This is a genomic window from Terriglobia bacterium (assembly GCA_020073205.1).
Lineage (GTDB): Bacteria > Acidobacteriota > Polarisedimenticolia > Polarisedimenticolales > JAIQFR01 > JAIQFR01.
On sequence record JAIQFR010000023.1, the window covers coordinates 1 to 46,285 of the forward strand.

The 46,285-nt window shown below is 69.7% G+C and carries 35 protein-coding genes; 25 read left to right on the forward strand and 10 right to left on the reverse strand.

Going from position 1 to position 46,285, the window contains the following annotated elements; genetic code table 11:
• Positions 1 to 21 precede the first annotated feature (21 nt).
• Together LAO51_06885 and LAO51_06890 are read right to left on the reverse strand one after the other, a co-directional pair.
• Positions 22 to 582, reverse strand: a complete 561-nt coding sequence (locus LAO51_06885; protein MBZ5638471.1) for a chalcone isomerase family protein — start codon at positions 580 to 582, stop codon at positions 22 to 24.
• Positions 583 to 671: 89 nt separating this feature from the next.
• Entirely contained in the window at positions 672 to 3,968 is a 3,297-nt protein-coding gene (locus LAO51_06890; GenBank protein ID MBZ5638472.1) for a PDZ domain-containing protein, read from the reverse strand.
• 183 nt (positions 3,969 to 4,151) lie between these two features.
• On the opposite strand from LAO51_06890, the gene LAO51_06895 reads away from it, so the two are divergent.
• The gene (locus LAO51_06895) at positions 4,152 to 8,210 is read left to right on the forward strand and encodes a protein kinase (GenBank protein ID MBZ5638473.1); all 4,059 of its coding nucleotides are present in this window, start codon (positions 4,152 to 4,154) and stop codon (positions 8,208 to 8,210) included.
• 83 nt (positions 8,211 to 8,293) lie between these two features.
• Positions 8,294 to 8,842 (forward strand): hypothetical protein, encoded by a 549-nt coding sequence (locus LAO51_06900; protein ID MBZ5638474.1) that lies wholly within the window; start codon positions 8,294 to 8,296, stop codon positions 8,840 to 8,842.
• A 72-nt stretch (positions 8,843 to 8,914) separates the two neighbouring features.
• Here the strand turns inward: LAO51_06900 and LAO51_06905 are convergent, their stop codons facing one another.
• Positions 8,915 to 9,406, reverse strand: coding sequence for an OmpA family protein (locus tag LAO51_06905; GenBank protein ID MBZ5638475.1), 492 nt, complete (start codon positions 9,404 to 9,406; stop codon positions 8,915 to 8,917).
• 396 nt (positions 9,407 to 9,802) lie between these two features.
• Complete coding sequence (locus tag LAO51_06910; GenBank protein ID MBZ5638476.1) at positions 9,803 to 10,465, reverse strand: carboxypeptidase-like regulatory domain-containing protein; 663 nt, start codon at positions 10,463 to 10,465, stop codon at positions 9,803 to 9,805.
• A gap of 273 nt (positions 10,466 to 10,738) precedes the next feature.
• Here LAO51_06910 and LAO51_06915 point away from each other — a divergent pair, with 273 nt between their 5' ends.
• From LAO51_06915 to LAO51_07010, 20 genes are all read left to right on the forward strand, one after another.
• The gene (locus tag LAO51_06915) at positions 10,739 to 12,775 is read left to right on the forward strand and encodes a hypothetical protein (protein MBZ5638477.1); all 2,037 of its coding nucleotides are present in this window, start codon (positions 10,739 to 10,741) and stop codon (positions 12,773 to 12,775) included.
• Positions 12,772 to 13,575: a hypothetical protein gene (locus tag LAO51_06920; protein ID MBZ5638478.1), complete on the forward strand. Its 804-nt coding sequence runs from the start codon at positions 12,772 to 12,774 to the stop codon at positions 13,573 to 13,575. Before LAO51_06915 ends, LAO51_06920 begins: the two co-directional genes overlap by 4 nt.
• A gap of 61 nt (positions 13,576 to 13,636) precedes the next feature.
• A complete protein-coding gene (tssK, locus tag LAO51_06925; protein ID MBZ5638479.1) occupies positions 13,637 to 14,962 on the forward strand; it encodes a type VI secretion system baseplate subunit TssK in 1,326 nt (441 codons plus the stop codon).
• A 21-nt stretch (positions 14,963 to 14,983) separates the two neighbouring features.
• Complete coding sequence (locus tag LAO51_06930; GenBank protein MBZ5638480.1) at positions 14,984 to 15,727, forward strand: DotU family type IV/VI secretion system protein; 744 nt, start codon at positions 14,984 to 14,986, stop codon at positions 15,725 to 15,727.
• Between the two features lie 7 nt (positions 15,728 to 15,734).
• Positions 15,735 to 19,682: a hypothetical protein gene (locus LAO51_06935; protein MBZ5638481.1), complete on the forward strand. Its 3,948-nt coding sequence runs from the start codon at positions 15,735 to 15,737 to the stop codon at positions 19,680 to 19,682.
• A gap of 28 nt (positions 19,683 to 19,710) precedes the next feature.
• The gene (tagF, locus tag LAO51_06940) at positions 19,711 to 20,700 is read left to right on the forward strand and encodes a type VI secretion system-associated protein TagF (protein ID MBZ5638482.1); all 990 of its coding nucleotides are present in this window, start codon (positions 19,711 to 19,713) and stop codon (positions 20,698 to 20,700) included.
• Between the two features lie 93 nt (positions 20,701 to 20,793).
• Positions 20,794 to 22,359 carry a type VI secretion system protein TssA gene (tssA, locus tag LAO51_06945; GenBank protein MBZ5638483.1) on the forward strand — a complete coding sequence of 522 codons (1,566 nt, stop codon included), beginning with the start codon at positions 20,794 to 20,796 and terminating at the stop codon, positions 22,357 to 22,359.
• Positions 22,360 to 22,435: 76 nt separating this feature from the next.
• Positions 22,436 to 22,945, forward strand: coding sequence for a type VI secretion system contractile sheath small subunit (gene tssB, locus LAO51_06950; GenBank protein MBZ5638484.1), 510 nt, complete (start codon positions 22,436 to 22,438; stop codon positions 22,943 to 22,945).
• A gap of 84 nt (positions 22,946 to 23,029) precedes the next feature.
• Entirely contained in the window at positions 23,030 to 24,514 is a 1,485-nt protein-coding gene (tssC, locus tag LAO51_06955) for a type VI secretion system contractile sheath large subunit (protein ID MBZ5638485.1), read from the forward strand.
• A gap of 69 nt (positions 24,515 to 24,583) precedes the next feature.
• Complete coding sequence (hcp, locus tag LAO51_06960; protein MBZ5638486.1) at positions 24,584 to 25,063, forward strand: type VI secretion system tube protein Hcp; 480 nt, start codon at positions 24,584 to 24,586, stop codon at positions 25,061 to 25,063.
• Between the two features lie 37 nt (positions 25,064 to 25,100).
• Positions 25,101 to 25,514: a type VI secretion system baseplate subunit TssE gene (gene tssE / locus LAO51_06965; protein ID MBZ5638487.1), complete on the forward strand. Its 414-nt coding sequence runs from the start codon at positions 25,101 to 25,103 to the stop codon at positions 25,512 to 25,514.
• Between the two features lie 7 nt (positions 25,515 to 25,521).
• Positions 25,522 to 27,288 carry a type VI secretion system baseplate subunit TssF gene (tssF, locus tag LAO51_06970; GenBank protein ID MBZ5638488.1) on the forward strand — a complete coding sequence of 589 codons (1,767 nt, stop codon included), beginning with the start codon at positions 25,522 to 25,524 and terminating at the stop codon, positions 27,286 to 27,288.
• Positions 27,252 to 28,298 carry a type VI secretion system baseplate subunit TssG gene (tssG, locus tag LAO51_06975; protein ID MBZ5638489.1) on the forward strand — a complete coding sequence of 349 codons (1,047 nt, stop codon included), beginning with the start codon at positions 27,252 to 27,254 and terminating at the stop codon, positions 28,296 to 28,298. Before tssF ends, tssG begins: the two co-directional genes overlap by 37 nt.
• Positions 28,299 to 28,332: 34 nt before the next feature.
• Positions 28,333 to 31,041 carry a type VI secretion system ATPase TssH gene (tssH, locus tag LAO51_06980; protein MBZ5638490.1) on the forward strand — a complete coding sequence of 903 codons (2,709 nt, stop codon included), beginning with the start codon at positions 28,333 to 28,335 and terminating at the stop codon, positions 31,039 to 31,041.
• Between the two features lie 6 nt (positions 31,042 to 31,047).
• On the forward strand, positions 31,048 to 33,141 hold the full coding sequence (gene vgrG, locus LAO51_06985; GenBank protein ID MBZ5638491.1) for a type VI secretion system tip protein VgrG: 2,094 nt from the start codon (positions 31,048 to 31,050) through the stop codon (positions 33,139 to 33,141).
• Between the two features lie 13 nt (positions 33,142 to 33,154).
• A complete protein-coding gene (locus tag LAO51_06990) occupies positions 33,155 to 33,583 on the forward strand; it encodes a hypothetical protein (protein ID MBZ5638492.1) in 429 nt (142 codons plus the stop codon).
• 27 nt (positions 33,584 to 33,610) lie between these two features.
• Positions 33,611 to 34,576: a DUF2169 domain-containing protein gene (locus LAO51_06995; GenBank protein MBZ5638493.1), complete on the forward strand. Its 966-nt coding sequence runs from the start codon at positions 33,611 to 33,613 to the stop codon at positions 34,574 to 34,576.
• Positions 34,577 to 34,579: 3 nt separating this feature from the next.
• Positions 34,580 to 35,434, forward strand: a complete 855-nt coding sequence (locus tag LAO51_07000) for a hypothetical protein (GenBank protein MBZ5638494.1) — start codon at positions 34,580 to 34,582, stop codon at positions 35,432 to 35,434.
• Positions 35,431 to 36,606, forward strand: coding sequence for a DUF2169 domain-containing protein (locus LAO51_07005; GenBank protein ID MBZ5638495.1), 1,176 nt, complete (start codon positions 35,431 to 35,433; stop codon positions 36,604 to 36,606). Before LAO51_07000 ends, LAO51_07005 begins: the two co-directional genes overlap by 4 nt.
• Positions 36,607 to 36,628: 22 nt before the next feature.
• Positions 36,629 to 37,159, forward strand: a complete 531-nt coding sequence (locus LAO51_07010) for a hypothetical protein (protein MBZ5638496.1) — start codon at positions 36,629 to 36,631, stop codon at positions 37,157 to 37,159.
• 4 nt (positions 37,160 to 37,163) lie between these two features.
• Here the strand turns inward: LAO51_07010 and LAO51_07015 are convergent, their stop codons facing one another.
• The 4 genes from LAO51_07015 to LAO51_07030 form a co-directional block, all read right to left on the reverse strand.
• Positions 37,164 to 38,411 (reverse strand): hypothetical protein, encoded by a 1,248-nt coding sequence (locus tag LAO51_07015; GenBank protein ID MBZ5638497.1) that lies wholly within the window; start codon positions 38,409 to 38,411, stop codon positions 37,164 to 37,166.
• The gene (locus tag LAO51_07020; protein MBZ5638498.1) at positions 38,408 to 39,196 is read right to left on the reverse strand and encodes a hypothetical protein; all 789 of its coding nucleotides are present in this window, start codon (positions 39,194 to 39,196) and stop codon (positions 38,408 to 38,410) included. The genes LAO51_07015 and LAO51_07020 overlap by 4 nt, the downstream gene beginning before the upstream one ends.
• A 15-nt stretch (positions 39,197 to 39,211) precedes the next feature.
• Positions 39,212 to 41,089, reverse strand: a complete 1,878-nt coding sequence (locus tag LAO51_07025; GenBank protein MBZ5638499.1) for a type VI secretion system contractile sheath large subunit — start codon at positions 41,087 to 41,089, stop codon at positions 39,212 to 39,214.
• 166 nt (positions 41,090 to 41,255) lie between these two features.
• Positions 41,256 to 41,618, reverse strand: coding sequence for an STAS domain-containing protein (locus tag LAO51_07030; protein ID MBZ5638500.1), 363 nt, complete (start codon positions 41,616 to 41,618; stop codon positions 41,256 to 41,258).
• Positions 41,619 to 41,775: 157 nt separating this feature from the next.
• Between LAO51_07030 and LAO51_07035 the strand changes: the two genes are divergently transcribed.
• Positions 41,776 to 42,663, forward strand: a complete 888-nt coding sequence (locus tag LAO51_07035) for a PDZ domain-containing protein (protein ID MBZ5638501.1) — start codon at positions 41,776 to 41,778, stop codon at positions 42,661 to 42,663.
• Between the two features lie 44 nt (positions 42,664 to 42,707).
• Here LAO51_07035 and LAO51_07040 read toward each other — a convergent pair whose 3' ends face one another.
• Entirely contained in the window at positions 42,708 to 43,412 is a 705-nt protein-coding gene (locus tag LAO51_07040) for an HAD family hydrolase (protein ID MBZ5638502.1), read from the reverse strand.
• Positions 43,413 to 43,419: 7 nt separating this feature from the next.
• Entirely contained in the window at positions 43,420 to 43,665 is a 246-nt protein-coding gene (locus LAO51_07045; GenBank protein ID MBZ5638503.1) for a hypothetical protein, read from the reverse strand.
• 119 nt (positions 43,666 to 43,784) lie between these two features.
• On the opposite strand from LAO51_07045, the gene asd reads away from it, so the two are divergent.
• Entirely contained in the window at positions 43,785 to 44,852 is a 1,068-nt protein-coding gene (gene asd, locus LAO51_07050; protein MBZ5638504.1) for an aspartate-semialdehyde dehydrogenase, read from the forward strand.
• Positions 44,849 to 46,225 carry an aspartate kinase gene (locus tag LAO51_07055; protein MBZ5638505.1) on the forward strand — a complete coding sequence of 459 codons (1,377 nt, stop codon included), beginning with the start codon at positions 44,849 to 44,851 and terminating at the stop codon, positions 46,223 to 46,225. The genes asd and LAO51_07055 overlap by 4 nt, the downstream gene beginning before the upstream one ends.
• Positions 46,226 to 46,285 lie beyond the last annotated feature (60 nt).

Genomic DNA, 46,285 nt, shown 5'->3' on the forward strand with positions numbered 1-46,285 from the left:
CCCAGGCGCTCCCTTGACTTGCTACCGGGCGCCAAGCAGGCCCGCCTTGAGCGCCGCGTTGGGCGGATCGGGTCCGAGCCAGATCGCGAGCAACGTTCTGGCGAAATCGGCGCCCGGGATCGTCGTCGCCGGCTGGCCACCGACCTCCACGAGGACGCCCTTGTCTGGAACCGTCGAGAAGGCCAGGACGTCACCGGGCTCGAGGTCCCGCATGGTGCCGTTCAGCGTGTCGAGGCGATCCTCGAGCGCGCCCAGCCTCCTGGCCGCATTCTTCTCGAACCCCTCCGTCCACGCCTTCACGATGTCGTCCCGACTCACGTGGCGTACGAACCGAAGCTCGATCCGGCGAGTCGTGTCCGATCCGAGGATCTCCTCCGCGCTCGCTGTCTTCTTCTCGAGGTAGAGTCCCGCGACGTAGACCTTCGCGAAGCCGTACGCCTTCCGGAGTCCCATGCCGTTGAGCACGAGGGCCTTTCCCCCCACCGAGGCACGGTCCGGGAGGCTGACCCCGGACAACTCGCCTCCGATCGCCGGGGGCGCCAGAAGCGCGACGCCGATCAGCAGGTACGACGCTCCCCTCATGCTCGCCCTCTCAGGTTCGAGTCGTCACCGACTCGCGCCGAGACTAGCACGCCTTCCGGCTCGAAGCTCGCGTCGCGGCCCCACCGGCTCTACCGCGACATGTCCGGCGGCTTCGGGACCGGAGGCTCGGCCGTCGGTTTCTTGAGGAGCGCGTCGAGCAGCACGGCGACGGCCTTCTCGAGGCTCGGGTCGCCGCCGGCGATGCGAGCTTCGGGGAGATCGACCACCTCGATGTCCGGCGACACGCCCTGGTTCTCGACGACCCACTCTCCTCTTTCGTCGTAGATCCGGAACGTGGGCACTTCCACGCTGCCTCCGTCGGCGAGAGAGGGGTTCCCCGACAGGCCGATGAGCCCGCCCCAGGTCCGCGTGCCGATCAGGGGGCCGAGCGCGCTCTTCCGGAAGAAGTACGGCAGGGCGTCCCCGCCCGATGACGAGTACGCGTTGACCAGCATCGCTTTCGGGCCATCGTGCGCGAACGCCGGTGTCCGCATGCTCTCGATCCCGCGGCGCGCCCACCATGCGAGCGTCTTGCGCGCGAAGTACCCGATCATACGGTCAGGGATGAACCCGCCGCCGTTGTATCGGTCGTCGATGACGAGAGCGGGCTTCGAGACCTGCGAATAGAAGAGCTTCTGGAGCATCCGGTTCCCGGCGAGGGCCGTGTCGGGTAGGTGGATGTACCCGACCTTGCCCGACGAGAGCCGGTCCGCGAGGGCCATGCGGCCGCGGACCCAGTCGAGATAGCGCAGGTTCAGCTCGCTCGCGATCGGCCGGACGGTGACGGTCCGGCCGCCGCCGGGATCGGGGCGCGCCGATACGGTCAAAGCCACCGGGCGGTCCGCCTTGTTCTCCAGCAGGCGAAACGGGTTGTCCTTGGTCGACAGCTCGTGCCCGTCCACGGCCAGCAGGAACTCCCCCTCCTTCACCCCCGCCCCAGGCTCCGTCAGCGGGGAGCGCCACGCGTCGTCCCAGTTCTCGCCCGCGAAGATCTTGGAGATCCTGAAGCGGCCCGACGGGTCCGGCTCGAACTCGCAGCCGAGCATTCCTCCGGGGATTCGCGGGACCTTCGGCTCGTCGCCCGAGGAGACGTAGGTGTGCCCGGAGTCCAGCTCGCCGATCATCTCGCCCATGAGGAAGTCGAGGTCGGCGCGTTGGGCGACGAACGGGACCAGAGCCTTGTAGCGCTCGCCGATCGCTTTCCAGTCGACGCCGTGCATTGCCGGATCGTAGAACCAGTCGCGGTAGATCCTCCACGCGTCGTCGAACATCTGGCGCCACTCGGCCTTCGGGTCGAGCTTCACGCTGAGGCCGGAGAGGTCGAGGCGCCCCTCGGCGGGCTTGAGGCCTGCCTTCGCGTCGGCGATCCCCCAGTCCTTCCCGGCCTTGTACAGGAGCTTCTTCCCGTCCGCCGAGAGCACGTACCTCTCGATGCCGTCCAGCACCTTCTCCTCCTTCCGCTCCTTCAGGTCGAAACGGTAGAGGGCCCGATCCCCGCCCTCCTCCGCCTTCAGATAGAAGACCGCGTCGGCGACCGCGGCGAGCGCCGAGTAGCTCCCGGCCTTGAGACCCGGAAGCGCGACGGTCCTCGCGACGAAGCCCTCCGAGACCACGTTGACCGGAGGAAGCGCCGCAGGTACCTTCGAGGCCTCCCTGGCGCCGCCGGCCGGCGCGCCGTCGTCGCGGGGCTTCTCCTCGTCGCTCTTCGGGGGGAACAGGGGGGCGGCCTCGGGGTCGAGCGACGCGGCGTAGACCCGCGTCGCCCTCGGGTAGACGAAGTCGAACTCGAACGCACTGAAGGTGGGCTGGTAATCGCGATCGCTCAGGAAGAAGAGGACCTTGCCGTCGGCGCTGAACGCGGGGTTCCGGTCGGCGGTCTGGCCGTCGCCCAGCGTGAGCACGCGCTTCGACTCGACCGAGTAGATCGCGATGCCGGGCAGGCGAGACGGGTGGCTCTTCTCGTAAGCCAGCCAGCGGCCGTCGGGGGACCAGCGGTAGGTGTCGAGGTCCTCGCGGGTGCCGCGGTCCACCTCGATGATCGCTCCCGAGGCGATGTCCAGGATGAGGAGGCGCTGCCGGCGGTCGCCGAAGGCGAGCTTTCTCGAGTCGGGGCTGAACGACGGCGGGAACCGCCACGTCTCCCCGTCGGTCGTGAGACGCCTCGGCTCTCCCGAGCCGTCCTGGGCGCGGATGTGGATCTCGTACTCACCGGTGGCGTCGGAGAGGTAGGCGATCCACTTGCCGTCGGGGGACCATGCCGGGGACATCTCGCGGACTCCCTGCGTCTCCGTCAGGTCGCGGGTCGGCCCGTCCTTGGCCGGGATCGTGAAGAGGTCCCCGCGGGCGTCGAACACCGCCCTGGCCCCGGTCGGGGAAAGATCGACGCCCAAGACGAACTCGCGGACGTCCTTGAAGTGGGGGACCGTCGCCGCGAGATCCGCGCCGAGCGTGATCGGGATCCTCACCGGCTTCTCGTCGTCGAGCCCCATCCGGTAGAGGTACCCGCCGTTCATGAACACGATCGCATCGGGTCCGAGGCTCGGCCAGAGCACGTCGTACTCGGCGAACCGCGTCACCTGGCGCGTCGCGGCGGTCTTGACGTCGAGCGCGTAGAGATTCAGCGTGTGCTCCCGGTCCGACGTGAAGTAGATCGTGTCGCGGGACCACATCGGGAAGTTGTCCGTGGCGGGGTCGTCGGTCATGCGCCGGGAGCGGCGGCGCCCGAGGTCGTAGATCCAGATGTCCTGCGCGCGGCCGCCCCGCGTGCGCTTCCACGTGCGGAACTCCCGGTCCACCGGGCAGTAGGCGAGCAACTTCCCGTCGGGTGAGAGCGACGCGCTGCCGCCCTCGGGGAGCGGTAGCGGGGTCTCGAGGCCGCCGGCCGGGTCCACGAGGTAGTACCGCCCCATCCTCTGGCCCCACGGGGTCCGGTTCATCCGCACCAGGATTTTGCCGTCGCGAGTCCAGCCAAGCACCCAATCGTCCCAGCCGCCGCGTGGCGGCATCGGCCCGACGTCGGTGTAGAAGGTGAGCTGACGCGGCTCCCCGCCCCACGAGGGCATCACGTAAACCTGCCTCGAGCCGGTGTACTCCCCGCAGAAGGCGATCCACCTCCCGTCCGGGGAGATCTTCGGGAACAGCTCGAGCCCGTCGCCCGACGTCAGCCGGAGCGCGGGGCCTCCGCTCACCGGCGCTCTCCAGATGTCGCCGGCGTAGACGAACGCCACGAAGTCCCCGTGGATGTCCGGAAACCTCAGCAGGCGCGCCTCCGGGGGCCCCGTCTCCGCGCCGGGGGCGGATGCGGGCGCGGCGAGCAGGATCGTCAGCAAGAGCGCGGAGGGCGAGAGGCTGGCGCGAGGGGGACGGACGTTCGGTTTCCTTGGCATCGGGAGGTTCTCCGGGAGTCGCGCCGCCGCCACCGCGGCGGCGGAGGACGATCGTCGCACGAGAGAGCGTCGTTCTCCAAACGACAGGTGCGCCGATCCGGCGCGAAACGCATTATGATGAAGGGCCGGGCTCGCGGCGCGGGCCCGAAGGGGTCGGCGCGGGGACGCCTGGCCAGAGGGGCGATGTCGCTCAGCGGACAGATCGGCCAGTACGAGATCGTCGAAATCCTCGGCTCCGGAGCGATGGGAGACGTCTACAGAGCGACCGACTCGAAGATGTTCGGCCGCGTCGTGGCGCTGAAGATTCTGTCGGAGCGGCTCTCCCAGAACGAGCACGCCTGCGCACGGTTCAAGCGCGAGGTCGAGGTCGCGTCGAGCCTGACGCACCCGCACATCGTGACGATCCACGATCGGGGAGAGCACGAGGGGCGCCCCTATTTCGTCATGGAATACCTCGAGGGCACCGATCTCACCCAGCTGATCAAGGACCACGGAAGTCGCACCGTCGAGCAGCGCCTGGAGATGGCGCGCCAGATCGCCGACGCCCTCCAGTTCGCGCACGGCCACAACGTGGTCCACCGCGACGTGAAGCCCTCGAACATCATGTTGACTCACGCGGGGGGACAGGAGCAGACCAAGCTCGTGGACTTCGGCATCGCCCACGTCGAGCGATCCAGCCTGACCCGCGCCACGACGCAGCCCGGCACCTTCTCCTACATGTCGCCGGAGCAGCTGAAGAACGACGCGCTGGACCACCGGAGCGACCTGTTCTCGCTGGGCATCGTCCTGTACGAGCTGTTCACCGGATCCCACCCGTTCGACGCTCCGAGCGAGGCGCTGATCACGACCCGGATCCTCCGGGACGAGCCGGAGCCGGCGCGCAACCGGAACCCCGAGGTCCCCGCGGCCCTGGACTCCCTGGTCCTGAAGCTCCTCGAGAAGGAGCCGATGCAGCGCCCGCAAACCGCCGCCGAGGTGACCGACGCGCTTCGCCAGATCCTTCGGAAGCTCCAGACCCGCGGGGTCGCGACCGACCCGTCCGAGTACTCGAACCTGGACGACCTGACGCGGCAGATGGTCGAGAACCTGTTGACCTGGGCGCGCCAAAAGGAGGCCGAGGGGTCTCTCGACGAGGCGCTCAAGGCCTACGAGAAGGCGCACCAGCTCGCCCCCGACAGCGAGCGACTCAAGTTGAAGCTGCCGCGCCTCAAGCACCGGATCGAGTCCGACAAGAAGCTCCGCGAGTTCCTGGACCGCGCCCGTGCGGCGATCGAAGGCGGGCGGAGCGGAGAAGCTCGGGAGCACTGGCGCGACGCGTGGATCCTGAGCCCCGATAGCGAAGAGGTGGCGGCTCTCGACCGGGAGATTGAGACCGCGGAGCGAACGACCCCGGAGGACCGCGAGCGGAAGGAATTCGTGGAATCCCACATCCGTCAGGTGGAGGAGGCGCTGGACGCCGGTCGGACCGACCTCGCCCGCGGCCCGCTGGTGGAGATCCTCAAGCGGTATCCGAACGAGACCCTCGCGGGGCTCATGCTCGACCGGCTCATGGTGATCACCGCCAGCGGCATTCCCTATGCCGATTACCGGACGGCGCTCCGGGACGCGAAGCTCGCGCTCGGCCTGGGGCGGTACGCGGAGGCGCGAGCCGCGTGTGGCCTCGCGCAGGAGATCTGGCGGGGGGACGAGGAGGTGCTCTCGCTGGAGCGGGAGATCGGCTCGCGAGTGCAGGCGGAGGTCGCCGCCCTCGTCGCGCGGATCGAGGGTCTCATCCAGGCGTCCGAGGAGCCGGGGCAGGACGAGGCCCGGGCGCTGGACGGCGTGCGCGCCGCGCTGGATGCTCTCGCCAAGGCGAGGGACTTGGGAGCCGACCCCGATTGGCTTCATGCCGCGGAGGAACAGGCTCGTCGGCGAAAGAACGAGCTGGAGGAGCGCCGGCGGACCCGGGAGCAAGAGGAACGTGAGCGGGAGGAGCAGCGCCGCAAGATCGTCTCGAGCTTCCTACTGCGAGGACGGAACCTGAACGACGAAGCGGAATCGCTGCGACGTCGGGGTCTCGCCGAGGGGGACCGGGCGATCGAGGCCTTCCAGCAGGCGCGGACGGCTTACTCGAAGGTCCTCGAGGAGGACGCGGAGAACGTCGAGGCGCTGGACGCGATCCGACGGATCGACGCCGCGCGCTCCGCTCTCCAGAAGGAGATCGACGCCGATCGGACCCGGCAGCGGGAGGCGACGGGGCTCGTCGCGGCGGCGCGGGGCGCGCTGGAACGGGCGCGGGCGGGAGCGGAGGGGGACGAGGACGCTCGGAGAGGAAGTCTCGATCTCGTCGCGGAGGGGCTCCGTGCCGCCGGGCAGGCGCTGACCCTGGTGCCGGAGTCGGGAGAGGCGCTGAAGCTCCGGCAGGATCTCGAGGCCGTCGGCAAGACCGTCCGAGAAGAAGCGGCTCGTCGCGAAGCCGCGCGGAGGGAGATGCTGGGACGGCGAACGGCGGCCATCGAGGCGGCGGTGGCCGACGGGCGGAAGCTCCTGGCGAGAATGGAGCCTCTGGTCTCCGGAGACCCCGACGATCTGGCGATGGCGGAGGAGGTCGGCCTCGCCGCGGAGGCGGCCTACAAGAAGGCGCTCGCGCTCGACCCGGAGCACGTCGAGGCCACCGAGGCGCTGAAGGTGCTCACGAGTTACATCGACCACGCGCGCTCGGAGGCGCGCCGGCGCCGCGAGGAGTCGGAGCACTTGGCCCGGGAGGGGGCGGAGCGCCTTCGTGCCGAAACGCGGCGCGCCAAGATCGAGGGCGCACGCAGGGCTCTGGCCGCGGGAGACGCCGCGCTCGGCGCGTCTGCGGAGGACGTCCGATCCGCCGTCGAGGCTCTCGAGGCGTCGGCGGTAGGGCTCCGGGACGCCCTCCGGGAGCACCCTGCCGACACGGAGGCCGCGGCCCTCGAGGAGCGACGCGGTGCGCTCCTGAGCGGGCTCCGGGAGCGGCTCCGCCAGCTCGAGAAGGACGAAGACGAGAGGAAGCGGAAGGACCGGGACGCCGCGGAGGCCTCCGTACGGAAGCAGCGCGCAGCGGGCGTCGCGGCGGCGATCGCCACGGCCGGCGACAGCCTGGGACAGGCTCGGTCGCTTGCCGGGAAGGCCTCGGCCGAAGGCGACCGGATCCTGGCACTGCTGGAGCGCGCCAGAGCGTCGATCCGCGAGGCGTCGGAGCTGGATCGCGGCAACGGGGGGGCGGCGCGGCTCGCCGAGAGCCTGGAGTCGTTCGCCTCCGAGGTCGCGCCGGCGATCGAAAAGGGGCGGCGCCAGGCGGCGTTGAACGGCGTTCGCGAGAGGATCGAGAAGGCGCGCGGGCTCGCCGGCTCGGGGAAGCACAAGGACGCCGTCGCGATCCTCTCGGCTCTCGATCGCGAATGCCGGCCCTACGAGTGGCTGCACGATGCGATGCCCGAGATCCAGCGCCTGAAGTCGGCGAGCGAGGCCGAGTTGGGCCGTGGCCGCCGCAAGCTCGCGATCGCGGGCGGCGCGGGCGCCGTGATTCTGGTCGCGGCGGCGGCGGGGATCGCGCTCCTGTCCCGCGGCGGTGGCGGGCGGACTCCCGTCGTGGCCACGCCGCCGTCCGTCGCCGAGAATTCTCATGCGGCGGAGCGCCGCGCCGAGACGCCTCCCTTCGAGAAGGCGAAGACGTCGCCCAGCCCCGCGCCCCGGAGCTCGGATCTCGAGTCGCGGACGGTGACCGAGCCCGGACCGCGGACGCCGCCGCCGGCCCCGCCCCCCCGCGGAAAGCCCGCCACGACCGAAAGGCGCGCGGCCGTCCCCGCGAACCCGGTGCCGGCGAAGCCGCCTCCGATCCAGCCTCCGACCTCCCCTCCGGCACCGCCCGCCTCGACCCTTCCGGCGTCGCCCGCGCCTTCGGCGGGGAACGCGGCGGGGGCCCCATCGGTCGAACGGGTCCCGGCGGCCGTGGCCGGCGGTCGATTCGAGGGTGGCGTTCGGCTCGACGGAAAGGAGGCGGAAGCTGGTTGCACGATCGAGTTGCAGAACATCACGGCGCAGAAGACCGTGCGGGTCGTGACCACCGCCGGCGGGCGCTTCTCGATGGACGTGGATCTCAATCAACGGTACCAGGTCGTGCGACTCACGGCGGCCGATGGACGCACGAGCTACGTGCCGATCAACCGCAACCCCAGGGCCATCAACGTCCCTGGAGCGGTGGAGTGGAACCTCAGTTTCACCAAGGCCAGGTGATCGGGCCGACCGGTGGAAGCGGCTTCCGTCCTTGACGGGAACTGGGGTATGATTCGCCGCACACCCTTTCGAGGAGGCGAACGATGAGAGGAGCGAAGCGGATCGGGTTGGCAGTGCTCTCCGTCGCGACGGCGGCGGCGCTTTCCACGTTCGTCGGGGCACAGCCCACGCCGAAGGTCAAGATCCGCGGAGTCATCGCGACCCCGCAGGTCACGGCCCCGGTCAACCTGACCATCACGATCTTGCCGGCGGTCCAGGACAACGACGGCAACTACCTCGCTCCGAAGAGCGACGTCCAGGTCCGATACTCGCAATTCGATCCCAAATCGATGACCCGCCCGCAGGACTTCGAGATGGAGCTGGAGATCCTCAAGGAGTACGAGATCCGGGTGGACATGGTCGACGACAACGGCGATCCGGTGAGGGACCGGACCTACTACTTCGCCGACGTCAACGACGCACACCCGGAGGGGCGCACCCCGCTGCGCCTGGATACGATGGTGCCCATTCCACTGGCGTTCCGCTGGGAACCGCGCTCACTGAACAAGGGGAACTTCATCTCCCCGGTCCCGGGGGGCAACGGGTTCGTGCTGACGCACTACATCAACCCCGCGACGGTTCCGGGAAGCTGAGCGTCCGCTCGCACGACGCGCCTCCGCCCCGGCTCTCGGGCGTGGGCGGAGGATCAGCGTCGGGGAGGAGCGTCAGTTCGATCCACACGCCGGCTTGAGTTCGGCGCGGCGGTTCTCGGCCCAGGCGGCTTCGTCGTGCCCGGGGTTCCGCGGGCGCTCCTTGCCGAAGGACACCTTTTTTACGTGTCCTCGGTCCACGACGCCGAGATCCGCGAGATAGCCGGCGACGGCGGCGGCCCGGCGGTTGCCGAGGGCGAGGTTGTACTCGACCGTCCCGCGCTCGTCGCAGTGTCCTTCCACGGTCAGCTCGATCCCGGACGACTGTAGCGGCCTCAGGACATCCGCCACGGCCCCGAGGACCTCCTTCGCCTTCGGCCCGAGGTCCGACTTGTCGTAATCGAACGGGACCGTCAGGCTCGCGAGCCTGGCCTCGGCGTCCTCGCACGGGGTCGTCTTGGGGACGATCGTGATCGGGCTCGTCGCCTCGACCTCTGCGACGACCTGCCCTCCGGGTGCCGAGATCGTACCGCGGAGCTTGTACGTCCCCGGCGGGATGGAGGGCAGCGTCGCCGAGCCCTTGTACACGTCGGCGACAGAGGCCGTCGAGACCGGGATCCTGAACTCCGTCCCCTCGACCTGCACCTCGAGGCGATCCCCCTCGGGAACGACGGCCGAAGCGGTTACCTGGATGCCGTCCCCGGGGCGACGGGGAGCCGTCGCGTCGTGCTCGAGGGAGGCGATGGACGGCTGCCGCGCGACCGTCGCGTTGAGCGTCACGTCGAGCTCTTTCGGGGCAGCGGCCTGCGTGGCGGATTCGGGCGTCGTCTTGGGCCTGCTCGGCTTGCAGCCGTCGAGGAACAGAAGGGACGCCGGCAGCATGACGACCACGGCAGCGTACCGAAACGATCCTGCGTTCATGACGATCCTCTCGATGTCGCGAGACCCTCCGGCGGGGCCAAGTCAGGGATTCGACGGTGATGAGGTCCCACCGCCGCCACCGCCGCCGCCGGCCGCGGCCGCGGCGATCGCACCGGCGCCGAGGATGATGCCGATCACGCCGCCGGTGGTCTTCCACCACGGCTTCTTGGCCCCGGTGCGGGCCTGCGACGCGGGGGCCGGCTTCGTGACGGGTCCAGGCTTGGCCGGAGGGGGGGTCTTCGCTGCGGTCACCGTCGGAGGCGGCGGGGTGGGAGGGGCCGCCTCCGGAGCCGGCGGCTTCTGCTCCACGACCTGCGCTCCCCCCGCCAGCTGGAACTGGACGTCGCGGCGGTAGACGCCGCCGGCGCGGACGGGCAGCGGCGCGCCCGCCTGGATCGGCAGGCGCGTGCCGTCGGGCGCGACCGCGTTGACCAGCTGGTACCGGGAGCCGATGGGCACTTGCAGGGAGTACTCGCCGGCGGCGGTGCTGGTGGCGCTCGTGTACTCGGTCCCGCTGACCACGTCCTTGTAGACCACCTTGAATCCCGGCGCCGGGCGTCCCGACGGATCGAGGATCACGCCCTGGAGCGTGGCGGTCTGCTGCGCGTGCGCGACGGGGAGCACGAGCGAGGGCACCAGGATCGAGAAGCTCACGAGGACGACGAGCGCTCGACGAGTCCAGCCGCTCACTGCGAATCTGCTCATGAAACGATCTCCTTGATGTTGACCGAAACATCGCGGGCGAAGACTGCCCCCAACGACCGGATTCAACGACAGTTGGAGGGCTCCTGTCAAGGAAAATCTCTTCGAGCGTCGGCTCGCCGCTTCACTCGCTCGACACCGGTATATACTCCGGCCTGCGCGGGACGCTCGCGTCGGTCAAGCGTCGTCCCCGTCCCGATGCGACCGCAGATCCCGCGATCCGGAGGCCCGCGGGCATCGGAGCGACGGAGGCCTCCGTTCGCCCGGGGGGATCGCATGGAGTCGGCCGAGCGTGCCGCTCGGAGCGGAGCGAGACTGCCGGACGCGCTCGCGCGGGGCCTCGGGGCCCTGGAGGGCACCCGACTCGAGACGCGCATCGAGCCGGGAGCGTCTCCCGACGTCGCCCTGGTTCGTCCCGACTCGTCGCCGCGAGTGCTCGTCCCCGTGGTCGTGTCGCGGGACGGGAGGGAGGGCCGCTCCACGGCGCTGCTGCGCGTGCTGCCACTGGCGCTGGGCGGGGGGGAATCGCAGGACCCCGGCGGGGCACCCCTCGGCCGCTGGCGGCAGGAATGGGAGGACCTGACGTCGCCGGCGCCAGGCGAGGCGGCGATCCCGGGGCTCCACGGCAAGGGCGTGGCTCCTACACTGCGAGCGCCGGTGTTGCCTCCCACCTTCTACTGCCGCGCGCGGCAGGTCTGGATCGTCGCGATCTGTCCCGGTTGCGGCGGCCCGGAGGGCGGCGGCGTCACCGAGGAGCGTTGCTCCTCGTGCGGCTCCCGCGCGCCCCACGGTGTCGGCGGTCGCACCTCGGGCGTTCCTCCGCTCCACGCGCTGTGGGAGCGGGCCCATGGAAAAGGAAGCACCGACGGCCTCGACCCGGCGTGCGTGAGCTGCGATCGAAGGTCGACCTGTTACCCCGCCGAAGGCCCGTCGGAGGCGCCGGGTACCGCGAAGGACATGCTCCAGTCGATATCGCCTACCCCTTGGGGTGGCGCGATTCTGGAGCCGGCGCACCTGCCGTTCGGCGCTTGGTGCCGCCTCGCCAGCGGCATCCCATGGCCCGAGGTCCGGAAGGGACTCGCTTCGGTCCCGCCGGCGATCCTCGAAGAATCCGACGCCAGGATGCGAGACGAGCGACCCCTCCTCGCCTCGGATACCGGTGGGGAGCCGGCAGGGCTCGAGTCGCTCCTGCTTCGACTCGAGATCCTGAGGCAGATGCTCGAGGGACTGCGGACGATCGCCGTGGGGAGCGGGCACCCCCATCTCGGAGTCGCCGCGGAGACCGTCTGGGTCCGGCTCGAGCCGCCGGGGAGCCTTCGCACCGCGCTTTGGGGGATGCGTGTGCTGTTCCTGGACCCGGCTCCCGGGTGGCGGCCGGATTCCGGCGGTGGCGGGACGTCCTCCGTGCGGCCGTCGTTCCTGATTCCCCCCGGCTGCGAGCGTGCCGACGAGTCGACCGACGGACTCTGCATCGCCCGCGCCGCGCCCGCCTCGTCATCGGAGCGAGGATCGGTCGGGATCGACTTCCTCCCGCACGTGCCCTTCATCAAACCCCCGGCGAAAGGGGACGCGGTGCTCGTCGGCGTGCCCGCGCCCCGCACCGGCGCGATGGAACGGGTCCTCACGGCGCGGGTCGAGATCGGCTTCCCGGAAGTCTGCCGGATCCTCGTGAGCGATCCGGCGCTGGCTCCCGAGGAGATCCGCGGCATGCTCACGGGCACCGCTGTCAAGCTCCGCCTGAGACGAGACCACTCGCTCGTGGACGATCTCTTCGCCGCGGGGACGTTGTTCCTCTCGAGCCTTCTCCGGGAGGCAGGGGACCTGCCGGACGCCGCTCGCTTTCGCGACGCGCTCGCGCCGAGGCTCCAGGGAGCCGGCGGGGCCGATGGGGGCGAGACGGAGTCGCTGCGGGCGGTGGTGTCGAGCGGGCTATTCGCTGTTCAGGGCGCGCCGATTCCCTTAGAATCGAGCGCACAGGGGGGGAGAGATCGACCGATGATGGATCGGACACTGATGGCGAGAGCGGTCGCGTTCGGGATGCGGCTGTGCGCTGCGGTCCCGGGGGGCTTTCCGTGCCAGGGACACGAGCCGGTCGGGCGCCCGGAGCGAGAGCGGGCGTACGCCGGCCTCCTCTCCCAGCTGATCGCCTTCGCCCGCGAGGTCCGCCAACGCCTGCTGGCCACGGCTTCGACCGACGACGCCGCGCTCGCCGCGCTGGGCGCGTACGCGCTCGAGCGTCTCAAGGATCCCGGGTTCCGGCGTCGCGCCGGCTCCCGGCCTCGCGGGGCGGGCTCAGGCAAGGAGCCCCGATGAGCGACGTCGCCCGAATCGTCGAGGCCCTTCGCGTCGGGAGCCGGAAGAGGGGAGAGGCCGGGGAGCGGCGCTCGGCTGCGCTCGAGATCCTGAGGCGGGAGATGGCGGGGATCTCCGGCGACGAGATCCTCCACGTGCTGTCGACGATCCGGGAAGGCCTCGCCCCGTCCGATCGGGAGAGCGAGGCGGCGCGGCTGTGGGAGGCCTTATCGCTCCTGGAGGCTTGGGCGAGCGAGGCGGGGGCCGAGGCGAACGTCGGCGGGGCCGCGGACCTGGCGCGCGCGGTGCTCGGAAGCGAGGGCAAGGAGGCCGCGGCCGGCTCGCCCGAGGTGCTGGAGAGGCTCGGCTCCGTGCTGCGGAAGATCGTCGACGTCCTCACCCGCTGCGACGAGGCCCTGAGGCGGCTCAACCTCGACCTTCGAACGCACATGATGCTCGAGGGGCGCAGCGGCGGCACCGTCGTGGGCCTGAAGCTCGAGGAGCCGATCCGGAAGCTGATCGCGAGGACGGTCCTCGAGACCGGCGACGTCTCGGAGCTCGAGAAGCGGGTGGAGGGCCTGGCGAAGTCCGGCATCCTGTTCCACAACGCGCACCTGGCCGCCAATCGGCAGGCGTGGGCGACGATCCGGCAGCGTCTGGACCCCCAGGCCATCCAGAAGGAGCACGGGGGCAAGGCGTGGGAAGCGTACCGGCGCCAGTATCACAACGAGCTCCTGGACTTCGGCGCGGAATTCGAGGAACAGTTCGTGACCAAGCCCTTCCTTCAGGAGTACTTCCGCACCCTGGACAAGGTGAAGTGATGCCAGGGAGGCGTTCGGCGCACGGGGGCCCGGCCCCGTCGCCAGGAGATCGGCGAGCAACATGAGAAACATCTCTCCCGTGATCTGGAGCGAGGGGCTCTTCCTCAGGCCCCACCATTTCCAGCAGCAGGACCGGTATCACGAGGATCGGCTGGGTCTGCACCTGGAGCTTCTGGATCGCTTCCACTGGGGAGTGGCGGCGCTGGAGATCGAGCGATCCGCGCTCAGGAACCGGGTGGTCGAGGTGTCGAGAGCCGTGGTGGTGTTTCCCAGCGGCGCGGTGGTCGTCACCCCGGAAAACGCGCAGGCGGATCCCCGGAGCTTCGCCGACCACCTTCAGCCTGCCGGCCAGCCCATCGAGATCTTCCTCGGCCTGCCACGGGTTCGGACCCACGAGCCGAACCTCCTCGACCCCGAGGGCGTGGGACAGGGGACACCGCGCTACCGGGCACGCACCCGGGAGATTCGCGACGAGGTCTCCGGAGAGCGGCCGGCGCAGATGGAGTTCGCGGTCGGCAACCTCCGCCTCCTCTTCGGCGACGAGGACCGCGGCGCGTTCGAGGCCGTCAAGATCGCCGAGGTCGTGCAGAAGGGGGCCGATCTGTTCGAGGTCGCCGAGGGGTACGTGCCGGCGTCGCTTCGCGTGGACGCGGTCCCGGAGCTGCTTCGGATCTGCCACCGCGTCCGGGACGGCCTCTCGTCCACGGCCAGGGGATTGCACGGTCTGAAGCGTGAGAGGGGAGACGTCGACCCGAGATTCCAGATCGGTCTCGTCACGGTCAACTCGTACGTGGCGCTGGTCAACCATCTGCTGGGAAGCGGCAATCTCCACCCGTACGCGTTCTACGGGGTCCTCGCCGGCCTCTCCGGCGCGCTCTCGTCGTTCTCCGCCGAAGGGGAAGCGTGGGACGTGCCGCCGTACCTGCACGACGACCCCGGGCCGGCCTTCCGCGAGACCGCGAAGAAGATCGAGGATTACCTCGACCTGGCGTTTCCCAGGAAGTACGTGGAAGTCCGCCTGGCCTGGAACCCCGCGACCAGTTGCTACGAGGCCGCGGCGTCCGACGAGCACTTCAGCGAGAGCTACCGCTATTGCCTCGTCTGCGCCGGGGAGCGCCCCCCGGAGGCGATCCGCACCCAGGTTCACGGGACCGCCAAGGTCGGAGCTCCCGAGAGGATCCCGACGCTCAGGAACCTGGCGCTCCGGGGGGTCGCGATCCGGCCGCTGGACGTCGCGCCGCCGGAGATCCCGCGTCGGGCGGCCGCCTACTTCCACCTGGATCCGATCGGTCCGGAATGGGACAAGGTGCGCGAGGTGAAGCGCCTCGCGGTGTATCTGCCTTCTCTGACCGACCTCGCGCTTTCGCTGTTCGTGATCCGCCCCTGACCGACCCGAGGGAGGAGAGCCATGGAGACACCGCAACCTGGGCGACGGCGCTTCTCGACGGCCCCCCAGGCTCCCGCGTCGAAGCCCGCGTCCGAGGCGACCACGCTCCGGACCATCTACGCGCCGGTCCTGGCGTACGTGGTGCTGTTCCAGCGGACCGCGGACAAGGGGGGCGTCACGGCGGACAAGCTCCGGCAGGAGGTCCGGGGACTCCTGGACCGAGCGGGCCAGCAGGCGATGATCGCCGGCTACCGGCCGGAGAAGGTGAACTACGTCCGCTTCTCGGTGGTCGCCTTCGTGGACGAGGTCGTGCTCAACTCGGATTGGGTGTACCGGGCGGCCTGGATGGAGAGGCCACTGCAGTTCGAGGAGTTCGAGACCACGGTCGCCGGCGACCAGTTCTTCGACCGTCTCGAGGGGACCGCGGAAGTCGACCCCGAGGTGGCTGAGATCGACTTCGTCATCCTGAGCCTGGGCTTCAAGGGACGCTACGTCGGGAACGACAGCGAGCTGACCAGCGTTCGCCGGCGGCTGTTCCGGAAGTTCCCCCCCGAGGCGGTGCTGAGCGTGCCCCAATTGACCCCGGAGGCCTACGAAACCAAGGTCGAGGGGATCGAGGAGGTCGAAGACCGCTGGAAGGTCTGGCAGTGGGTGGTGGCGGGGGGATTGGCCGTCCTGGTCCTGATCGTTTGGGGGTTGCTGCAGTGGGGCCTCGGCGGGTCCGTCGGCGAGTATCGCGAAGGACTGTCCCGAATCGCGAGGTGATACGGCCATGCTGATGAAGCTGCTGGGGTTCCTGAGGACGTACCTGATCCCGGTCGCGGTCCTGGTCGTGCTGGCGGTCCTCGCGCTGACCCTCGGGCCGAGGGTGGGCCTGAAGAAGCCGTGGCACATCGTGGTCTTCGCGATCCTCCTCGCGCTGGCGATCGCCGTCGACCTCGTGATCTGGTTCCTCCAGCGGAAGCGGGAGCGGCAGTTCGAGACCGCGATCGTCCAACAGGCGCAGCAGGACATGGCGCGCGCCTCGGTGGCGCGGCGCGGCGAGATGGAGAACTTGATCGCGAGGTGGAAGGAGTCGATCCGGCTCCTCCGCGAGGCGAACCTCAAGGGGAAGAACGTCCTGCAGAAGCTCCCGTGGTTCGCGGTAATCGGCGAGTCCGGCTGCGGGAAGACCACGCTGATCAAGAACTCGGGGCTCGACTTCCCGATCGGCGACGCGAAGATCCGCGGGATCGGAGGCACCAAGAACTGCGACTGGTGGTTCGCGAACGAGGCGATCATCCTGGACACGGCCGGACGCTACGCGTTCGAGGTCCAGAGCGCGCCGGACCGAGAGGAGTGGGAGCGCTTTCTGACGCTCCTCAAGAAGACGCGAAAGCACAGCCCGGTGAACGGCCTCGTGGTCACGGTTCCGGCGGACTCGCTTCTCCGGAAGACGGAGGACGAGATCAGCACGTACGCGCAGCATCTTCGCGGGAAGATCAACGACCTGATGACGCGGCTCGAGATCGTGTTCCCCGTCTACCTCGTGGTGACCAAGGTCGACCTGGTGGAAGGGTTCGTCGGCTTCTTCAGTCGCTATCCGGCCAATCGGATCCGCGAAGCGGTCGGGCGCACGTTCGCCGACGTCCGCCCGGCGAGCTGCGTCGAGACCGCGGGAAAGACCCTCGACGACCTGTACGACCGGCTCTGCTCGATGAGCCTCGGGCTGATGGAGGAGGAGGACCCGGGGCCGCCCGCGCGTCCTTACCTGATGCACCCCGAGGAGTTCCACACGCTCGCGGGACGGCTCAAGATCTTCATCGAGTCCCTGTTCCGCGAGAACATCTACATGCGGAACCCGATCTTCCGCGGCCTCTACCTCACCAGCGGCACTCAGGAAGGAAGGACGATCACGACCGCCTTCGCGCAGGCGGCTGCGGGGCTGGGGATCGACCCGGATGTCCTCACCACCGCGTTCGCCGCCGAGACCCCGAAACGGGCGTATTTCGTCAGGGACCTTCTGAGCCGCATCCTCGTGGAAGACTCGCGGCGGGACCTGGTGCGTTCCCTGGCCCTCGGGGCCAAGCAGCAGTTCCTCCGGGCGCTCTATCGCGTGATCCTCCCGGTTGGAGCGCTGGCGCTCCTCTTCCTGGTGTGGGCGCTGGGGAGCTGGGCCGCCAGCCGCAACGACTGGCGCGCGCTCGCGTCGGCGATCGGCGACAGCCGGTTCATGAGCCGCGGGTCCGTTCGGGGACGGGACGTTTCGGAGGCGATGCGGGACCTTTCGCGGATCGGCGAGCTGCACGCCTCGGCGTGCGGGCGGTCCGCCTTCCTGAACCTGGGCCTGGTCCGGAGCGATCCGGAGTACGCCCAGTTCGCCGGCACGTTCGATCGAGCGGTGGAGAAGCACGTCCTTGAGCCGGTGCTCGCCCGGATCAAGCAGGACCTGGAGGGGGGCCAGACGACGACGAGGGACTTCCTCGACGAGCTCTCGGCCTACGTCGCCTATCGAAGGGCGCTGGCGATCCCGTCGTCGGTGCCGACGTCGCGGCTCGAGGGGCTGGCGGGTCCGTCGAGCGGGATCGACCGGCTCGGGACCCAGGCGCACCGGCGGGACCTCGCCTCGTTGACGCGGACCTACGCGGAGCTGGGCGGGAAGGAGGCGGGCGGCGTCGGGTTCCAGGCGGTCGCGCAGCGGATCCGTCAGATCATCTCCGACCTCAGCAGCACCGATCCCCTGAGCCAGCTTCGCAGCGTGGTGCGCGAGGGCGCCGGCGCGGTCCGGGCGAACGCGAGCGAGGGGGACATCTCGGCGCTGTGGGAGAAGCTCCGGCCGATCGCCCGCGGCGGCTCCGGCGGGGGGGACATCCCGCCGGAGCTCGTGGAGGCCATCGAGTCGGACATGGAATCCGTGCCGGACAGCCGGCCCGCCCTGGAGGCCCTCCGCACGCTGAAGCCGCTCGTCGTGACCGGGACCTCGTCGGCCCAGCCGGAGCAGGCGGGAGGGGTCTACGGCACGTTCGTCCAGCTCGTCAGGACTCCGCTCAAACAGGCCACCGATGTTCCGCTCCCGCAATGCGGGTCGATCTCCGGCGACGACCCGTCCACGGTGGCAGCGGTTCAGACCGCGCTCCAGGGCTTCCTCGCCGAGGTGGCGAAGGGGGCCGATGGGGCCCGGCAGGGGATCGCCTCGCTGAACGCGCAGCTGTCCCCGTCCCAGCAGCTCGACGCGCAGGTGACCGCGGACCTGGTCCGCCGCGGGAGGATGGCGGAGGCCTACAAGGCCTGCACCACGGGCTGGTTCGACGCCGAAGGACCGCTCTCGCCGAAGGCGCTGAGCGGCGGAGGAGGGGGGGGCGGCGGCGCCGGCGGGGCCCAGCTGATCGGTCCCTCGGGGGCAGGGATCTTCAAGTGCAACGTGCCGGTCCCCGCAGGTGGGGGCGGCGGGGTCGATCCTGCGACGCGGGCGAAGCTCCAGGCGCTGTCGTCCCCGCTCCAGAAGATCTGGACGGTGCCGGACGTTCCGAGGGACCTGATCGAAGCGCAGAAGACGCGATGGGCGCAGATCGGTGGGGAGTCCGAAGGCGGAGGCGGCAGCGCGCGCGCGGACTGGCGGAGGGCGCTGTCGCGGATCGAGCTGGACACGCCGGCGGACAGTTGGCAGCTCGAGATGATCCCGTCGTTGATCGCCGGCGACGGGGGAACCCTCAAGTCGATCGTGAGCAAGATCAAGAACGGGCTCGCTTCCGCGGGGGAGCCATCGAGCGATCTCGAGGGATTCAGCCCCGACGCCTACATGGCCGCCCTCGGGAAGATCGGCGAGCGGCTGTCGAAGGCGCTCGAAAGCCCGCAGAAGGGGGTGGAGCTGGCGAGGCTCAAGCAAGACCGTGGCTTGTTCGATGCGGCGGTCGCGGCCGCGGGGCGCGCCCCCGGCTCGCTTCAGGCGGTGCTGAAGCGGGTGCCGCAGACGATCCTCGAGAAGCTCGGGGGCGGTCCCGGCCTCGGCGAGTTCTACGACAGCCAGCTCAGGCCGAAGCTGGCGGAGGCGGCCTCGAAATACCCCTTCAAGGGATCGTCGGACGCCGAGGTCGACTCCGCCGATTTCGACGACCTCTTCGCGCCGCAGGGAAAGCTCGCGCAGCTCAAGGACGTGGTGGCCAGTCCCGGGGGAGCGCTGAAGCGACTCCTCGACTCGGCGGGGAGGGTGCAGGACGCGTACGGCGACACCAAGGCGTTCGTCATCAAGGTGACCCCGGCGGAGCCGTCGTTCGAGGTCGAGCCGGGGATCGAGAAGGAGCGGCTTCCGCTCAAGTTCGTCTCGTGGGGGATCACCCTCGCCGACACCCCGGTGCCGAACAAGAGCGCGGCGCGCGTCCAGGTCCGCCTGCAGGCGGACGCGACGAGCAAGCTCGATCCGATCGACTTCGACATCGGCCAGGGGGAGAAACGGCTGGGGGGGATCCTGGGCCGGAAGAAGGTGTACGAGAAGGCCGACCTGAGGCTCGGGGACCCTCCTCCCTCCTCGAGCGGCCCCTGGTCGTTCCTCAGGTTCCTGCAGTCCGGCAAGCCGGAGAAGAAGGGCGTGGGGATGTTCCGGTGCTCCTGGCAGGTCCCGCTCGTGGAGAAGAAGTCCGGGAAGAAGATCGCGACGCTCACGCTCGCATACGACGTCGCGACACCCGTGCTCGAGCCGGGGCTCTTCAAGGGGTTCGAGCCGCCGTCGAGCATCGGAGATTGACCGTCATGAAGACGGGAGTCGTTGGAAGATGAGCGTCGTGCCGGTCCCGCTCCACGGTTTCGGGAAGCTCCCCCTCGCGGGCGACTTCATCCACTTCCGCCTGGAAGGCGACGAGGCCCGGGCGTTCGTGGGCTGGCTCGAGCGCGGACAGGCGCTGGTGGAGAGCATCCGCCGCGGCGGCGGCGAGGACACCGCCGGCGGCGCCGCCGAGCCACGCCGATTCCGCTTCGCCTTCGATCCGGGGAACGGCCGGCGGCTCCTGGTCGGCGTGCTGCGCGAGAGCCACGACCGCGGGGCGCTCCGGCGGTTCCCGTTCGCGCTGTTCGCGTCGCTCGAGGCGTCCGGTTTCCGCGAGCGCCCTTCTCTCATGCCCCTGCTGTTCGCCGAGCCGTGGGAGATGCTCGATACGGGGATGGAGTCCCTCGGGCGGGCGACGGGGACGGAGGAGCTCTTCGGCCTGCTGAGCGGCATGTCGATCTCGGTGCCCGAGGCGGGCCGAGCGACCGCGAAGGACGTGGACGGGATCCTCGGGGGGACCTTCGCCGGGGAGTTCTGGACCGTTCTCTTGGGGGAGGGGAGCGTGGCGCGCCGCGCGGCGCTGTTCGATCTCCTGGTGCAGACGCTCCTCCCCTTTCGCAAGAACCGCCCGGAGGAGGTTCCCGTCGCCCTCAAGCTGCCGCTCGCCGGCGGCGCGCGGGACGTGTCCGTCCAGAGCGTCTTCTGGGTGGAGCTGCTCGCCGGCATGCTCCGCGGCGCCCGGCTCGCGCCGAGCGTCTTCCTCAGCACGGCCCCGGAGGGGGGCACTCCCACGAGCTTGCACGTGTTCTTCCAGCGCGCCGACGAGACGAATTTCGCGGCGCTCCTGACGCGGCGTTACGAGGCGGACTACGTGAGCGACCTGACCGACCCGGGGCCGGCGGCGTCCCCTCCCTCGGCCCTGGGGGGCGCGGCGCGCCGCCAGATCGACGACGAGGGGGCGTCCCTTCAGGATCTGGTCCGGTTCCGTTGGATAGGGTGACCGGAGGGATTTGTCGTTGACGCCGCGCGGGGGAGCGCGTAACATCGGACTACTTTTGTCGTGTTTATCCGGACGTCGCCGGGGTGAGCAACGTTGAGTGAGGCGGTGGAGAATCGCATCGGAGCGGCGCTGAGGGCGGTGACGGAGGACGCTCCGGCCGGGAGGTCCGTCCGGTACGACCCGGAATACGAGATCCTCAAGGCCGAGGCGGACAAGATCGGCGGCTTCGCCGCCGCCGGGGTCGACTGGACCAAGATCGCCGCCCTCTCGGGGGAGATCCTCGAGAAGAAATCGAAGGACCTCCTGGTCATGAGCTACTTCTGCCTCGCGCTCTTCCAGACCGGAGGGTACCCGGCGCTGGCGGAGGCTCTCGGCGGGATGCACGATCTTCTCGAGACCTACTGGGATCGGCTCTTCCCCGAGGCGAACCGTCTGAGGGCGCGCGTGTCGGCGATCGAGTGGCTCGTGGAGCGGTGCACCGCGGCCGTGCGGCAGCGGGAGGCGACGGCGGGCGAGGCCGACGCGGTCGGCGCGTGCCTCGAGGCCCTCGATGCGCTGGACGCGTGCCTCCGGGAGAAGCTACTCAACGAGGCTCCCAGCGTCGGCGATCTGAGGGGCGCGCTGAACGAGAGGTCGGCGGGGGCGGAGCCGGCGGCATCGGCGCCCTCGCCGACGGCGCCAACCACCGCGGCCGCCGTTGCGCCGGTCGCGCGCGATCTCGCGACCGCCGAGGCGAGGGACGAAGCGCTCAAGGACGCGATGGGCTCCCTGAAGTCGTTGGCCGGGGCGATCCGTCGCGGAGACCCGCGGGATCCTCTGGCCTACCGCCTGGCGAGGGTCGCGGCGTGGAGCCGCGTCCGAGGCGCCCCGGCGGACACCGACGGACGGACGTCCGTGCCCGCCCTGGGGGCGTCGGCGGAGACCCTGAACCGGTACGCCGGGCTCGCCGCGCGCGGAGAGTGGACCGCCCTGCTGGAGCAGGCGGAGGGCCAGTTCCTGCAGTCGGTGCTCTGGCTCGACGTCCACCGGTTCAGCGTGTTGGCGCTCCGAGGCCTGGGGAGGGATTACGAAAAGGCGGAGGCCGCGATCGTCCACGAGCTCGCCGAGTACGTCGGGTCGTTCCCGAGGATGCTCGAGCTTGCCTTCGCGGACGGGACGCCGTTCGCCTCCGCCGAGACTCGCACCTGGATCGCGGAAACGACCGCGATATCGGGCTCGGGAACGCCTCAGGCGGTGGGCGGGATTCCCCCCTCCGCCGGAAGCGCCGAGGATGACACGGCGGCGCGTGCCGCAGAGTTGGCGAGGAGCGGAAAGATCGGCGAGGCGGTCGCGCTGCTCTCGGGCGGCGCGGAGCGGCCGGCGTCGGCGCGCGATCGCTTCCTCCGGCGGATCGCGCTCGCGAGGATCCTGGCCGACGCGCGGGAGATACGGGCGGCCGTGGCGCAGATGGAGCGCGTGGAAGAGGACCTGGGACGATTCGGGGTCGAGGATTGGGAGCCGGGCCTCGCGGTGGAGGCGCTGTCGGTCCACCTGAGGCTCGCGCGGGCTCTGGCGCGGAGCGAGGGGAAGTCGTCCGCGGATGTGGCCCGGAAGGCGGAAGAGCTGTACGCGCGGCTGGCGCGCCTCGACGCGCGAGCCGCCCTGGCGATGAAGGCGTGACGGGGAAGCCGAGTCGGCGTGCCGCGCGGCGGGATCGACCGGTGGGCCGGACGGACCCAACATAAGGAGCGAGGAGATGGCCAAAGAAGGATCGGTGGCACCGCGGGAGCGGGTGAACATCACCTACAAGCCCGCGACCGGGGATGCGAAAGCGGAAGTGGAGCTGCCGCTCAAGCTGGTGATGCTCGGCGACTACACCCTTCGCCCGGACGATCGGCCGCTCGAGGAGCGGAAACCGATCAAGGTCGACAAGGACAACTTCGAGGACGTGATGAAGAAGCAGCAGCTCTCGCTGTCCTTCAACGTCCAGGATCGGCTGGCGGGAAAGCCGGACGAGGAGATGCCGGTCCACCTGAAGTTCGAGACGCTCAAGGACTTCTCGCCCGAGGCGGTGGCGCAGCAGGTCCCCGAGTTGAACAAGCTCCTCGAGCTGCGCAAGGCTCTGCTGGCCTTGAAGGGACCGCTCGGCAACATCCCGGGGTTCCGCAAGAGACTCCAGGGGATGCTCGAGGGCGACGCGGACCTGGACAAGATCCTGGCGGAGCTCGGCGCGGCGGAGGCCGAAGAGGGGAAAGAGGGGAAGTAGGTCCTCGGGAGGCCCGAGAGGCCCGTCGAGGGCGCCAGGAACAACGTGGATGCGCCGCGTCGAGCGGCGGACAGGTGAGTCACCATGGCGGATCAGAAGGAAGAGGCAAGACAGAGGGCCGGCGCGACCGAGGAGGGATCGGCATCCCTGCTCGATTCGATCATGCAGGAGACCAAGATCCGGCCCTCGGACGAGAGCTACGGCGTCGCCAAGCGCGGTCTCGCGGAATTCATGAAACACATGATCGAGACCCGGGCGACGGCCAAGATCAACCAGGCCGCGGTCGTCGAGATGATCGCGGAGATCGACCGGAAGCTCAGCTCCCAGGTCGACGCGGTCCTCCACCACGAGCAATTCCAGAAGATGGAGTCCGCATGGCGAGGCCTGAAGATGGTCATCGACAAGACCAACTTCAGGGAGAACATCAAGATCGAGCTGCTCAACGTCTCGAAGGAGGATCTCCTCGCGGACTTCGAGGATTCCCCCGAGCTGGTCAAGTCGGGGCTCTACAAGCTGGTCTACACGGAGAACTACGGGGTCTTCGGCGGGGAGCCGGTGGCGGGGATGATCGCCAACTACAACTTCGGCCCCGGTCCCCAGGACGTCCGCCTCCTCCAGAACTGCGCCTCCGTGTCCACCATGTCCCACGCGCCGTTCATCGCCGGTGCCGGGGCGGAGTTCTTCGGCGAGAAGGACTATCTCAGGTTCCCGAACCTCAAGGACCTGCACTCGATCTTCGAGGGGCCGCAGTACTCGAAATGGCGGAGCTTCAGGGAGTCCGAGGACGCGAGGTCGGTCGGTCTCGTCATGCCCCGATTCCTGCTTCGCCTGCCGTACGGGAAGGAGACGGTCCCGGTCAAGGCCTTCGACTACGAGGAGACGTCGGCGGGGAGTCACGAGAACTACCTCTGGGGGAACGCCGCGTTCGCATTCGCCACGCGGCTGACCGACAGCTTCGCCAAGTTCCGGTTCTGCGCCAACATCATCGGGCCCTCGGGCGGCGGCGCGGTGGAGGACCTTCCAGTCCACACCTTCGAGGCCATGGGGGAGATCCAGGCGAAGATCCCCACCGAGATCCTTCTCTCCGAGCGGCGGGAGTTCGAGCTGGCCGAGGAGGGGTTCATCGGGCTCACCATGCGCAAGGGGAGCGACAACGCGTGCTTCTTCTCGGCCAACTCCTGCCAGAAGCCGAAGACTTACGGCCAGTCGAAGGAAGGGAAGGCGGCGGAGGCGAATTACAAGCTGGGCACGCGCCTCCCGTACCTGTTCATCGTGAACCGGATGGCGCACTACCTCAAGGTGCTGCAGCGGGAGGAGATCGGGAGCACCAAGTCGAGGGTGGATCTCGAGAAGGATCTCAACCAGTGGATCGGCCAGTACGTCCTGGACATGGACCACGCCGACGCGGCGTCCTACGCGCGGCGTCCGCTCCGGAAGGCCGAGGTCACGGTCGAGGACGTCGAGGGGGAGCCCGGGTGGTACAAGGTCGGTCTCAAGGTCGTGCCGCATTTCAAGTACGAGGGAGCGTTCTTTGAGCTGTCACTGGTGGGGAAGCTGGACAAGAAATAGCGGCCCGTCACCTCGCGACCCCGGCCTTTGGTGCCGGGCTCGATACGGGGAGAGGCCGGAGGAGGATCCATGGCTTACGAGTTCTACGTGACGATCGAGGGGACGAAGCAGGGGAAGTTCAAGGGGGAGAGCAGCCGGGATGCGCACAAGGACAAGATCGAGGGGCTGGCGTTCGAGTGGAAGGTCCAGTCCCCGAGGGACATCGCGACGGGCCAGGCCTCCGGGAAGCGGCAGCACCTGCCGATCAAGATCACCAAGGAGTGGGGCGCGGCGTCTCCCCAGATCCTCCAGGCCCTCTGCAGCAACGAGGTGATGAAGAACATCCTGTTCGAGTTCATCCGGACGACGCCCGAAGGCGCCGAGGAGATCCACCACACGATCAAGCTGCTGAACGCGACGATCTCGGAGGTCCACCCGTTCATCGAGATGACCAAGCACGAGGAGCGCACCGACGTGCACGAGCTGGAGGAGGTGTCGTTCACCTACCAGCGGGTCGAGGTGGAGAACAAGACCGGCAAGACGATGGCGGTCGACGATTGGACGAAGTGAGGGGCGCCCGACCGATCCCCTCGGGACCGGGTGGGACTTGAGCGAGAAATCGCTTCTCGAGCGTCTGCGCCGCCCGGACGCGTCGGCGCAGCGCCGGGGGGAGGACGGCCTTCAGGAGACGGCGGACTCGATCCTCCGCCACCTGCAGCGGATGCTCAACACGCGCCAGGGGAACGCCCCGACCGTTCCCGATTACGGGGTGCCGGATCTCACGGAGCTGGCCCGGGGCTTCCCGGAGTCCACCGTCTCGCTGGAGCAGTCGCTCCGCGGCTGCATCGAGAAGTACGAGCCCCGGCTGCGCGACGTGACCGTCCGGTTCAAGGAGTCGCCGGACGACCTGCTGAGCCTGTCGTTCGAGGTCACGGGCCGGCTCGTCGTGCGAGGCGACGAAGCCGGCGTGTGGTTCCTGACGAGGATCGATCCGGACGGCCGGATCGACGTGAAAGGGTAGCCTCGGCGTGTTCAACAAGTACTACGAGGACGAGCTCGCCTTCCTGAGGGAGATGGGAGCGGAGTTCGCCCGGGCCAATCCGGCCGCGGCTCCCTATCTCGCGGAGCGCGGCGGCGATCCCGACGTCGAGCGACTTCTCGAGGGTTTTGCGTTCCTCGCCGGCCAGCTCCGGCAAAAGCTCGACGACGAGCTGCCGGAGCTGGTCCAGAGCGTGATGCAGCTCCTCTGGCCGCACTACCTCCGCCCGGTCCCGCCGCTCACGATCCTCCAGTTCGAGCCGCAGCCCCAGGCGGTCCGCGAGCCGCAGACGATCCCGCGAGGATCGGAAGTCGACTCGGTGCCGGTGGAGGGCACGCCCTGCCGCTTTCGCACGTGCGGGGAGGTCCGGCTCCTTCCGCTCGCCATCGAGTCGGCGGACGCGGAGCGGCCGGCGGGGTCGGCGGGCCATCTGAGGCTCCTCTTCCGCCTCGGGCAGGGCGTGAAGGCGGAGGCGCTCGATCTCGGCAGGCTCCGGCTTTTCCTCCACGGTGAGCCCACGACGACCTCAGCGCTGTTCCTCCAGCTCACCCGCAGGCTCAAGGAGATCGTCGTCGCCCCCGCCGGCGGCGCCGCGGGGAGCGCGCAGGCGACGCTTCCGCAGGATTCGGTGAAGGCCGCGGGGTTCGCGGGGGAGGATGCCCTCATTCCCTACCCGCCGCACGCCTTTCCGGGGTACCGCCTGCTCCAGGAGTACTTCGCGCTCCCGCAGAAGTTCCTGTTCCTGGACCTCGAGGGGCTGCCGCGACTCGGCCCGCTGGGGGTCGCCGACGCGTTCGAGATCCGGTTCGTCTTCGCCCGGCCGCCCGAGGCGCCGCTCCGTCTCATCGCCGACAACGTCCGGCTGCACTGCGTTCCCGCGGTCAACCTGTTTCCCGTCGAGTCCGATCCGATTCGGGTGGACCACCAGAAGACGGAGTATCGGGTGCGTCCCAGCGGCATGAACCCGGCCCACGCAGAGGTGTTCTCGATCGACTCGGTGCGCGGCTGGGTCCGCGGGACCGTGGAGCCCCGGGAGTATCCTCCGTTCTACTCGTTCCGCCACGGCGCCGCGGCGGGCGGGCGCTCTGGGACCGTCTTCTACCACAGCAGGATCCGACACTCGGTGGTGGGCCGGGGGGTGGACACCCACGTGTCGTTCGTGACCGCGGAGCAGGAGGGCGCCCTTCCTCCCACCGAGACGGTGGTGATGGGATTGACCTGCACGAACCGGCACCTTCCCGCGGCGCTCCGCCTGGGGGACGTGAGCCGGGCCACGGCCAGCTCTCCCGAGTTCGCTCGATTCCGCAACATCACCCCGGTGTCCGCGAGCGTGCCGCCGCCGCTCGGCGGAGGGCTCCACTGGCGATTGGTGTCGAACCTCTCGCTCAACTACCTCTCCCTCGCGAGCGTCGACGCGCTCCGGAGCGTGCTGGCCGTGTACAACTTCCAGGCGCTGGAGGACCGGACGGCGGCGCGAGAGAGCGAGCTGCGTCTCCAGGGCATCCTGGGCGTCCGCTCGCTTCCGGAGGAGCGGCTGCTCAGGGGATCGCCGATTCGCGGGAGCCGGGTCGAGATCGAGATGAAGGAGGGGAACTTCGCCGGCGAGGGGGAGATGGTGCTCTTCGCCGGGGTGCTGCAGGAGTTCCTGTCGCTCTACTGCACGATGAACTCTTTCGTGCACCTCGTCGTGCGGGGGGCGCAGCACGGGGAGACCTACGAATGGAACCCCAGGGTGGGGCAGCTGAGCCTGGTCTGATCCGGCGCCTGCTCCAGGAGGCGCCGCAGTTCTCGTTCTTCCAGGTGGTCCAGCTCCTGGAGAAGGCGCGCCCCGGCGCGGCGAAGGTGGGGCGCGAGGGACCTGCTCCTCGCGAGGCGATCCGCTTCCATCCAACCCTCTCCCTCGGCTTCCCGGACGCGGACGTGGCCGCGGTCGCCCTCGAGGAGGGTCCGGATGGCGCCCCGCGCTACCGCGTCGAGACCGCGTTCCTGGGGCTTTACGGCACGGTCTCCCCGCTCCCGAACTACTTCACCGAGGAGCTGCTCCACGAGACCGAGGAGGGCTCCCTGGTCCGGGGGGTACTGGACCTCTTCCACCACCGGATCGTCTCCCTCTTCTACCGATGCTGGGAGAAGTACCGCTACCACGTCCAATACCGCGTCGGAGCGCGGGACGAGTTCTCGAGTCGGATGCTGTGTCTGATCGGACTCGGCGTGGCGCAGCCGCCGGACGGCGCCCTCGTCCCCGCGGCGCGTTTCCTGCGTTTCTCCGGCCTCCTCGAGCGCCCGGCCTGCGCGGCCGCTTCCCTCGAGCGGGCCGTCTCCGACTACTTCGACGGTCTCGAAACCCGCGTGGTCCAGTGCGTCGCGCGCTGGGTGCGAATCCCCCCGGAGCACCGGACGCGGCTGGGAACCGCGTCGAGCCGTCTGGGAGTCGACGCCCACGCCGGCGAGGAGGTGATGGACCGCGCCGGCAAGTTCCGCACCCGCCTCGGCCCCGTGGGGCTTCCGCGCTTCCTGGAGTTCCTCCCGGGCGAGAACGGGTTCGGGCAGCTCGACGAGCTGACGCGACTCTTCGTGCGGGACCGGCTCCAGTACGAGCTGGAGGTGGTGCTGCGGCACGGGGAGGTGCCGGACCTCAAGCTCATCGAAGGATCCGTTCCGATGCGGCTCGGGCAGACCACGTGGCTGGGCAAGCCCGCCACGGACCCGGGCGTCGTCTTCCAGGAGCCGGCGGCGAGGCCGGCGGTCGCCGCGGCGGCGGCGTGAGAGGAGCGGCACGGCCGCGAGGAGACCAAGAGCCATGGCCAAGATCGACATCAAGCCGCTGTTCCAGCGCCTGAATGGCTACTGTACCCGGGCCTTGGAAGGTGCCGCGGGCCTCTGCATCTCGCGCGGCCATTACGAGGTGAGCGTCGAGCACGTGCTGCTGAAGATGCTCGAGGATCCCGCGGGGGACCCCGCGCTGATCCTGCTCCACTTCGACGCCGACGTCGCGAAGCTCCAGCGATCGCTGCAGCGGGCGGTCGAGGGGTTCCGCTCGGGGAACGCCGGGAAGCCGGTGTTCTCGCCGGTGCTGGTGGAGTGGATCAAGGACGGGTGGCTCGTGGCCTCGGTGGAGTGGAGCCTGCCCGAGATCCGGTCGGCGGCTCTCGTCGCCGTCCTCGTCTCGGACCCGGGCCGCTACTTGGCGGACGACCATCCGGAGCTGGACAAGGTGCGGGCCGAAGAGCTCCGGCGGTCCCACGCCGACATCGTCGCCGGGTCGCCGGAGGAAACCACGCTCCGTCGGGACGTCCCGGCGGCGGGGCCGGCCTCCGCGGGGGCCGTCCCCGGCGCTCCCGGGGGGGCGCTGGCGCGGTTCGCGACGAACTTCACCGCGGCGGCTCGCGCTGGGAAGGTGGACCCGGTATTCGGGCGGGACCGGGAAATCCGGCAGGCGATCGACATCCTCGCGCGCCGTCGCAAGAACAACCCGATCGTGGTCGGCGAAGCCGGCGTCGGGAAGACCGCGATCGTCGAAGGGTTGGCGCTGCGCGTCGCCGAGGGGGACGTTCCCGACTTCCTGAAGGGCGTCGACATCTGGGGGCTCGACATGGGGCTCCTCCAAGCGGGCGCGGGCGTCAAGGGGGAGTTCGAGAGCCGGCTCAAGGGGGTCATCGACGAGGTCAAGGCGAACACCAAGGGGATCATTCTGTTCATCGACGAGGCCCACACGCTCGTGGGGGCGGGCGGCGCCGCGGGAATGGGTGACGCGGCGAACCTGCTGAAGCCCGCGCTGGCGCGCGGCGAGATGCGGACCATCGGGGCGACGACCTGGATGGAGTACAAGAAGTACTTCGAGGAGGATCCCGCGCTGGCGAGGCGCTTCCAGCCGGTCAAGGTGGACGAGCCCTCCGCCGCCGACGCCGCGATCATGCTCCGGGGACTGAAGGAGAAGTACGAGAAGTTCTACGAGGGGATCGAGGTTCGGGACGACGCGGTGGAGGCCGCGGCCAAGCTGTCCTCCCGCTACATCGCCGGGCGCCAGCTGCCGGACAAGGCCGTGGATCTTCTCGACACGTCGGCCGCGCGGGTGAAGATCGGGCTCACCACCAAACCCGGCTTCATCGAGGACCTCGAGCGCCGCATCCAGGCCATGGAGCGCGAGGCCGCCGCGATCGAGCGCGACCGGGATGGCGGAACGGCAGTCGACGAGGGGCACGCCTCGGGGTTGGCCGCGGACCTCGAGAGGGTGCGGGCCGAGCTCGCGACAAAGGAATCGGCGTGGCGGAAGGAGAGGGACGCCGTGGAGCGCGTGATCGGCCTCAGGAAGCGGATCGTCGCAGCCAAGAAGGAGGCCCCGACCGCCGCGCCGGTCCCGGACGGAGCCCCGCCTTCGGCCGCGCCCGCGTTCCTGGACGATCTCAAGCGGGACCTCAGGACGGCGCTCGGGGAGCTCGACGCGATCCAGGGAAAGAACCCGGTCGTCCACCTCGACGTGAGCCCGGAGGTCGTCGCGTCGGTGGTGGAGAACTGGACGGGAATCCCGGTCGGCAAGATGGTGGGGGACGAGGCCACCATGGTTCTGACCCTCGGACGGCGCCTCAAGGAACGGATCAAGGGACAGGACCACGCGATCGGGGGTATCTCCGAAGGTCTCAAGGCGGCGAAGGCCGGCGTCCACGACCCGAACAAGCCGATGGGGGTGTTCCTGCTGGCGGGTCCGAGCGGGGTCGGCAAGACCGAGACCGCGCTCGCCGTCGCCGACCTGCTCTTCGGCGGCGAGAAATTCATGGTCACGATCAACATGTCGGAGTACCAGGACCGAGAGATGGGGGTCTCGGGCCTGGTCGGGGCCAAGCCCGGCTACGTCGGCTACGGGAAGGGCGGCACCCTGACGGAAGCCGTGCGCCAGCGCCCCTACACGGTCGTGCTGCTGGACGAGATCGAGAAGGCGTGCCAGGAAGTCCGGAACCTGTTCTTCCAGGTCTTCGACAAGGGGGACCTGACCGACGGGACGGGGCGCAGCATCGACTTCAAGAACACGGTGATCTTCATCGCGACGAACCTCGCGTCCGACGTCATCCAGCAGATGTGCGCGGCGGGGCCCTCCCCCGACCTCAAGGAGATCCTGGACGGGATCCGGCCGGTGCTGAGCCGCGCGCTGCAGCCGGCGTGGCTCGCCCGCACCACCGTGATCCCGTACCTGTCCCTGGGCCCGGACGCGCTGAGGGAGATCGCGAAGCTCAAGGTGGGCAAGATCGGGAAGCGCCTCGCCGAGAGCCACCGCATGGCGTTCGAGCACGATCCCAAAGTGATCGACCTCATCGTGGACCGATGCACCGAGGTCGAGACGGGCGCGAGGAACATCGACTACATCCTGCAGGGATCGCTCCTTCCCCGGATCTCCACGGAGCTTCTCACGCGGATGGCGGAAGGCGCGGTCCCGGAGAGGCTGCGCCTGGGCGTCGGGCCGGACGCGGAGTTCACGCTGGACTTCTCGGGGGCGGGGATCGCCGCCCCGAGGTAACAGGCCATGGCCCTCATACGATCCGGACAGCAGGCGGACTTCACGTTCCAGGCCGACAAGGTGAAGGCCCAGCTTCGAGTCCACCGCTTCGAGGGAGAGGAGGCGGTCTCGTCCCCGTTCCGCTTCCGGCTCGAACTCGCGAGCACGGAGGGGAACCTGAGCTTCGACGACATCGTCGGCAAGGCGGCCCGGCTCACGATCCTGAGCCCTCAGGGGAAGAGAAACGTCCACGGCGTGGTCTCGAGGTTCGAGCAGGTGGGTCGGACGAAGAAGTTCACCCACTACATCGCCGAGTTGGTGCCCGATCTCGCGCTGCTGGCGTACCGCTCCCGCTCGAAGGTCCACTCGAAGGGGACGGTCCCCGACATCCTCGCGAAGGCGCTCGAGGAGGGAGGGATCCCGAAGGACCGGTACAAGTTCTCCCTCAAGGATCCGAAGGTCTACCCGGAGCGGGAGTTCGTGATCCAGTACCGCGAATCCGATCTCGATTTCGTGTCGCGCCGCCTCGAGGAGGACGGGATGTACTACTTCTTCGAGCACGGCGACGACGGGGCGGTGCTCGTGCTGGCGGACATGCCGGACGCCACGGTCGCGGTCGGCCAGAAGGCCACGGACGGCTCCGGGGGCGGCAAGACCTTCGAAATGGATTTCGTGCCGCCGACCGGGCTTCACGAGGAGAAGGAGCACGTGACCGACTTCCGGCGGTCGCAGGAGGTCCGGAGCGCGGCCACCATGCTGCGCGACTACTTCTACGAGAAGCCGACGGTGAGCCTCGAGGTCAAGGAGCCGGGCTCCGGAGGCGAGCGGGCCCTCGAGGTCTACGACTACCCCGGCGATTACACGACGGAATCCGACGGCAAGCGTCTCGTCAAGACGCGGCTCGAGGAGTTGCGGGCGACGCGCGTGCTGGCGGTCGGGGAGTCGTCGAGCCGCCGCCTTCTGCCGGGCTTCCGGTTCACGCTGAAGAACCACCCGAGGGGCGACTTCAACGGCGAGTACCTCCTCGTCCGTGTCCGGCACTCGGCCGAGCAGAGCCAGGTCCTCGAGGACGAAGCGCCGCCCGACTCGAAGACGGTCTATCGCTGCACGTTCGAGTGCATCCCGGCGGCCGTTCCCTACAGGCCCGATCGGATCACGCCGCGCCCCGTCGTTCAGGGGGTGCAGACGGCGCTGACCGTCGGTCCCAAGGGCGAGAAGCTCTACATGGACGAGGCCGGCCGGGCCAAGGTGAAGTTCTACTGGGACCTGCGACCCGAGACGGACGAGACCAATTCCTGCTGGATCCGCGTGAGCACGCTGTACGCCGGCCCCAATCACGGCGTCCAGTTCCACCCGCTCGTGGGAGACGAGGTCGTCGTGGAGTTCGTGGACGGCGATCCCGATCTGCCCCTCATCGTCGGGAGCGTGTACAACGGCTCCAACAAGCCTCCCCTCAAGCCCGCGGACCGGATCCAGAACGTGATCCTGACCCCGTACCACCACCGGTTGATGCTCGACGACAAGGCCGCGAACATCTTCCTGAACACCGGCGGCGGCCAGAAGATCCAGATGGGGGACGGAGGGGGCGCGGGAAACAGCACGAAGGCCAGCTACGTGACGATCCTGACCTCCGACAACCACGAGGTCCAGCTCTTCAAGGACAACGACAAGTCGTACATCCTCGTGATGACCGGAGAAGGCGCGTCGATCGAGCTGAAGGACAAGCCGGACGGCGAGGCGGGGATCACGCTCACCGACAAGACCGGCAAGCTCCAGATCCACCTGGACAGCAACACCAAGGACATCACGATCTCGGGCGGGCACCAAAAGGGCCTGAATCTCGCGACGGCCGGTGGGGTGGCGACGATCAGCGCGAAGGAAATCAACCTCACCGGGGAGTCCAAGATCAAGCTGAGCGCGCCGACCATCGAGGTCACCGGCACGGAGACGACCGTCACCGGTTCGTCGAAGATGACCGCCACCGGCGCCACGACGACGGTCGAGGGGACGAGCGCCGTCGAGGTGAAGGGCGGGACGGCGAAGGTCGGGGGAACCACGGTCGACGTGACCGGATCCGGCGCGGTGACCGTGACGGGGGCTACGGTGAAGCTCAACGCGTAGCAGGGGAGGAAGCATGCGTCAGAAAGCGAACCTGGCCGTCCGCGCCGAGCTGCGATCCGCGCGGCGGGGCGGCCTCGAGCTCGTCGGAGGACAGAGGCTCGTCGTCGCGCGTAGGGGCGGGGAGGATCTGGTGACGCTGGTCGCGCGCGATGGCGAGATCTCCTTCACGTTGCGGATCACGCCGAGCGGGCCCGTTCTGCGCTTCGACCGCGATCTGACGATCGAGGCGAGCGAGGCGCTCGATCTCGTCGGACGTCGAGTCGGCATTCGGGGCCGCGAGGGCGTCGCGATCGAGAGCGGCGCCGACGCGACGATCGAGGTCGCCGGCGATCTGACGAGCACCGCGCGCATCCAGAACCTCAGGGCGCGCGTCGGCGACGTGAACGTGAAGGCGAACGACGATATCCGGTTGACCGGTGAGCGGATCAGGTTGAACACCTGAAGCACGTTCCAAGGACCGGCGGGCCCTATGGACAGCGAAAACCGGACTCCGTTTCCTGCGATGCTCCTGAGCACGGTCATCGACGAGACGCGGATGGCCGCCGCGATGGTCGCGCGCGTGACGTACGAGGTGCGCTCCGGCGGGCTCGTCCCGTCGGACGAGCAGCCGTGGATCGTCTCGATCGAGCCTTGGGATTCTCCCCTCGGGCCATTCGAGGCCGATCAACCCTACCGCAAGGGAGGGGTGGACGTCTTCGTCGCGGGGGCCGCGTGCACGCCCGGGCGACGAGCGGAGCCCAGGCTCGAGGTGTCGGTGGCCTTGGGCGATTTCCGCTGTTCCGCGATCGTTTTCGGCACGCGGATCTGGCGCGAGAATCGGCCGGGCCGCGGCCTCGTTCCCAGCGAGCCCGTACCGTTCGTCTCGCTTCCGCTGACCGCAGAGCACGCGTTCGGCGGCCAGATCACGGTCGATGGCCTCGTGTCGGCTCACCCGGACAACCCGAAGGGGATGGGGCTCTACGTCGACGAGGCCTCGGCGCTGCACCAGCCGCTCCCGCGGATCGAGGACCCGCGGTCGCTGATCGGAACGTGGGCGGACCGGCCCGATCCCGTTCTGTTCGGGGTCTGTCCGCTCCAGAGCGGACAACGCCTTCGCTCGGCCGTCGAGGTCGTCGACGGCCGCCTCGACCGGGTGACCTCCCGCCTCTTCAATGCGGCCTACCCGAGGATGGTCGCGCCCAAGGCGGAGCCGGGCGACGCCGTCGTTCTCACGGGGTTCGCCCACGAGGGTCCCATCCAGTTCAAGATACCCCGGCCGCACCTCGCGGTGAGGATCACGCTCGGGGATACCACGATCGAGCGCGTGCCGACGGTCGAGGAGGTGGGCATCGACGTGCCGGCTTCGAGGGTGTTCATCGGCTATCGCTATCCCTTCAGGTACAAGGTCGTGCCGCATCAGCGGCGCACCTGCACGCTCGTGTGCAAGGAAGGGTGAGCGATGCACATCGTGCTGCGCCAGTACCACGTCATGGCGGGATGCGACTATCACAACGAGGTCACCGCCACCCCGCCGCCCGTTCCCGCGCCCATGATCCCGCACGTGGTCGGTCACGTCATGCAGGGGTGGGGGATCACGGCGACGGCCCTGATGACGGACGACAAGGTGAAGGCGCTCGGCACGAAGATCATGCAACGCGACACGGACATCGGAAACGGCATCATCCACGTGCCGATTCCTCCCTATCCGCCGTGCGCGCTCCTCCCCCTCATCATCCCGACGAGCGGCTCGAAGTCCTACTTCGGCCCGGCGACGGTGCTGGCCCAGGGCAAGCCCATCGCCGGCGCGGTCCTCATCGTCGTGAACCCGAATCTCAACTGCGCCGACCCGTGCGCCATGCCGCTGAACGTCGTGGTCGCCTGGGGGAACGTGGTCTGCGGAATGACGATCGGCGACATCCTCGGCGGGATCCTCGCCATGGGGATCGACGCCGCCATCACGTTCGGGTTCAACAAGCTGGGAGGGTGGGCTGGCGGGAAGCTGTTCGGGAAGATCACGAACGTGTTCTTCAACAAGATGGCGGAGGGCCTGCTCAGCCAGGCCATCCAGCAGTTGACCGGTTCGCCTCTCGGATACACGAACGCCCCGTTGCACTACCTGCTCGGCGACAACGCCAGCGTCGGGAACTGGGGAGCGGCCCTGGGGCACGCGGCGGGAAGCAAGATCGACGAGCTGCTCGGGGACGCTCCGCCGGCCGCCACGAGCCAGATGCTGGCCTCGCCTCCGGGGACGCCTCCGGCCGGGACGCCCGCGACGAACGGCATCGTGAACGACCCGGGGGTGGAGGAGCTATGAGGGCCTCTTCGCCCACCGAGCAGGTCATGCAGCTCTCGGGGGAGGACGACAAGGGCAGGGCGATCCTCTCCGTCGTCGTGAAGCGGACGTACCGGCTCGCGGCTCGCCGTGAGGGCAGGACGGCCGAATGCGTCCTGGCCGAAGAGCAGCTTCCGCTCCACACGCTGATGGTGGACGAAGCGGATCCCGAGATCGTGTTGCAGGACGCGGACATCTATCCGTGGAAACCGGTGAGCGACGTCGTCGTGCGCGGGCATGCCTACCCGCCGGAAGAACGGGCCGAGTTCACGGCCTCGGTGTCGGTCGGCGCGGTGACCAAGAGCCTCGCGATCGTCGGCGATCGGAGGTGCGCGGTGTCGGCCAGCGGCCGGGTCGTCTTCAGCGAGCCCACACCCTTCGAGAAGCTGCCGCTTCGATACGACCGCGCGTACGGTGGCGTCGACAGGGCCGCCGAGGCGAAACTCGGCAATCCCTACGCGACCCTGATTCCCTATCTCTCCCCCCACCTGCAGGGATCGAGGCACAGCCCTTTTCGTTACCCGCGCAACGGCGTCGGCAGGGGGTACGTCATCGAGGCCACACCGGAGGCCCTCGAGGCGCTGGCCCTGCCGAACATCGAGGACCCGGCCGACCGGCTCTCGCCCAGCCGGCTGGCCGTCGGCTCGACCCGACGTTGGCCCCAGATGCCGCTCCCCTGGGGAACCGATTGGCTGAGCCTCGCCAGCTTTCCGCGCATCGGCTTCCTGGGCGGGACCCCGAGCTACGAGCCGTTCGAGGGCGACTTCCCCGAGGTCCGCCGCGGCTACATGCCCTCGGGGTATCCGCGCAGAGGAACGCCGCAGGAGATGTGGCACGCGCGCGCCTGCAACGCGGGATCCCTCGGCCTGCAGCTGGGGCCGTTCACGCCGGAGAACGTCGGAAACGTCGACTTCGGCCTCGTGAACCTCCATCCGCGGGAGCCGATCCTCTTGTTCCGCCTGCCCAAGGGCGGTCCTCAGATCTCGGTCGACCGCCGCGACGGGAAGCTCGCGCCGACGAAGCCGGTGCTGCACCACGTCGTCATCGAGCCGGATGTCGACCGGGTGTCCGTCGTCTGGCGCGGCTCGGCGCCCGCCTTGCGCCGTTACCTGCTCGAAGAGCTGCTCGCGATGCCGCTTCTCGTCGCATGGTGAGCGGCCTGACCCAGGTGGCCCGATGAACCAACCCTTCGTGCTCGTAAGCAACGCGGCCAGGGAGAGCCGGATCCTGCTCCTGGTGATCGTCTGGGTGTTTGTCGTGTTGCCGGTCGTCGGGCTCATCTGCTGGCGTGTGGCGACCGCGTTCGGGCTCACGGCGGCGAGCATCGCGGGAGGCGGACTGGCCGTCACGCTGATCGTCGTGATGGTGCTCTCGTTCCCGCGCAAGGAGCGCTACACGCTGACGGTCGAGCCCGAGGCGGTCCGTTTGGTCGACGGCAAGGGGAAGCTCCTCGAGACCCTGGCCCCTCGGGCCCTCGAGCTGGAGATCGCCTGTCACGAGTACGTGGGACGGGGCACGATGCGCATCCCGGTCGTCGTGCTGCGGGGCAAGACTCACGAGCTCACGATCGGCGCCAACTCCCTCGAAGAGCCGCCCACCACCGCCCGCCGGGTGCCGGCACCGCGCTTCCTGGTCGAGCGCGCGGAGCTGCCTCGACTCATCGCCGCGGTCAAGGCCGCGCAGGGATCGGCCATGGAGCGTCCCTGACCTTTCACGGGAGTGGAATCGACACGCCGAGGCTCGCGAACGCTCCCGTTCCCGTCGGGCGTCCGGGCCAGTGTCCGGCGGTCTTCACCCCGGCCTCGGCGAAGACGCCCCGCATCCTGCCGCCAAGGGCGGTAAAGCGCGCGCGCACGCCGCCGCCGACGCCGCTCGTTGGCTGTCGCCAAGCCTCGATCTCGCCCCCGATCTTCAGGCCGTCGAGCGCGAGCAGCCGATCTGTCGCCGCCCCGGCGGCGACGATGCGGCCGCGGGGGCCGGCTCCCGCTCGAGCGACGAGCGAGGACCACGCCGCGTCGACGGGAGGGACGCCGCGGGCGGGACCGAGGACGATCTCGAGCGAGGCGACTTCACCGTCGGGCAGCCAGTCCGCTGAGAGGAGCGGGAGGAGGGCGCGGCCGCGAAAGGAGGGGAGGGGAACGCGCGGGAAAGCGTCGCCGTCCAGCACCGCGCGTCCCGCCGTCCAAAGCGACAGCCACAGGCCGGGATCCAGCACGCTCCAGACGGCCTGGCGGCGCAGCCGGCGATAGTTGTCGCGGACGGGCTGCGAGGAGCCGCCGGGGGCGATGCCGGGGTCGCCGGTGTCGCGCTCGATTAGGCGCCCGAGGTAGTTCGCGACGTCGCCTCCGCCCGCCCACTCTCCGTAGAACCCGGCGGGATCGCGTGCGGGATCCGGCGTCGTCCGCACGACGTACGCGTAATCCACCCAGCGGTTGGCGGCCACGAGGAGAAGCTCGAGGGACGACATTGGCCGGCCCGCGACGAGGTCTCTCTCCGCGAGGGTCGCCGTCCGGCTGTTCGACTCCGTGCCGCCGGCGTAGATCCGGAGGACGTCGTCGATGGCGAGACCGCCGGTCGAGAAGGAGGCGTACGAGTCGCGCCCGCCCCAGGGCGAGCCCATGTGGAAGCCCGCGCGCGCGCCGACCTCGCGTGCACGCCCACCGTGGCCGAAGGCCTCGTGCTCCAGGACGCCGAGCCACCATGCGACCGGCAGGTCGAAGAGGACCGTTCTCACCGATCGGGCGGCGACGCCCGGAAATCGGCGGCCCTCGAGAGGACGGAAAGCGTCCGTCTCGAGCCTCGCGATGAGGGCGGCGAAAGTACGGGTGGCGTCGGCCCCGGTCTCGATGGAGACGTAGGGATCGGCGGAGAGCCGGGCGTCGCTCGCGGCTTCCGCGGACGTTCCGCGTTGCGCGGCGGCGAGGAGCGCGATGGCGAGCGCCGCCGGCGCGAGCTTCATCCCGCCAGCGCCGCCGTTCCGATCAGATCGACGACACGTTCGCGATAGGGATCGGCCAGGCTTCGAGCCGCCTCGACATCGATCAGCTCTTCGAAGATCGGGACGCCCGACAGCCGGGTGGCGCTCAGCACGACGCTGTCCGCCGGCCGGAACGTCGGGATCGGGGAGGTCAGCTTGACCAGGGGGAGCTTCCCGGTCTCGGGAAGCTCGACGATCGAGACCTTGAGCCTGATCGCGTCCAGCAGCCGGATCAGCGCAGGATTGCGGTCGAACACCTGCTTGATGACCAGCGCGTTGATCGCGAACTGCTTGAGGTCGGCGTCGCTCCGACCGGCACCTCCGGCGAGCATCTGGCGGGCCTGGGACAGGCTGACCGGCGCCGCGTGCATCAGCACCCAGGACAGGGGAGACTTGACCGTCACCGGGCGGCTCGCGTCGCTCCCCTCGGGCCGATACGCGTACTCCCAGACGTAGAGCGCGAGGTCGGTCGCGATCGGATCGATCGGGGAATCGAGGCGGCCGGTGAGCTTGAACGGCGCGCCGGCGACCTCGCGAAAGGCGGCCTGAAGCTCCGAGAACGCCTTGTCGGCGTCCTTGACCTCCTCGTGCACGGGGGACTTGAGATGGCCCCCGAGGAGCTTGCGCGGCAGCAGGAGAGGGCGCAGGCACCCGAGCCGCTCCTCGGCCTCCCTCAGGATCCACGCGGACACCTCCTGGGTGGCGGCCCGCAGGATCATCATCCGCTCCAGCGTGATCTCGAGTCCGTGCTTCGGTTCGGCCGACATGGGGTGCCTCCGGTGTCAGATCTGAAGGGGCCAGCGCAGCTCCACCTCGCCGGCCCCCGGCAACGATTGCGATCCGGGCCAGCGGACCTTGAGGTAGAGGTCGGATGTGGACGGGTCCTGCTCGTTGGGGAGCACGGCGACCTTGACCGCGTCGGGCTCGGGACGCCCCGCCGAGCCGAGGAGCGAGCGCAGCGCGCGGTCGTAGCCGGAGGCGATCTGATCGGCGTTGCGCCCCGGCACGAGCAAACCCTCGACCGCCATGGCGTAGTTCAGGAGCCGCCCCACGAACATCTGGAACGGCAGCGTGGACTGGAGCTTGGCGCGAGCCCGGTCGACGGGATCCTGATAGTGCTGGGGGGCGTGAACGGAGGGGGCGAAGCGCAGGAAGGCGCGGTCGGAGTCGAGGGGTGACGTGATCGCCATCACCCCGTTGGCCGTGAGATCCCGCTCGACGTCGTCGGAGAGCGAGGTCTCGAGCGGGAAGGAAACGGCCTCGCCTCCGGGCCGGTCGTAGAGGCGCACCGGCAGGTCGTCGACCGTGCCCGAGGCCCGCTGCCCCATCATGTCCGTGCACCAACCGATCCTGCCGAAGGATCGCACCGCGAGCACGGCCACCGCCCAGACCGCGCTGCCCCAGACTCTGGGCTCGTCCGCGCCGCCTTCCAGGCGCTCACGATAACCGAACGCCCGGTCGCCCCACTCGCCCGGCGCGTACGCCGGCCGCAGCAGGATCCGGTTGAACGCGGCGCCGAGCCACCGGGAAGCGCCCGCCTCGCGGAGCCCCCGCCACTTCGTGTACTCGGGCGACCCGAAGCGGTCCTTGAGGCCCGGCATCCGCGCGAGGTCGCCGGCCTTCGACAGCCCGAGGAACCCGACGCCGACGCCAGTGATGACCGGGGCGGACAGGGCGGCGCCTCGTTGCGCGAGCCCCTCCAGGATCTCGATGTCCGCAGGCGTGCGGTCGAACTCGAGGTCGACCACGACGAAGGAGACCGGTTCCGAGGAGATCCCTTGGGACTCCGGGACGACCACGAGATCGTCGAAAGCGGAGAGGATCTGCTCCCGTCCGCAGGCGATCACGTCGATCCGAATCGATTTGTCGAAGTCGGTCCGATCGATCAGGAGCTTGAGGCCGCGCCAGACCGCCTCGAGACGCCGGATCTCCGGGTGGTGCAACAAGGCATCCACCTGCGCCGACAGCGCCGCATCGATCTCCCGGATCGCGCCCTCGACGGCGCGCGGGTCGGCGTGATCCGAGCCGCGAGACGATCGAGCCAGGTCGCGCACCAGGGCATCGAGCCGATCCAGATCGGCCCCGCGCCCCGACGGCTCGCCCTCGGGCAGGGCCACCTTCTCGAGGAGCGCGTCGAGACCGCCTTCCTGCACGCGAGCCGGGGCCTGCGGAGCGGCTGCCGGCTCCGCCTCGAGCAGCGCCGACCTCACCCGCTCCAGTACGGCGGAGCGGCTCTCGAGCGAGCCGGCGAGGCTTCGCACGTCGTCCAGCCGGAGCCTCGCCGATTTCAATTCCCCGAGAGCCGCGCGCAGCCGGAGCAGGTCGTGCGCGGCAGGGATCGCCTCGGCCAGAGCCTCGGGACGGAAAGCCTTCAGGTCGCCGATCGCGACGTCGACGATCCGCGGCTCCGCGGCGCTCCCCAGGCGGTCCGGAACGTCGACGAGAGCGTGAAGATCGAATCCTTTGAGCACCTCGTCGAACGACCCGCGATCGACGGGAACCCGCCGACGGCGCTCGGTCGATTGCCCGGTCCTGGGATCCCGGGGCGTCAACTCCGCGAATACCACGACCTTGAGCGGCATGTCCGGGAGCGATTCTCCGCTGGCGCCGAACCCCGCCTCGACGTGCTTTACGCCACCTTTCCCGTGGTCTTGGTTCATGGGTCCCTCTCCGCCCGCGCGGCGCCGTCCGACGTGCCTCGCGGATCGACGGTCGGCCGGAAAATCGTCGCGCCGCCGCGGTCATCTTACACGGGGAAGAGCGCGCCAGGGCCACCTTTCTGAGGATGGGGCGGGGCCGGGGCAGGCCGGCGGGCTGGGGCCGCGCTCAGCGCAAGAGGGAGCGCCGAGCGGACTCCGCGTCCGGGTACAGCGGGATCACCTGCAGTAGCATGGTCGTCGAGAGCAGGGCCTGCACCCTAGGCGACGCCCCCGCCAGCACGAGCTTCCCAGAAACCCTCGTCACCGAGACGTACACCGACGCCACCGCGCCGAGGCCGGCGGAGTCGATCCGCTCCAGCTTCGCGAGGTCGAGGACGAGACGGGGCGATCCCCGAGCCTCGATTTCGTGAATCGCGTCCAGGAGGACTTTCGTCGAACCGTCGCCGCACAGGCTTCCAGCGAGGGCCACGGAGACCACCCCGTCCGCTTCGCGAACGTCGCGGATCGGGGACGTTCCCTCCTGGGTCACGCGGAATCCTCCGTCCGGAGCTCCTTTTTCGGCGGACGCAGCGTCCGAGCGGAGCGGATTGTAGCAGAGGGGGGGGCAGCGCAGGCTCGTCTTTCCTGCGTCGGGCGCGTAACATCTCCCGAGAAGTGAAGGAGGTGGCGAACCCGTGGGAGGAACGTTGACCATCGTGGTTGCGCTCCTGGTTGCGGCGGGGTCCGAGGCGCCTCAGGCCGGGGCGGAGCCGCCGCCCGCACCCCAGGTCGCCCCAGCGGCGCGTGCGGCGCCTTCCCCGAAGCCCGACGAACCGGCCTGGCTCGGCTTCTTTCTCGGCGACGCCCCCGACGGCGGCGTCAAGGTGATCGCGGTGGTCGACGGCGGGCCCGCCGCGAAGGCGGGGATTCACGAGGGAGATCTCCTCCTCCTCCTGAACGACCGGCCGGTGACCGACCGCGAGAGCCTGCGGGAAGCCGTCGGCGGGCTGCGCCCCGGCGAGAGGGTCGTGCTAGAGATCCTCCGCAACGGCAAGGTGGAAAGCCGTGAAATGAAGGTCGAGCCGAGGGTGATCCGTCTCAGGGTCCCTTCGAACACTCCCCGAGCCGTGCCACCGGGCGCACGGGCCGAGCGGGAGGCTCGCGCGCTCGTGGAGGCGTACGGCGACGGGAGAGGTCCGGGCGTGAGCCTGGCGTCCATCCCTCGTGAATTGAGGCTGCACTACGGCGCCCCGGCGGACGCGGGCGTTCTGGTGACCGAGGTCGAGACCGAGAGCCCCGCGGCCGAGGCCGGCCTCAAGGTCGGGGACGTCCTCGTTCGTGCTGGCGGCAAGCCGCTCCTCGATCCCAACGATCTGGAGGTGCAGCTCGCCCTTCGCGCTCCCGCCGCACCGTTCAGCATCGATGTCGTGCGCGGCGGAAAATCGCTGACCGCCTCCCTCGCCGATGCTCACGACGCCGCGGAGCGGCGGAACCGCGCCGCGCGAATGGCCGAGATCGAGGCGGAGATGGCGACGCTTACCGCGCGGATCGAGGCGCTCAAGCGCGAGATCGAGCGGCTCGGGAAGACGCCCTGAGCCCCCGTCGCTCTTGATTCCGGCGTGCTTCGAACCCGCTCCGCTCAGGCAGCGCCTGCCGGTTCGTTGTCGCGGCGCTCGTCGAGCGGCGGAAACAGCTCGAGAAGCTCGCCGAGCGATCCGAGCACCGGGGCCCCGGTTCGGAGGAGGTCCTCGCGCTCGGACGAGCCACCGGGCACGAGGATGACGGGGACCCCGGCCCGGGCCGCCGTCTCCACGTCCAGCACCATGTCGCCGACGTAGACGGCCTCGCCCCGACCGATCCGCATGGCATGGAGGCACCGCTCGATCATCGGCGGCTCGGGCTTCGCGGCGCCGGCGGTGTCCGGCCCTTCCACGGTCACCAGAAGGCCTCCCATCCCGAGGCCCTCCAGGATCGGTCTACCGAAGCGGGCCGGCTTGTTGCTGGCGACGGCCAGCAGGTACCGTCGCGACCGGAGCTCCCGCAGGGTTAGGACGGCGTCCGGGAGGGCCGACGTGGCCTCGGCGTAGACCTCCGCGTAGCGCTGGCGGAAGATCCGGACCCCCTCCGCGGCGCGGTCCGTGCCGAGCACGTCGGCCATGAGCGCCTCGAGCCCCCGACCGACCCGGCGGCGTACGTCCCGCTCGTGGAGCGGGTCGAGGTCGAACGCCTTTCGGGCCGCGTTCACGCTGAGCGCGATGGCGCCGTAGGAGTCGACGAGGGTGCCGTCGAGATCGAAGACCAAGCCCCGCACGGCTGCCGGTGGCCGGCGGATCGGCTCGCCCATGCTGGGGTCACTCTTCGGCGTCGAAGTGAAAATGGACCCCGCGAAGGGCGGCGGAGTGCCGCTTCAGATTGAAGCGTCCCTGCTCGCAGTCGAGGCAACCGTTGGAGGTCTTGAACTTGGTACGGATCGCGCAGTCCGGCGACGGATACCAGACCTGGTACCGGAGGCAGAAGAAGTCGTCCGAGGGGCCGCGGTGCAGGCAGCGCATGCGGCTCGGCGCGGGATTCGGCTCGTTGTAGTCGATGTCGGCCATGAGCTTCGCGCGGCCCCGCCTGTGGGAAACGATGGGTCAAATGGAAGCGGCAAGTATAGCATGCGAGACGATTTCGCCCGGGGCCCCGGCGGTGGTATCGTCCGCGGCGGGGAGGAAGGGTGATCTCGTACAGGGCGGGCATCATCGGGGCGACGGGACTGGTGGGCCAGCGCCTGATCGAGAGGCTCTCCGGCCATCCGTGGTTCGGTCTCGCGGTCGTGGGTGCCTCGGAGCGGTCCCAAGGCCGGAGCTACCGCGAGTGCGTTCGCTGGGGGCTCTCCGAGGATCCCCCCGAGGACGCGGCGTCGCTTACGGTCCAGCCGTGCGTTCCCGACGCGTTCGAAGGGTGCGACTTCGTCCTGTCGGGGCTGGCGGCGACGGCGGCTCGCGAGATCGAGCCGCGGTTCGTCGCCGCGGGATTCCCGGTCATCAGCAACGCTTCCGCGTTCCGAATGGAGCCGGACGTCCCGCTGCTCGTCCCGGAGGTGAACGCCTCCCATCTCTCCCTCCTGGCGGCGCAACGCCGGCGGACCGGCGGGGGGTACTGGATCACGAATCCGAACTGCTCGGTGACCGGGCTCGTCATGGCGCTCGCCCCCCTCGACCGTGCGTTCGGCGTGCGGCGCGTCGTGGTGGCCACGTACCAGGCGCTCTCCGGGGCGGGACTCGAGGGACCGCGCGGGCTCGAGATCGTGGACAACGTGATCCCGTGGATCGCGGGCGAGGAAGAGAAGATCGAGCCCGAGACCCGCAAGATCCTCGGCCGGGCCGGGGAGGACGGGCTCGTGGAGTCCGACGCGCGCGTGTCGGCCCACTGCCACCGGGTCGCGACGCTCGACGGGCACCTCGAGGCGGTTTCCGTGGAGCTGGAGCAGTCCGTGTCCCCGGAGGAGGCTGCGCGGGAGCTTGGGGAGTTCCGGGGCGACGTTCAGGGTCTCGGACTCCCCTCGGCGCCACCACGTCCGATCGTGGTGCGGACCGAGGAGGACCGCCCGCAGCCACGCCTCGACCGCGGGGCGGGCGACGGCATGTCCGTCGTGGTCGGACGGGTCCGTCGGTGCTCCGCCCTGACGCTGCGCTTCGAGGTGCTCTCGCACAACGCGGTCCGTGGGGCCGCGGGCGCCACGCTCCTCAACGCGGAGCTGCTGGCGGGGAAGGGGATGCTCGCCGCGGAGGTCCGCCGTTGATCGTGATGAAGTTCGGCGGGACCTCCGTCGCCGACGCGGGGAGGATCCTGGGGGTCGTCGAGATCGTCCGGCGTCATCTCGACCGGCGGCCCGTCGTGGTGGTCTCGGCCCTCGCGGGAGTGACGGACCTCCTGGTGCGGGCCGTGGACGCCGCCCGGCGCGGCGACCGCGAAGCGCTCGAGCCGGTCCTCGCGGACGTGGAGAGGCGCCACCGCTGGGCGCTCGCCGGCTCGATCGAGGATCCGACTCGCCGGCACGACCTTTCGCTCGAGGTGGACGCGCTGTTCGAGGATCTCCGGCAGCTCCTCCGCTCGGTGAGGATCCTGGGGGAGGGGACGCCGCGATCCTCTGACACCCTCCTCTCGTTCGGCGAGATCCTCTCCTCACGCCTGGTCGCCTCGGTGCTCCAGGACCGGGGGCTTCCTGCGCGGTGGGTGGATCCCCGCGAGGTCTTGATCACGGACGCGACCCATGGGGCGGCGGAGCCGGACCTCGAGGAGGTGGCGCGGCGCGCCGAGGCGCGGCTCGCCCCGATCCTCGAGTCGGCGGAGGTTCCCGTGACGGGGGGATTCGTTGGAGCGACCCGGGACGGAAGGACCACGACAGTCGGGAGGGGCGGGTCCGACACCTCGGCCGCGGTGATCGGCTCCGCGATGGGGGCCGCCGAGATCCAGATCTGGACGGACGTGGACGGCCTGATGACCGCCGATCCCAAGCTGGTGCCGGCGGCGAGGACGATCCCGAGGGTGTCGTTCGCGGAGGCGGCGGAGCTCGCCTACTACGGCGCGAAGGTCCTGCACCCCTCTTCCATCGCTCCCGCGGTGAGGCGCGCGATTCCCGTCCGGGTCCTGAATTCGCTGGCTCCCGACGGCGATGGGACGCTGATTCTCGCGGAGGGCGACCCGCTGGCGCTCCCGATCGTGTCGGTGGCCAGCCGGGGCGGGGTTCGGAGCGTGAGAATCGCCTCGAAACGCATGCGCCTCGATACCGGCTTTCTCCCTGCCGTCCTCGCCGAATTCGACCGGGCGGGACTCGTGCCGGACCTCTTGGTCTCGTCCGAAGTGGCCGTCAGCGTGGCCGTCCGGTCGGAATCGCCGCTCGACGGGCCAAGGCGGGCCCTTTCCGGGATCGCCGAGGTCGACGACGCCCCGGGCAGAGCCCTCTTGAGCGTGGTGGGCTCCGGGCTCGCCCGGGAGGGCCGGATCCGCGGGCGGGTGCTGTCGGCCCTGGCGGAGACCGAGCCGGAGATCGTGGCTCTCGGAGGTTCGGGTTCGAGCGTGACGGCGGTCATCCGAGAGGACCGGCTGGCCGAGGCGGTCCGGGGACTCCACCGCCGGTTCTTCGAGGACGGCGGAGAGGAGGAGCGATCGTGAGGGTGGCGATCGTCGGCTACGGGAAGATGGGGCGCGAGATCGAAGCCGCGGCGATCGCGA

What these genes read in the sequence shown, in the direction of transcription:
- LAO51_06885 (MBZ5638471.1), bottom strand. Translation starts at nt 582, where the DNA reads ATGAGGGGAGCGTCGTACCTGCTGATCGGCGTCGCGCTTCTGGCGCCC.
- LAO51_06890 (MBZ5638472.1), bottom strand. Translation starts at nt 3,968, where the DNA reads ATGCCAAGGAAACCGAACGTCCGTCCCCCTCGCGCCAGCCTCTCGCCC.
- LAO51_06895 (MBZ5638473.1), top strand. Translation starts at nt 4,152, where the DNA reads ATGTCGCTCAGCGGACAGATCGGCCAGTACGAGATCGTCGAAATCCTC.
- LAO51_06900 (MBZ5638474.1), top strand. Translation starts at nt 8,294, where the DNA reads ATGAGAGGAGCGAAGCGGATCGGGTTGGCAGTGCTCTCCGTCGCGACG.
- LAO51_06910 (MBZ5638476.1), bottom strand. Translation starts at nt 10,465, where the DNA reads ATGAGCAGATTCGCAGTGAGCGGCTGGACTCGTCGAGCGCTCGTCGTC.
- LAO51_06915 (MBZ5638477.1), top strand. Translation starts at nt 10,739, where the DNA reads ATGGAGTCGGCCGAGCGTGCCGCTCGGAGCGGAGCGAGACTGCCGGAC.
- LAO51_06920 (MBZ5638478.1), top strand. Translation starts at nt 12,772, where the DNA reads ATGAGCGACGTCGCCCGAATCGTCGAGGCCCTTCGCGTCGGGAGCCGG.
- tssK (MBZ5638479.1), top strand. Translation starts at nt 13,637, where the DNA reads ATGAGAAACATCTCTCCCGTGATCTGGAGCGAGGGGCTCTTCCTCAGG.
- LAO51_06930 (MBZ5638480.1), top strand. Translation starts at nt 14,984, where the DNA reads ATGGAGACACCGCAACCTGGGCGACGGCGCTTCTCGACGGCCCCCCAG.
- LAO51_06935 (MBZ5638481.1), top strand. Translation starts at nt 15,735, where the DNA reads ATGCTGATGAAGCTGCTGGGGTTCCTGAGGACGTACCTGATCCCGGTC.
- tagF (MBZ5638482.1), top strand. Translation starts at nt 19,711, where the DNA reads ATGAGCGTCGTGCCGGTCCCGCTCCACGGTTTCGGGAAGCTCCCCCTC.
- tssB (MBZ5638484.1), top strand. Translation starts at nt 22,436, where the DNA reads ATGGCCAAAGAAGGATCGGTGGCACCGCGGGAGCGGGTGAACATCACC.
- tssC (MBZ5638485.1), top strand. Translation starts at nt 23,030, where the DNA reads ATGGCGGATCAGAAGGAAGAGGCAAGACAGAGGGCCGGCGCGACCGAG.
- hcp (MBZ5638486.1), top strand. Translation starts at nt 24,584, where the DNA reads ATGGCTTACGAGTTCTACGTGACGATCGAGGGGACGAAGCAGGGGAAG.
- tssG (MBZ5638489.1), top strand. Translation starts at nt 27,252, where the DNA reads ATGGAACCCCAGGGTGGGGCAGCTGAGCCTGGTCTGATCCGGCGCCTG.
- tssH (MBZ5638490.1), top strand. Translation starts at nt 28,333, where the DNA reads ATGGCCAAGATCGACATCAAGCCGCTGTTCCAGCGCCTGAATGGCTAC.
- vgrG (MBZ5638491.1), top strand. Translation starts at nt 31,048, where the DNA reads ATGGCCCTCATACGATCCGGACAGCAGGCGGACTTCACGTTCCAGGCC.
- LAO51_06990 (MBZ5638492.1), top strand. Translation starts at nt 33,155, where the DNA reads ATGCGTCAGAAAGCGAACCTGGCCGTCCGCGCCGAGCTGCGATCCGCG.
- LAO51_06995 (MBZ5638493.1), top strand. Translation starts at nt 33,611, where the DNA reads ATGGACAGCGAAAACCGGACTCCGTTTCCTGCGATGCTCCTGAGCACG.
- LAO51_07000 (MBZ5638494.1), top strand. Translation starts at nt 34,580, where the DNA reads ATGCACATCGTGCTGCGCCAGTACCACGTCATGGCGGGATGCGACTAT.
- LAO51_07005 (MBZ5638495.1), top strand. Translation starts at nt 35,431, where the DNA reads ATGAGGGCCTCTTCGCCCACCGAGCAGGTCATGCAGCTCTCGGGGGAG.
- LAO51_07010 (MBZ5638496.1), top strand. Translation starts at nt 36,629, where the DNA reads ATGAACCAACCCTTCGTGCTCGTAAGCAACGCGGCCAGGGAGAGCCGG.
- LAO51_07015 (MBZ5638497.1), bottom strand. Translation starts at nt 38,411, where the DNA reads ATGAAGCTCGCGCCGGCGGCGCTCGCCATCGCGCTCCTCGCCGCCGCG.
- LAO51_07020 (MBZ5638498.1), bottom strand. Translation starts at nt 39,196, where the DNA reads ATGTCGGCCGAACCGAAGCACGGACTCGAGATCACGCTGGAGCGGATG.
- LAO51_07025 (MBZ5638499.1), bottom strand. Translation starts at nt 41,089, where the DNA reads ATGAACCAAGACCACGGGAAAGGTGGCGTAAAGCACGTCGAGGCGGGG.
- LAO51_07040 (MBZ5638502.1), bottom strand. Translation starts at nt 43,412, where the DNA reads ATGGGCGAGCCGATCCGCCGGCCACCGGCAGCCGTGCGGGGCTTGGTC.
- LAO51_07045 (MBZ5638503.1), bottom strand. Translation starts at nt 43,665, where the DNA reads ATGGCCGACATCGACTACAACGAGCCGAATCCCGCGCCGAGCCGCATG.